Raw genomic sequence first — 53,969 nt, 5'->3', positions numbered from 1 at the left:
CACCTATCGCACCGGGGACGGCCGCGGCGGCGCCGGTGGTGGCGAGCAGCGTTTCGAGCCGCTGAATAGCTGGCCCGACAATGTGAGCCTCGACAAGGCGCGCCGGCTAATCTGGCCGATCAAGCAGAAATATGGCCGCAAGCTCTCCTGGGGCGACCTGATGGTTCTGACCGGCAACGTCGCCCTAGAGGATATGGGCTTCAAGACCATCGGCTTCGCGGGCGGCCGCGTCGATGCCTGGCAGCCGGACCTCGTCTTCTGGGGACCGGAAACCAAGATGATGATGGACGAACGGCGGGACGAGAAGGGTAATCTTCGCGGACCGCTGGCAGCGACACAGATGGGTCTTATCTACGTCAATCCCGAAGGTCCGAGCGGTAATCCCGATCCGTTGGCGGCGGCGGCTGATATTCGCCGTGCCTTCGGAGCCATGGCAATGAGCGACGAGGAAACCGCCGCGCTGATCGCTGGTGGCCATACCTTCGGCAAAGCGCATGGCGCGCATAAACCCGATGATTGCGTCGGCGGCGATCCCGGCGTCGCGCCGATCGAACAGCAGGGCCTCGGCTGGGCCAACAAATGCGGTAAGGGCAATGCGGAAGATACGGTCTCCAGCGGCCTGGAAGGCGCATGGTCGGCCAATCCGATCACCTTCACCACGCAGTATCTCGACAACCTCTACGGCTTCACCTGGGTGAAGACCAAGAGCCCCGCCGGCGCGGTGCAGTGGGTGCCCAGCGACCCGGCAGCGACGGCCCTGGTGCCCGACGCCCATGTCGCGGGCAAAACGCACGCGCCGATCATGTTCACCACCGACATCGCGATGCGGGAAGATCCGGGCTTCCGGAAGATCACCTCGCGCTGGCGCGAGCATCCGGAAGAATTCGCCGTCGCCTTCGCTCGCGCCTGGTTCAAGCTGACCCACCGCGACGTCGGGCCGCAGACCCGCTATCTCGGAAAGGACGTCCCGAACCAGACCTTCGTCTGGCAAGACCCGCTGCCCAAGGCTGACTATGCGATGATCGACAACAACGACGTCGCGCAGCTCAAGGCCAAGATCGTCGCTTCCGGCCTCTCCACCGGCGAACTGGTGCGTGCGGCTTGGGCCTCGGCCTCGACCTACCGGGACACAGATGGCCGCGGTGGCGCCAATGGCGCTCGCGTCGGCCTCGACCCGCAACGCAATTGGGTGGTCAACGATCCGGCAGAGCTGAAGAAGGTGCTGGCGGCTTACACGCGCATCCAGGCGGACTTCATCAAGGGCCGCAAGGACGGTAAGCAAGTGTCGCTGGCTGATCTCATCGTGCTGGGCGGGAACACCGCTGTCGAGCAGGCGGCGGATCGGGCAGGACAGCGGGTTTCGGTCCCCTTCACGCCGGGCCGGGTCGATGCATTGCAGACACAGACCGACGTTGCCTCCTTCGCCTTCCTCGAACCGAAGGCCGATGGATTCCGCAACTACTATTCGGCTAGGGCCGATCTCGGCCCGGCTGAATCGCTGGTCGACAAGGCCGATAGCCTTGGCCTGACGGTCGCCGAAATGACGGTGCTCGTCGGTGGTATGCGCTCGCTCGGCGCCAATGCCGGAAACACTCGACATGGTGTCTTCACCGCTCGCCCCGGCAACCTGTCCAACGACTTCTTTGTCAACCTGCTGTCGATGAACACGGTCTGGGTGAAGTCGGTCGGCTCGCCGGGGCTCTACGAAGGCAAGGACCGCGCGTCCGGCGCCGCGAAGTGGACGGCCACCCCGGTCGATCTCGTGTTCGGCTCCAATTCAGAGCTGCGCGCGGTGTCCGAAGTCTATGCCTCGGACGATGCGAAGCAGAAGTTTGTGGACGACTTCGTGCGGGCCTGGACCAAGGTCATGAACGCCGACCGTAGTTAGGCGACCTTCTAGCTATTGGTTGGACGTGGAGCGGCGGCGTTGCCCCCTGGCGCCGCCGCTCCCGATCCTCCCGTGGCCAGCCGCCACCGAGTGGTCCGAGTTGATTGTCAGTGCATCGTGGCGAGGGGTTTTGAAGTGCTTGCCTCTAGCTCGGCGCGTAGGAGCACAGAACCCTGTCCATGGACGACGTCGGCCTCATTCACCACCTCCCGGTTGCGCTGGGCATCGGCCTGTTGATCGGAGCGGAGCGCGAGCGGCGCAAGGTCCACCGTCCGGCCGCAGCGGGGCTGCGCACCTTCACGATCGCTGCCTTACTGGGCTGTGGTGCAGCTCTGATGCCGCAGCAGTGGATGATCGCGATCGTGATGCTGTGCATGACCGCGCTGGCCCTGCTGAGCAGTTGGCGCAGGCGCAATACAACCGACCCCGGCATCACCACGGAAGTTAGCCTCGTCGCCACTACGCTGCTTGGGGCGCTTGCCGTAACTGCGCCGTTGCTGGCGGGGGCTCTTGCGGTGCTGATCGCGATCGTGCTGGCAGCCCGCGATCCGCTCCATCGCTTCGTCGGACAGACGATCAGCGCGGACGAGATTGCGGATATCCTGCTGATCGCCGGCGCCACCCTGATCGTGCTGCCGATGTTGCCGGACCGGCAGATGGGGCCATTCGACGCGCTCAATCCGCATTCGATCTGGATGGTCGTTGTCATGATCCTCGGGATCAACGCGCTGGGCCAGGTGGCGACGCGGCTATTGGGTGCGCGCCTGGGGGTGCCCGCACTAGGCCTCATCTCGGGGCTCGTTTCCAGCTCGGCAACTATCGGGGCCATGGGTGCCTGGGTTCGCGCCAATCCCGCCTCCGCCGCGGCGGGTGCGGCAGCGGCGGTTCTATCGACCGTCGCCAATTATGCGCAGATGGCCGTGGTGATCGAGGCAACGGACCATCGTACCTTTCTTGCTACCATCCTGCCGGTGGGCGCAGCCGGACTGGCCGCACTTTTGTCGGGCGGATGGTTGACCCTCGCGGCCTGGCGCGAGGTTACGGCTGAACCGCCGAGAATGAGCAGGTCCTTCAATCTGCTGATGGCACTGACCTTTGCCGCCACGGTGGCGATCATGCTGATGTCCGCAGCGGCCCTCAGAGCCTGGTTCGGGGATGCTGGGCTTATCGCCGTAGCCGCGATCGGCGGGGTGCTGGACGTTCATGCCGCGGTGATTTCATTAGCGGCACAGGTCGCCGACGGCACGATGGCCGCGCCGCAAGCCATCCTTCCTATCCTGACCGCCTGCACCACCAGTACCCTCGCCAAGATTTTCTTTTCCGCAACGGTGGGAACGCGCGCCTTTGCCGCCCGTGTCATTCCAGCCCAGTTACTGATCATCGGCGCGGCATGGCTGACGGTCTTTGTTGGCTGACACAATGCACCACGTCGGAGGGGTTGGTCCATGCGCGCGCACTTCCCAGCGCCAGTCAAACGAGAGCCGCGGCCCCGGTGAGATGGCGGCCAGGGCTGCCGCGCCGGCGGTCTATATCATCCATGCCAGTGCGCGATGCCGGCCGTCAGGGTTTCGTCAGAAAAGGCTGACAACCACCCTATGCTTTGCGAGGACATTATGAGCAGATTGCGAACCCATCCTGAGCGTCATGCGGTGTCACGCATCGGTTGGTTGCGTGCCGCTGTACTCGGCGCCAACGACGGGATCGTGTCGACGGCCAGCCTGATCGTCGGCGTTGCCGCTTCAGGCGCCGAAAAGTCGGGGATATTGGTGGCTGGCGCAGCAGCGCTGGTCGCAGGCGCGATGTCCATGGCCGCCGGGGAATATGTGTCGGTGAGTTCGCAGGCCGATACGGAGAAAGCCGATCTCGCCCGAGAAGGCGGCGAGTTGGCCGGTCAACCAGACCTTGAGCGCAATGAACTGGCCGAGATTTACGTGGCGCGCGGGCTCGACAAGGACTTGGCGCTTCGCGTCGCTGATCAGCTTATGGCCAGCGACGCGCTGGGCGCCCATGCGCGCGATGAACTTGGCATTTCCGAAGTCGTGACCGCCCGTCCACTCCAGGCGGCGCTCACCTCCGCGGCGACCTTCAGTACAGGCGCGCTCATGCCGCTGGCACTGGTCGCTGTCGCGCCGCGCGCCAGTCTCGTGCCGATCGAGATCGCCGCGACATTGCTGTTCCTCATACTGCTCGGTACGCTCGGCGCATGGGCCGGTGGCGCGCAGCCGGTGCGCTCGGTCTTGCGGGTGACATTCTGGGGGGCGCTCGCCATGGCGGCAACAGCAGGGATCGGGCGGCTGTTCGGGACGGTCGTATAGCCCCTCGTTCTCGTCAGGATTCGGTCAGACAATCTGCCTAGCCCTTCCTTCGGGAAGGAAGAATTGTATGACAAATCTCGCTCAGGCGGACACGTTGAAGGTCTGGGACGCGCCGCTGCGATTGTTCCATTGGCTGCTCGTTCTGGCCATTCTGGTGGCTTTTCTATCGTCCGAAGACGACAGCCCGATCGCCAGTTGGCATATGGTGGCAGGATGGTGCGCCGCTGTGCTGCTGGCGTTTCGCTTGGTCTGGGGCCTGGTCGGCGGCGAACATGCCCGCTTTGCGCGTTTCATCAAACCGACGGCGATCGGCTCGCATGTGCGCGAGCTGTTCGCCGGCCGTCCGGAACGCTCCGTCGGACACAATCCGCTCGGAGCGATCGCCGTCCTCGCCCTGCTTGGCCTGACCGGAATCGTCCTTTGGAGCGGTGTTAGCGTCGCGGCGCACAAGCTCGACAAGGATTTCCACGAAACGCTTGCCTATGGCTTGCTGGCGCTCGTCGCCCTCCATGTCGGCGCCGTTGTCCTGATGTCGTTTCTCACTCGTGAAAATCTGGTTCGCGCGATGGTCACCGGCCGCAAGAGAGCCGGTCTTCATCCTGATACTCGTGACGCGCGGGCGCCCGGAGCACTTGCGCTGCTGGTCGGCAGCGCCACCATCATCCTGGCGGTGATCCTGATCCTTCGGAGCGAGCCGACCGCGTTCACACCGCATATGCGCGATGGCGCCCATGAACATCACGAGGACAAGGATTGAAGACTTCTGACGGCCCCCTGCTAGAACGGATCATGGCCAGCGATCATCATCTCCCTCGAAGGTTCCAGTGATTCATGCGTCTTCTCGTCATCGAAGATAATGCGCGAATGGCAGCGCTGGTCGCAGACGGCCTCCAGCGCCGGAACTTCGTGTGTGATGTCGCCCATAGCCTTGCAGCGGCCGAGGATGCGATGGGCGGCGCAACCTATGACGCGATCGTGCTCGACCTTGGGCTACCCGATGGCGACGGAACCGACTGGCTTACGAGCCGCCGAAAATATCACGAGATGCCGCCCGCGATCATGCTGACCGCGCGCGGGGCATTGGAGGATCGCATCACGGGCCTCGATGCCGGAGCGGATGACTATCTCGTGAAGCCGGTCGAGATCGATGAACTTGCAGCGCGCATCCGCGCGCTGCTACGTCGCCCCGGCGTGCGGATACAGCCGGTGATCGAGGTAGGACGACTATATTTCGACGTCGCCAACCGCACCGCCCGCGCTGGCGATCAGGAGATCGATCTGTCGCGCCGCGAAGCCGATCTGCTGGAATTGTTGATGCGGCACGCGGGAACGGTCGTGCATCGCGCCGTGATTGAGAATGCCCTTTATAGTTTCAGCGATCCTGTGACGCCCAATGCTATCGAGGCCACGATCTCGCGGGTGCGGCGCAAGCTGGAGGATGCTCACGTCACCGGCGCGCTCCATACCGTTCGAGGCGTTGGCTATATGCTGAAGGACAATGGCGCGTGACCGATCGCCGATCCGTATCGCGACGCCTCAAACGCGGCCTGGGCCTGATCGGTCTGGTCGGCACCTTCCTGCTGCTGGCTGCTGTCGTCTTCTTCTACAGTTTCACCTTCGCCCATCTCGATGCGCAAGCGGCGATGGCGCGCGCCAGCCGCGAAATGCTTGAGCATGTTGCGCTGCCGGTGGCGATTCTGATGATCCCCGTTACCGTGCTTGTGCTTCGCGTGATCCGCCAGGCATTCCGACCGCTCGAAGAGGTAGCGGCGGAGATCGAGGCGGTGCAAGGCCATGAGCGCGGCTTCCGTATCGACAATTCGCAGATGCCTACCGAAGCGCTGCCTTTCACTAGCGCCGTCAACGACCTGCTCGCGCGCCTCGACGAAGCGGCGAAGCGCCAGGAAGCCTTCGCCGCCGATGTCGCGCACGAACTGCGCACACCGCTCGCCTTGCTGTCCCTCGAACTCGATCGGTTGGAGCATGACGATGCGGAGCGGCTCAAAAAGGATGTCGCGGCAATGCGTCGGCTGATCGATCAGCTCATGCTGCTGGCGCAGATCGATGCCGATGCAGTCGCCCAGATCCCGCTGGCGCAGATATCGCTGAGCGATGTGGCAAGCGATGTCGTCGGGGCGGCCGCGCCGGCCATCATTGCCGGAGGCAAGACCATTGAACTCGTGACTGGCATTCACGCGCCCGTCACGCGGGGTCGGCGCGAGGCGATTTCGGCGGCGCTGCGCAACCTCATCGAGAACGCCGTGCGGGTGACTCCGGCCGGCGGCGCCATCCAGGTGCTTGTTGGTCCGGGTGCAAGCATCAGCGTGCGTGACGAAGGGCCTGGCCTGCCGCCAGACCGGCTACGCAATCTCGTGCAACGCCATCGCCGCGCCGATCATGCCAGCAAGGACGGCGCTGGGCTTGGCCTCGCCATCGTCGAGCGGATCATGGCCGCGCACGAAGGCACGCTCGAGACCGATCCCGATCGCCATGATTTGATACTGCGCTTCCCCGAACCCTGACTGCCGATTGACCTGTCGCCTGTCTCGTCAGGGTTCCGTCAGACTCGCCGCCTAGCCGGATGGCATGTCCAGACGATATTATCCGATTGCAGGCGTGGCCGTTCCGCTCGCTTTGGCGGCCTTTTGGTGGCTTGCGCCGCATTCCGAACCCACCGCCGCGAAAGCGCCTGCCGATAAAGCGCAGACTGCCGCGGGGGTGTTGGTCGTTGATGCAAAGCGCGCGGCGCAAATGGGCATTCGTCTAACCGCCGCGACCGTTGCCGAGGAAGCCCCGCTCGTCACTATTCCAGCGGTGATCCAGCCTCCAGCCAACGCCCGCGTGGCGGTGGCCGCGACCTTCCCCGGTGTCGTCACCCGGACGTATGTGGTGGAAGGCGACAGCGTGCGGCAGGGACAGGCGCTTGCAACCGTCGCCAGTCGCGAAGTGCTGACGCTCGGCTCGGACCTCACCCGCGCCCATGCGCGTGCGGGCGTTGCGCAGTCCAATGCGGCGCGCCTGTCGCAGCTCAGCCGGGAGGGCATCATCGCTCCAGCCCGCGCGGACGAGGCGCGCGCCATCGCCGCCGAGAGCAATGCGGACGTATCGGAAAAGGCGCGTATCCTGCGCATGGTGGGCGGCCATGGCGGCAGCGGCTCCTATACGCTGACCGCGCCGATCGCGGGCCGCGTGACCAGCGCGGCCATCCAGACAGGCAATCCGGTCGACGGCACCACCGCGCCTTATGTGATCGATGCCGCAAACCGCTATGAAGTCATCGGGCAACTGCCCGAACGGCTGGTCGGTCAGGTGCGGCTTGGTATGACCGTGCATCTGCCACCTGACATTTCCGGCCGGATTATCGCCGTCGGTTCGACGATCGATCCCGCAACGCGCTCGGCCAGCCTCAAGGCGGAAATCCCGGCAGGGCCAGGCGTCGTCGCGGGCCGGGCGACCAGCATCGTGATTTCCGGTCCCGCACCGGCGGGCGCGGTCAGCGTGCCGGAGACCGCCGTCACAATGATCGACGGCAGGTCGGCCGTGTTCGTGGCAGCGCAGGGCGGTTACGCGGTTCGCCCCGTGACGAGCGGAACGGCCAGCAACGGCCGGATCGTTCTGCTCTCAGGCGTAAAGCCCGGTGAACAGGTGGTGACCTCCGGCACGAGCGCGCTCAAGGCGCTCGCCGCGGCGCGCTAGGCCCGGCCGATGCTGCGTTCGCTCGTCGCCACAGCGCTCTCCTATCGCCTGCTCGTCCTGCTGCTCGCCGCTGTGACGGCAGGGCTAGGGATATGGGCCTTCGTCAACTTGCCGGTCGACGCCTATCCAAACATCGCCCAGACACAGGTGAAGCTAATCCTGAAAGCCCCCGGCATGACGCCGGAGGAGGTAGAAAGCCGCGTTATCACGCCGATCGAACAGGAGATGCTGGGCATCCCCAATCAGGCGATCCTGCGCTCAGCGGCCAAATACGCCATCGCCGACATCACCATCGATTTCACCGATGGCACCGACATCTATTGGGCGCGCCAACAGGTCGCCGAGCGGTTGTCGGGCGTAATGGGCGATCTACCCGCATCGGTGACGGGCGGTCTGGCGCCGATCTCCACGCCGCTTTCCGACGTTTACATGTTTACGATCGAAGGGCCGCTATCGCTCCAGCAGAAGCGTGAGCTACTCGACTGGACGATCCGCCCGGCGCTGCGCACCGTGCCCGGCGTCGCGGACGTCAACGCGCTCGGCGGCTATGTCCGCACCTTCGAAGTGAGGCCCGATCCGGTGGCGTTGGCCTCCGCGAAGCTTTCGATTGCCGATCTGCGTGCGGCAATCGAAAGCGGCAATCGCAACGATGGCGCGGGACGCCTCGCCAATGGCGAGGAAGCGCTGATCGTCCGCGCGGTTGGCGCGATCCGCAATGCCGAAGACCTGCAATCGCTCGTCATCGCCAGCCGTGATGGGCGCATCGTACGGCTGGGCGATGTCGCCTCGGTCGGCAGCGGCAGCCTCACTCGCTATGGCGCGGTGACGAAGAACGGCAACGCCGAAGCGGTCGAAGGGCTGGTGATCGCGCTGCGCGGGGCGGACGCCCGGCAGGTGGTGGACGGCGTTCGCACGCGCCTCGCCGAGGTCGAGCGCGGCTTGCCCGCTGGCACGCGTATCAATGTGTTCTACGATCGCTCCGACCTGATCGAACGGGCGGTGGGCACGGTCGAAGAAGCGCTGATCGAGGCGACCGTCCTCGTCGTCGTGCTGCTGATCCTGTTCCTGGGCGACTGGCGCGCTGCTGCGATCGTCGCCGCGACCTTGCCGATGGCGGCGCTCATCACCTTCCTCTTCATGCGCGGCATGGGCCTCTCCGCCAATCTGATGAGCCTTGGCGGGCTTGCGATCGCGATCGGGATGCTGGTCGATGGCGCGGTGGTGGTGGTCGAGAATGTGGTCGAACGGCTCGGCCGCGATCACGATGGAGATACGCCCCGGCTCAACCATGTGTTTCGTGCGACCAGCGAAGTGATCGTCCCGGTCTCGGCCGGCATCCTCATCATCGCGCTGGTGTTCCTGCCGTTGCTCTCATTGCAAGGGTTGGAGGGCAAATTGTTCGCCCCTGTCGCGCTCACCATCGTCTTCGCGCTCGCAGGCTCTCTCCTGCTGGCGCTGACGCTGGTGCCGGTACTGTCCTCCTTCGGCCTCAAAAGCGGCCACCATGGCGAGCCGTGGATCATGCGCCAGCTTGGCCCGCGCTACCGCGTGCTGCTGGACGGCGCGTTCGCGCGCAAAAGGCTGGTCTATGGCCTCTCTGCTCTGGGACTGGTGCTGGCTGGCATAGCCTATGGCGCGGTTGGCAAGACCTTCATGCCGACGATGGACGAGGGCTCGGTCATCGTCCAACTCACCAAGCTGCCTTCGATCAACCTCGACCAGTCGGTTGCCGGTGATCTGGCCGTGCAACGCGCGCTCCGGGCCGTGCCCGAGGTCGAGGACGTGATCGCCCGCGTCGGTTCGGACGAAATCGGCCTCGATCCGATGGGCCTCAACGAGACCGACAGCTTCGTCCGATTGAAGCCACGCTCCGAATGGCGCGGCAACAAGGATTTTGTGATCGAGGAAATCCGCAAGGCGCTGGAGGGGCTTCCCGGCATCACTCCCAGCTACACCCAGCCGATCGAGATGCGCGTCTCAGAGATGCTGACCGGTGCGCGCGGCGATCTCGCGGTCAAGATCTTCGGCCCCGACCTCAATACGCTTGCCGATCTCGCCGGCCAGATCCAGCACACGCTGTCGGGCGTTCGCGGTGCCTCGGAAGTGCTGACGGTCGCCAACGACAGCGTGGACTATCTTCAACTCGACATCGACCGCGCAGCGGCCGGGCGGTTCGGAATGCCGGTCGACCAAATGCAGGATGCCTTGCGCGCTCAGGTCGAGGGGATGCGCGCGGGTGTCGTGGCGGAAGGGCAGAAGCGGACGCCGATCGTCATCCGAGGCGATGAGAGCCTTCGGAAAGACGCCGCGCGCTTCGCCGATCTGCAATTGCGCACGCCTGATGGCACGCTCGCGCGCGTCAGCGACATGGCGCGGGTCGCGCGCACGCAGGGGCCGGTCAAGCTCGACCATGAGAATGGTTCACGCTTCGCCTTGGTGCAGGCATTCGTCTCCGGGCGCGATCTGGTCGGCTATGTCGATGAGGCGAAGGCTGCGGTGGCGACGAAGGTACGGCTTCCGGCAGGGTACAGCATCGTCTGGGGCGGCCAGTTCGAAAATCAGCAGCGCGCCTCGGCACGGCTGATGACGGTGATCCCGATCGCGCTGGGACTGATCTTCCTCGTGCTGTTGGCGACACTGCGCTCGCTCCGCGCGTCGCTGCTGATCCTCGCCAATATCCCCTTCGCCATGGTCGGTGGTCTGGTCTCGCTCTGGGTGTCGGGCGAATATCTCTCCGTGCCTGCTTCGGTCGGATTCATCGCCCTACTCGGCATCGCGGTGCTCAACGGGCTGGTGCTCGTCGCCTATTTCCGGCAGCTCCGCACGGAAGGGCTAGGCATGGCCGAGGCGGTACGGCTCGGCGCGCAGCGGCGACTGCGGCCCGTGCTGATGACCGCCAGCATCACCGCCTTCGGCCTGGTGCCGCTCTTGTTCGCCAGCGGGCCTGGATCGGAGATCCAGCGTCCGCTCGCCATCGTCGTCATCGGCGGCCTCATCACTTCCACCCTGCTGACGCTGATCCTGCTGCCGATCCTGTTCGAGCGCTTCGGCGAAAGCGCGGGAGAACCCGAAAATGCCTGATCTCCTGTTCACCCTGCATTGCGCTGTCCCGGACGCCGAAGGGCTAATCGACTCCATCCGCGCGATCTCCCGGGCGCCGATTCATATCCGGGCGGAGAATGTGCGTGGTCGTGACTTCGACGATGCCGGGACAGCAGAGCGGGTCTCCGGCGAACTCAAGCGCACGACTATCGAACTGATCGTCGGTGAGGACATGGTGCCGGATTTGCTTCGCGCAGTGAAAGAAGCACGGCACGATCTGCCAGTGCGTTGGCGAACCGTTCCGCTCGTCGATCAGGGAAGGATCGCCTGATGCGGGTCGTCGCCTTTGCCTGTTGCCTTGCATTTGGCGCAACGCCTGCGCTCGCCCAGCGCGCCGACCTGCCGCCGGCAGAGAAGGTCAACGAGGCGCTGGACAGTCATCCCAGCGTTGCCGCCGCGCTTGCCCGTATCGAGGCTGCGCGAGCGCGCGGCGACATGCTTCGCAAAGGCCCGCATGAAGTGACGGTGAGCGGTAGCTACATCCGCCGCACGGTGGATCGCGAGGGCGGTTTCGACGAGTTCGACACGACGATCAGCCGCCCTTTCCGCCTGCCGGGCAAGGCCGCGCTGGACCGCAAGGCTGGCGCCCTGGGGATCGAGGTGGCCGAGAACCAGATGGAGGATGTCCGTCACCAGACGGCGCTGATCCTGTCGAGCCTCTGGCACGACTGGCTGACTGCCGGGACTCATTATCGAAACGATATGGACACGGTCAGGGGGCTGGAAGAATCGATCGCGGCGGTGAAACGGCGAGTCGCGCTGCGTGACGCCGCCCAGCTCGATCTTGACCAGGCGCAAGCAGCGCTCGCTCAGGCCCGCGCACAGGCGGCATCGTCCCTCTCTATCCGCGAGCAGGCGCGTGTCACCCTCGCCGCGGCCTTCCCCGACATTCCCTTGCCATCCGAGCCCCCGGAACTTGCGTCCCCGACGCTTCCCGATGTGGGGCTGGAGACGATGCGCGATCTCGTGATCGAGCGCAGCCACGAGATTCGTGCAGCGGACAAGGAAGCGCAGCGCCTCGGCGTCACGGCTCAGCGGGTTCGGGCGGATCGTATCGCTGATCCATCGTTCGGAGTCCGTTTGTTCAGCGAGCGCGGCGGAATGGAAAAGGGCGCGGGTATCGTCGCCTCGATCCCCCTCGGCGGTGGCTATCGCCGGGCGGCGGCCGATCAAGCCTCAGCCGAGGCCAACGCCGCGCGCATGGAATTGGCGGCGATACAACGCAATATCCAGGCCATCGCCAATGCGGACCTTTCCAACGCCCGCACCCGCTACGATGCCTGGCGCAACGCCGATCTATCGATGCACAGCGCCGCCGACGCGGCCGCCAAGATGGCGCGAGGATATCAACTCGGCCAGATCGATCTGACCGATCTTCTTTATGTCCGGCGGCAGGCGCAGGAGGCGCACCGCCTGGAAATTGATGCCCGGTCGGAAGCCGACCGGGCGCTCCTGAAGCTTCAGATCGATTCACACAGCATCTGGGCGCCGGACGAGGAGAAAAGATAAGATGCTGTGCTTGCTCCTTGCCTCGGTCGCGAGCGAAGTTTCTTCACCGCCGCCATTTCTCGGACCAGATCAAGTCGCGTCGGTGCCGGCGCAGCCAAATTCGGCCGTAGCGCGCCCCGCATCAGACGCGACACGGCCCGCCATCACGCCACCGGCGTTCGAACTGGCGCCATCGGCCCCACAGTCTCCCGTTGAGCAAGAAGGCCCAGCAAGCCAGGACGCATCAAGCCAGAATGGTACAGCGGACGCAAAAGACACAATTGTCGTCACAGCCTCGTCGCGCTCAGCCCACGTCGACCCGCTGGAACCAGCCAACCTCAAGTCGTTTGAAATCACGCAGTCTGTCGATCATGCCGTGGTGGCGCCAGTGGCCATGGGCTATCGGCATATCGTCCCTGGACCAATACGTGATGGCCTGCACAACGCGTTCGCCAATCTCGACGAACCTGTCGTTTTTTTGAATTTCCTGATCCAGCACAAGGTCGGCAAGGCCGCCGAGACCGTCGGCCGCTTCGCGGTCAACACGACGCTTGGCGCGGCGGGCCTATTCGATATTGCCAAGCGAAAACCGTTCCGCCTCCCGCATCGTCCCAATGGGTTCGCCGATAGCTTCGGATTCTATGGCGTGAAGCCCGGAGCATTTCTGTTTTTGCCAGTGGTTGGGCCGACGACAGTCCGGGACCTGATTGGCGGCCTGATGGATCGCATGGTGCTGCCCACCGCCATCGGCGTTCCGTTTAACCGATTGGCCTACAGCGCAGGGACCGGTGTGCCGCGGGCGCTCGACCGGCGCATCCGGTTTGACGCAGATCTTCGCGAGCAACGAGCACAGGCACAACCCTATGTCACAGCGCGCGAATATTATCTGCGACGCCGGCAGGATGAAATCGATGTGCTGCGCGGGAAACGCAAAATGGCTGCCCCCACGCCGGACACTCATAAAAGCATTGATGAGCTACGAAAGCACTGAAATGCGCGCTGATCGTCTAAACCACATCGAAACATTGACCGACCGCCTATTGCCATCTCCTCGCCCCCAGAGGAAAGCTGGACGGTCAGGGCTCGCTAGCAATAAGAACAAACCGCTGGCGAGCGGGGCGGGGAGATATCTGGAGATATGTCCTCGCCCCAATATTATCGAATCTGGCAGCAAATGAATGCCCTTCGATATCCGCCTGCTCCGCCATGCCATCGCCGCCGCCGATCATGGTAGCTTCTACAAAGCAGCGCGGGCATTGGGCGTGGAACAATCCACGCTGAGTCGAAACGTCGCCAGGTTAGAGCGAGTAATCGGAGTCCAGATTTTTGAGCGGTCTCGCTCGGGAGTTAGCGCAACCATCGCAGGAAAAGACTTTATTCGGGGCGCCAGGCCGATGGTCGCTGGTGCAGATAAACTGATCGCCGTGACGCGCGCCGCTGGTCAGGGTCGCGCTGGCGGGTTGATGATCGGACATTATTGTTCATTGTCGGCCGGTAATCTGCGGGCCACTGTGATTGGCTGGCGCGGTGCTCATCCAGACGTCGACTTGGATGGAGTAGAAGCAGAACGAGCCGTCCTGCTTGCTGGCCTTGATATTGGGGAGATAGATATCGCCATTCTGGCGGGGGAAGCGGACCACGACGGCTATCGACGTGAGCCGTTCTGGAGCGAGCGCGTACTGGTCGCATTACCTGCCAGCCATCCCTTGGCCGAACGCGAGACAGTGCATTGGACCGATCTGCGCGGTGAGCGTTTTCTTCTCCCCGCAACGGACCCCGGCCCGGAAATCCGCCACATGCTACTCGGCCGCTTGTCCGTCTTAGGAATGCAAGCAAACGTCAGAATGCACCAATGCAGCCGCGAGACAATCTTGAACCTGCTAGGCGATGGACTTGGCCTCACCATTGTCTGCGAAGGTAGCACCGGGGCGCGCTATCCCGACGTGGTTTATCGGCCCGTTCATGCCGAGCAAGGGCCGATGCTGATCGGATATTCGGGATACTGGCACGACGACAATAGTAATCCCGCACTTCGGCGCTTCCTCCATTTCATAAAGACCCGCTACGCGCTATCCTTCAACATCTCGGAGAATCCGGCGGAATAATATTCGCTTGGGAGCTAAACATCATGATGCAAGGAAAGATATTCATCGTCGCTCTCGCCATGCTCGCCATCGGATTTGGCGCGGGATTCGTGCTGCGTCCGATCATCATGCCGCCTGCCACGTCGGCGATGGCCGTCAGTCCTGCCCCCGTGATCGCCGAACCAGGGGCGGCGCGTGGGATGCAGTATTTCACCGCCAACCTCGATGAAGCGCGGCGCGTGGTCGCCGGATGCCGAGACGGCTCGGTGCGCGGCGACGAATGCGCCAACGCCCAGCAGGCGGTGACGGAAGCCGAGGGTCGGGATCGCTTCAAGAAATTCATGGGCCACTGAGGCCCGCAAGCTTCAATCGCTTTTTGCGCGCCGCCGCCGAAAACCGCGATCTGTGTCCATGAACCGCGTGACCATCGGCCCGATCAGCTTTTCGGGTGCGGCAGGCGAGCCGCCTGTCTCGGCCGCCAGCGCCGCGGCATAGGCTTGCAAGTCACGATGCACGGCAGCCGGCAACTCTATCGTGAGCTTGATCGGCCTGTCGTCGGCCAGCGGCCCCAGCTTCAACTTGGTCATCGCGTTCCTCCGATGGGTTCGAGGACAAGATCGCGGGTGATGACAATGCGAAGGGGATAGCCCGGCCGGATGGTGAGCGTCGGCGGCACGCCGAGTTGGCGGCGCACGATCTGCTGCCCTGTCTGATTGACGGTATCCTGCGTCCCGTAGCGAAGCGCCTGCACCAGCGAGTTGTTGTTGTTCGTCGTCATCTCGGCCCCGATGCCGAGCAGGGTGGAGATCGCGGCGGCCTTGAGCATGTTGCCCCAATGCTGGTCGACGCGATCCTGCAAGCCTGCATATCCGGCGGCATCAGCGCTTGGCTGGCGTTCGAGAACGATCGAGCGGCCATCCGGCAGGATCAGCCGATCCCAGGCGAGCAGCACGCGGGTCTGCCCGGCGGTGATCTGACTATCATATTCGCCGATCAGCCGTGCGCCTTGCGGGATGAGCAGGATTCGGCCGGTGATGCTGTCATAGACGTTCTGCGTCACCTGAGCGGTGATCTGGCCGGGAAGGTCCGACCGGATGCCGGTGATGAGCGCGGCCGGGATGATACTGCCAGCCTGGACGATGTTGGGTGATGCCGGAGCGGTCAGCCGCTCGACGCTGACCGTGCGCTGGTTGGACGCCTGCGCCATGAAGGCCCGCTTTGCGGCCTGGTCGCCCTGGCTGGCGGCCTGCTGTGCGGGGGCCGGCGCGTCCGATGGCACGGCGGCGATGGGCTGCGCTGCCGCTCCGGCTACGGTGGCCGTGCGGCCGCCCAGGAAGACCGAACTGGTCCGCGCTGCGTCACGCTCTTGGCTGATGCGCTGGCGCGCTGCTTCCTCGGCTCGGGCGGCGGCATCGGGCTGACCGGCTTGCGCGCCGATCGGCGGCACGGGAACAGCCTCCCCGCGCTGCTGCGCGGACACAATCGGACGACCGAGATCACCCGGGAGCGGCGGCCCGAGCTTTGGAGCCTGGCCGTAATCCTTGGGACCGGATGTGATCGCCTCGCCCGCGCGACTGTCGGTGTTGTAGAGTTCCTTCGCTTCGTGCGGACCGACTGACCGCAAGGCATAGATCAGCGAGCCGCCGATGCCGAGACCGGCGGCGATGCCCACCATAGCCAGCGCCTTTCGCGAAAGCCGCATGACGCGCGGCGGATCGCCCCGGAGCTGGAAGGCCTGGCGGTCGGCCGGAGCCGCGACCGCTTCGGCGGCGGGAATGTCGGAAGGATCGCTCATCAGCGCCGCTCCCGGCCATCGTCGCGCACGATCCGCACGCGCTGCTCGCTGCGCTTGTCGCCCAGGCGCAGCTCGGCGGCGGCGAACAGGCGATCGACAACCATGTAACGGCCCTGCACGCGGTAATTGACCAGTTCGGCGTCGCCGGCCGCACCGGTCACGAACAGCGGCGGCATCTCGCCCTGCGAGATCCCCGCCGGAAATTCGATAAACACCTGCCGACCATCATCGAACGCACGGGCCGGCCGCCACGGCGCACGATCGCCATCGATCCGATAGTGGAAATTGAGCGCTGTCAGGTCCACGCCAGCCGCGACCGGCACGGTGGCTGCGGCAGCAGCGTTGCGGCCCTGCAAGGCGATCAGCGCATCTCGCGGATAGGTCCAGCTCACCGACGCCATGTAGGTTGCTGCACCCGCGCGCAGTTCCAAATGATAGGTGCGCCGGTCGGTGTTGATGACGAGGTTGGTCGAAAGGTCGGGCCGGGTTGGTTTAACGAGGATATGCACCCGAGCTGTCGCGCCCGCGCCGCTGGTCGTATCGCCGATGATCCAGCGCACGGTATCGCCCGCCGCAACCGGCCCGGCCCCGACGAGCTGCTCGCCTTCCTGAAGCGCGATGTCCGTCACCTGGCCGGGCGCGGCATAGACCTGATAGAGCGCACCGTCCGTCCACGGATATTGCTGGATCGCATTGAGGAAGCCGTCGCGCACCGGCTGCATGCGGGCAGCCGCGTTAGCCGCGCCGACACGGTTGCGCGGATCGGCGGATTCCGGCGGACGCGGGCTTTCGCCGACTGGCTTCAACTGGCCGGGAAGCGGCAGCGGCTCGGGGATCGCCACCACCTCGACCGGCTTGGGCGGCTCGGGCGCCGGAGTGGCCGCGATCTCGGCCGGCGGCGGATTGTCATAGGCTATGGCCGGCGGCTTGGCTGACGTGGTGGCGCAAGCGGCGAGCACGGAGGTTGTGGCGAGCAGGACCGCCGAGGCGGCGCGACGAAGCATTGGGCGTCTCATTGCGACAGCTCCTTTGACCAGTTGAGGGCGTTGACGAAGACCCCGAGCGGGTTCTTGCGCAGGGCGTCGGGCGTGCGCGGGGCCACGAAAACAACGGTGAGGATGGCCGACCAGCGCTCGGTGGCGGCAAGGCTGCCGTCCTGATAGCGCCGTTCGGTCCAGGCCACCCGGAAGCTGTCGGGCGAAGCACGGATCACGCTCGACACGTCCACCGCGACCTGGACCTTGCCGATCTGAGCGAAGGGGTCGTTCGCCCGTGCATAGTCGTTGAGGAACAGCGCGCCTTTGTCGGTGGTGAAGTCGTAGGCGCGAAGCCAATTCTGGCGGACGATGATCGGATCGGCAGGGATGCTGCGCACCTGCTCGATGAAGCGCGCGAGATGAAACGCGATCTGCGGATCGGTCGGACGATAGTCGGCCTCTGCAGGCGCGACGGCTTGTGCCTCGCCGAGCTTGTCGACCTGCACGACCCACGGCACGATATGGCCTCGCGCGGATTGCCAGACGAGGCCCCCTGCAAGTCCGCCCGAGAGCGCCAACGCGCCGAAGAAGGCGAGCCGCCAGTTCTTCGCCTGCACGCGGGCCGAGCCGATCCTGTCGTCCCAGGCTTGGGCGGCGCGCTGATAGGGTGTGATCGGCTCGGGGGTCTGGCCGTAGCGGATGGTTGGGCGTCGGAACATGGGCGGTTAGTCCTTCTGGCTGAGGTCGACGGACGCACCGCTGCCGCCACCGTCGCCGGAGCGCAGCGTGTGGGCGGCGACGGTGGCGCCGTGGGTCATGGTCTGGCGGCGTTTCATGTTCGCTGCCCAGGTGGGCGGCCCATCAGCCGACGGCGCGGGCGACGACGTGCCCCCCGAGATCGTGCCGCCCGTTGCGGTCACGGCCGCGCGGCCGCCCGAGCGATAGCTATCTTTTAGGGATGCTGCGGCCTTGCGAAGCGGCGACATGGCCGCGCCTGCGGTCGCTCGGCCAACGCCCGCCGCACCGCCCGCAACCGCCGCTCCGCCGGTCTTGCCAGCTGAGCCGAGCGCATAGGCGCTGCTCGCCGCACCCGATGCGAACGCACCACCTCTGGCAGCGCCGCCGATCACGCCGGCAGCCGCCCCGACCCCAAGACGGGCGGCGGCTGCGCCACCGACGAGCGCCCCGCCGGCGGCAAGCGCGGTTCCGGCCGCGGCGCCCGCGCCAAGTGCGGGACCACCCGAGACGATGCCGTTGGCGATACCGGGGCCGAAGATGGCGAGGCCGAACAGCGACAGGGCAGCGAGCGCGATCGCCATGACCTGATTGATGTCGGGCGCCGTGCCGAGGTTTGCGCTAGTGAACTGGCTGAACAGCGTCGTGCCGATGCCGGTGATGACCGCGAGCACCAGCACCTTGATGCCCGTGGAGACGATATGGCCGAGCACACGTTCGGCCATGAAGGCGGTCTTGTTGAAGAAGGCGAAGGGCAGCAGCACGAAGCCGGCCAGCGTCACCAGCTTGAACTCGATCAGCGTGATGAAGACCTGCACCGCGATGATGAAGAAGGCGAGCACCACAATGACCCAGGCGAGCAACAGCACGAGGATCAAAGCGAGGTTCGAGAACACCGCCCACAGGTTCGAGAATTGCCCTGCCGCATCCATCAGCGGCTTGGCGGCTTGCAACCCTGTCGCCGCGATCGTGCCGGGTTTCATGAAATCGCCCAGCGACATCGCCCCGCCGCTCGCCTTGAGGCCGAGGCCGGCGAAGGACTGGAACACGATGTTGGCGAGGTTGGAGAAATTGCCGATGATGAACGCGAAGACGCCGATGTAGAGCGTCTTCTTGACGAGGCGCTGAAGCACGTCCTCGTCGGCGCCCCAGGCCCAGAACAGCCCGGCGAGCGTCACGTCGATGGCGATCAATGTGGTCGAGAGGAAGCTGACCTCGCCGCCGAGCAGGCCGAACCCGCTGTCGATGTAGCGGGTGAAGACATTGAGGAACGTGTCGATGACGCTGGTGTCGTTCATGGCGCGGGGGTCTCGGTTGCGGGAGCTGCGGGTTTGCTGGCATCCACCGCGGGCGTGGGAGCATCTTGACGGAAGAAGCGGCGGCGGTTCTCGGCCCAGGCCGCTTCGCAGCCCGAGTCTGGCATGGTGAGCGTCGCGCAGCGTTCGAGTTCGCGGGCGAGCCGGTCCTGGCGCGCCTCCCCGCGCACGGCGACGGGCGGGGCTTGTGCGGGTTCAGGCTTGTGGACGGCGGCGACGATCGCCACCGCCATCATCAAGCCCGCCAGCGCGGCGACGCCCGCGATCTTGGCCGTGCGCGAGGATGCGTGCAGCATCGGACGCGATCCTCAGTTGCCCATGAAGCGGCGGAACCGTTCGCGGCCCTCCGCCTCCTCGGCCGTATGCCGCGCGGATTCGAGCGCTTGCGCGCGGCCCTGCGCCGCGACGGCGGCGGTCAGGTCGGCGAGCTGCTGCGATTGCAGCGCGAGAAGCTGATTGCCAGCCTGCGCGGCCTGAAGCGCGCCGGTCGCCGACTGACTGGCCGAGACCAGGCCGGTCATCGTCGTGCGCGCGCCGTCGATGTTGCCGACGACACCCGCCTGTACCTTCAGCGAGTCCTCGAACGCGCCGACACTATCCTGCCAACGCGCATTCGCGTTGGCGACCATCTGCGCCTGCGTGCCGGTCAGCGCCGAGCCGGTGTAGCGGCTGGTGAACGCCTGCTGGATGTTCTGCACATCATAGGCGATGCGCTGCGCCTGGCCGAGAAACTGCTGGGTACGCTGAACCTGCTGCTGCAACTGCTGGAGCTGGCTGAACGGCAGCGAGGCAAGGTTCTTCGCCTCGTTGATGAGGCTCGTCGCCTGCTGCTGGATTTGCTGGATCTGGTTGTTGATCTGTTGGAGCGAGCGAGCCGCCGTCAGCACGTTCTGCGCATAATTGGTCGGGTCATAGACGATCCCACCAAAACCGAACTGCGCGTAAGCCGGCATCGGAGCGGCCACCGGCGCGATGGCCGTGGCAGCGAGCACGCCGGCCAGGACGGCGGGGCGAAGATTCATTCTGGTCATAGCGGTAACTCCTGCTGAGGTTGATGCCGAGGATCGGGGGGAAGAAGCTCGACGGCCCAGGCAGAGCCGCGATGGCGCAGCCATTCGGCCGCGAAAGCGGATTGCCCGTGGGTTTCGATCAATTCGGCGATGCGGAGCTGGTCGGTTTTCGAGGACGCGGCGGCGAAGGCCAGCGCGACCTCGCCCAAGCCCAGCTCGAACAGGCGATTTCCCCGCCGTGACTGGCAGTAATAGTCGCGCTTCGGCGTCGCCCGACTGAGGATTTCGATCTGGCGGACATTGAGGCCGAAGCGCTCATAGATGGCCGCGATCTGCGGCTCGGCCGCGCGTTCGTTGGGCAGGAAGATACGCGTCGGGCAGCTTTCGATGATGGCCGGGGCGATGCTCGACGTTTCGATGTCAGCGAGGCTCTGGGTGGCGAAGATGACGCTGGCGTTCTTCTTCCTGAGCGTCTTCAGCCATTCGCGGAGCTGGGCGGCGAAGTCCGGGCTGTCGAGTACCAGCCAGCCTTCGTCGATGATGATGAGCGTTGGCGAGCCGTCGAGCCGGCCTTCGATCCGGTGGAACAGGTAGGACAGGACGGCTGCGGCCGAGCCGGCGCCGACCAGGCCCTCGGTCTCGAACGCCTGCACCGAGGCTTCGCCGAGCCGTTCAGCTTCGGCGTCGAGCAGCCGGCCCCACGGCCCGCCGATGCAGTAGGAGGCGAGCGCTTGCTTGAGCTGCTGCGATTGTAGCAGGACAGCAAGACCCGTGAGCGTGCGTTCGCCGATCGGCGCCGACGCCAGCGAACCAAGCGCCGACCAGATATGCTCCTTGGCCTGCGGATCGACCGCGACGCCCTCGGACGCGAAGATCGCCGCCAGCCATTCGGCCGCCCATGCCCGCTCGGCAGGCGCGTCGATATGGGCGAGCGGCTGGAGCTGCACGCCGTCGCCGGCCTCGTCGGCGAGCGTCCCGCCCAAATCCTGCCAGTCGCCGCCCATGCCGAGCGCGGCGGCGCGGATCGAACCGCCGAAGTCGAAGGCGAAGACCTGCGCACGCCCATAGCGGCGGAACTGCATCGCCATCAGCGCAAGCAGCACGGATTTGCCCGCGCCGGTCGGACCGACGATCAGCATGTGGCCGACGTCGCCGACGTGAAGGGAAAACCGGAACGGGGTCGAGCCTTCGGTCTTGCCATAGAGCAAGGGGGGAGCACCAAAATGCTCGTCCCGTTCCGGCCCCGCCCATACTGCTGACAGGGGGATCAGGTGGGCGAGATTGATAGTGGAGATCGGGGGCTGGCGGACGTTGGCGTAAGTGTGACCGGGGAGGCTTCCCAGCCACGCCTCGATCGCGTTCATGCCCTCGGGGATGACCGTGAAGTCGCGGCCCTGGATGACCTTCTCGGCGAGCCGCAGCTTTTCGGCGGCAATGGCGGGATCGCGGTCCCACACCGTCACCGTCGCGGTGACATAAGCCATGCCGGCATAGTCGGCGCCCAGCTCCTGCAGAGCGATGTCGGCATCGGCCGCCTTGTTAGAGGCGTCGCTGTCGAGCAGCGTCGATGCCTCGTTGGTCATCACCTCTTTCAATATGGCGGCGACCGACTTGCGCTTGGCGAACCATTGCCGCCGGATCTTGGTCAGCAGCCTGGTCGCATCGGTCTTGTCGAGCATGACCGCGCGGGTGGACCAGCGATACTCGAAGGCGAGCCGGTTCAGTTCGTCGAGCAGACCGGGGAATGTGACGCTCGGGAATCCGACGATGGTGAGTGTGCGGAGGTGATGGTCGCCCAGGCGCGGCTCCAGCCCGCCCGTCAGCGGCTCGTCGGCGAGCAGCGCGTCGAGGTGCATGGGCGTTTCGGGAACACGCACACGCTGGCGTCGGGTAGAAATGGTGCTGTGCAGGTAGGTCAGCGTCTCGGCGTCATCGAGCCAGCGGACTTCGGGCACGAAGCCCTCGACCAGATTCAGCACACGGTCGCTGCGATCGGTGAAGCCCTTGAGCAGCTCCCACGGATCGACGCCGTTGGTGGACTTCCCTTCATAGAGCCAGCCTTCGGCGCGTGCCCTTTCCTCGGCCGGCGGCATCCACAGCAACGTCAGGAAATAGAGGCTCTCGAAGTGTGCGCCCTCCTCGCTGAACTGTTCGCGCCGCTCCAGATCGACCAGCGCTGAGACGGGATCGGGAAATTCCGACTCCGGGTAGTCGAGCGCGGGTGTGCGCTGGGCTTCGACGAAGATCGCCCAGCCTGATCCGAGCCGGCGCAGCGCGCTGTTCAGTCGTGCGGTCGTGGCGACCAGCTCGGCCGGCGTGGCGCTGTCGAGATCGGGGCCGCGGAAACGGGCTGTGCGCTGAAAGCTGCCGTCCTTGTTCAGAACAACGCCCGCGCCGACCAGTGCGGCCCAAGGCAGGAAGTCGGCGAGATGGGCCGCATGCCCACGGTATTCGCGAAGGCTCATCATGGCTGCATCCATGTCGGGTAACGGAGGTGGCGGCGGGCGACGTCCACGAACTGCGGGTCGCGGCGCGCAGCCCAGACCGAGAGCGCATGGCCGATCGCCCAGATGACGAGGCCCGCGATCCAGAGACGCAGGCCGAGACCGATCGCGCCCGCCAGCGTCCCGTTGACGATGGCGAGCGCCCGCGGTGCGCCGCCGAGCAATATCGGCTCGGTCAGCGCCCGGTGGACGGGAGCGGAGAAGCCCGCGATCGGCTCGCTCGCTTCCATCAGACGAGCGCCCCGCCGCCGAAGCTGAAGAACGACAGGAAGAAGCTCGACGCGGCGAAGGCGATCGACAGGCCGAACACGATCTGGATCAGCCGCCGGAAGCCGCCCGATGTGTCGCCGAACGCGAGGGTCAGGCCGGTCACGATGATGATGATGACCGCGATAATCTTTGCGACCGGCCCCTCGATCGATTGGAGGATGGATTGAAGGGGCGCTTCCCACGGCATCGATGATCCCGACGCATAAGCGGGAACAGCAGCAGTCAGCGCGATCACGCTGGCGGTGGCGGCGAGCATGGCGCGGTGTGCGCCATGCCGAAGGGCATGGATCATTTGACGTCTCCTGGCTGGGGTTGGGAAAGCGAAGCGATGCGGTAGTCGCCGGTGATGGGGTCCAGCCCCTCGACACGCGCCAGCTCGGCGAGACGGCGGCCATGCCCATCGCGGACCAGGACGGCGATCAGGTCGATGGTCTCGGCGAGCAGCGCGCGGGGGACCGTGACGACGGCTTCCTGAATGAGCTGTTCCATACGGCGCAGCGCGCCGAGCGCGGTTCCAGCGTGGATGGTGCCAATGCCGCCGGGGTGCCCGGTCCCCCAGGCTTTAAGCAGGTCGAGCGCTTCAGCGCCGCGCACCTCGCCGATCGGGATGCGATCGGGCCGCAGGCGGAGCGAGGACCGGACGAGATCGGAAAGCGAAACGACGCCATCCTTGGTCCGCATGGCGACGAGGTTGGGCGCGGCGCATTGCAGCTCGCGCGTATCTTCGATCAAGACGATACGGTCGGCGGTCTTGGCGACCTCGGCCAAGAGCGCGTTGACCAGGGTGGTCTTGCCGCTGCCGGTGCCGCCCGCGACCAGGATGTTGGCGCGGGCCGCAACACCATCGCGCAGCGCCGCCGCCTCGGCCGCCGACATGATCCCGGCCGCCCCATAATCGTCGAGCGTGAACACCGCGACGGCGGGCTTACGGATCGCGAAAGCCGGGGCTGCGACGACAGGCGGAAGCAGTCCCTCGAACCGTTCACCACCTTCGGGCAATTCGGCCGAAACGCGCGGGGACTTGGCGTGAACTTCGACGCCGACATGATGCGCAACTAGGCGGACGATGCGTTCGCCATCGGCGGCGCACAGCAGCTCGCCGGTGTCGCTGATCCCGTCGCCGAGGCGATCGACCCACAGCCGCCCGTCTGGGTTCAACATGACCTCGATCACAGCCGGATCGTCGAGCCAGGCTGCAATCGACGATCCGAGAGCCGTCCGCAGCATTCTCGCGCCGCGTGACTTCGCCTCGGATCGGATCGGGTGAACGGTCAAGGAACTGGCCCCTCATAAGGGCCGGGCGAACCGCCGCCCGGCTGTCGGGGCACATCAAGAGAGGCAGAAACGGGGCCTAAGCAACAGATAGCTGAAGGCGTAGTAGAGGCGGCGGCAGAAACTTACCGATGGCGGATCGGCCCGCTGGCCGTTCCTGCAATCGGCCCGCGTTTACTCCGAATCGGTCGCGGATTTGGGCCGCACATCTTCGGGGATCTCGTCGAGCAGGCTCTTGCCGCTCGCATAGCGCCGGCCGAGCGTTTCGACGAAGCCCTCATAGCGCTTGCGACCCTTCACTTGGGCGGCGGCTTGATCCTCGTCCGGCAGCGGCGGCGTCACCGACAGCCAGAAGCGAACAAACAGTGCCAACGCCTCTGTCGAAAGGCCCGTATTGCGTTCAAGCCGCTGGACCTGGCGCGATAGGCGGTCGAGCCGCCGGGCAAATGCCGCCTCCATCCGATCTGCGCCGTCCGGCGACAGATAGGACGTGACCGCCGCCTCCACGATCGCCGATCGCGAGATGCGTCGCCGGATCGCCAACTCGTCGATCTGCTTGGCGAGCATGGGCGGAAAATAGACGTTGAGCCGAACGCGCATGACCGCTGCCTACAACTCGATGCCGTCGCCGGGGGCGAGCGACGCTTGACGTGCGAGCCCCTGCATCCGGCGACGGACGGCCGCCTGCCGCGCCACATCGTCCTGCTCGTCATCGACGATTGCAAACTCCTGCGCGGGCGGTGGTGATGCCTCCGGCGCGATGGCGACATGCTCGGGCAGCTCGGGTTCACGGCGGAGCCCGCCATTGGCGGCGTCCTCCTGCGCCCGCACGATCCGCGCCACGTCGGCCGGATCGGCGGCGGCGGCACGGCCGGTCCAGTCGTCGGCCCGCGCCGCGCCCGCACTCGGTTTGGGCGCGTCCATGATCCGCTCGGACAGGCGGCGATCCTGAAAGTAGCGCGCCTTCTTCGCGCGGATCGGATGGACACCCGCTACCATCACGATCTCGTCGCCGGGCGGAAGTTGCATCACCTCGCCGGGCGTGAGGAGCTGGCGAGCGGTCTCGGAGCGCGACACCATCAAATGCCCCAGCCACGGCGACAGGCGATGCCCGGCGTAGTTCTTCATCGCCCGCATCTCGGTCGCGGTGCCGAGCGCGTCCGACACGCGCTTGGCGGTGCGCTCGTCGTTGGTGGCGAAGCTCACCCGGACATGACAGTTGTCGAGGATCGCGTTGTTCGGCCCGTATGCCTTCTCGATCTGGTTGAGCGACTGTGCGATCAGGAACGCTTTCAAGCCATAGCCCGCCATGAACGCCAGCGCGGACTCGAAGAAGTCGAGCCGGCCGAGAGCCGGGAACTCGTCAAGCATCAGGAGCACGCGCTGGCGGTTGCCCTTTGGTGTCAGCTCCTCGGTCAGCCGGCGTCCGATCTGGTTGAGGATCAGGCGGATTAGCGGCTTGGTCCGCGAGATGTCGCTGGGCGGCACGACCAGATAGAGCGTCGCCGGCGTCTCGCCTTCGACCAGATCCGATATGCGCCAATGGCACGCCCGCGTGACCTGCGCCACGACAGGATCGCGATAGAGCCCGAGGAACGACATGGCGGTCGAGAGCACGCCTGACCGCTCGTTGTCGGATTTGTTCAGCAGTTCGCGCGCGGCCGAGGCGACGACAGGATGCACGCCCGCTTCACCCAGGTGCGGCGTCGCCATCATCGCGGCTAGCGTCTGCTCGATTGTGCGTGACGGATCGGAGAGAATCGACGCCACGCCGGCCAGCGTCTTGTCGGCTTCGGCATAGAGGACGTGGAGGATCGCGCCGACTAGCAGCGAGTGCGAAGTTTTTTCCCAGTGGTTTCGACGCTCGAGACTGCCTTCTGGATCGACCAGCACGTCGGCGACATTCTGCACGTCGCGCACCTCCCACTGGCCGCGCCGCACTTCGAGCAACGGATTGTAGGCGGCTGATGCAGCGTTGGTCGGATCGAACAGCAGCACGCGCCCATGCCGCGACCGGAAGCCGGCGGTGAGCTGCCAGTTCTCACCCTTGATGTCATGGACGATCGCAGATCCCGGCCAGGTCAGCAGCGACGGCACGACCAGACCGACGCCTTTGCCGCTCCGCGTCGGCGCGAAGCACAGCACATGCTCGGGGCCATCGTGACGCAGATAATCGCGCGCGAGCTTGCCGAGCACGACGCCGTTCGGCCCCAGCAACCCTGCGCCGCGAATTTCCTTCTCGCTGGCCCAGCGCGCCGAGCCGTATGTCTCCGCGTTCTTCAGCTCGCGCGCGCGCCACACGGACATGCCGATTGCGACAGCGATCGACACGAACCCGCCCGACGCGGCGATGAATGCCCCGGTCTGGAATATGGCTGGCGCATAGGCATCGAACGAGAACCACCACCAGAAGAAGGCCGGCGGCGGATAGACCCGCCAGCCGAAAGCCATGAACCAGGGCGGCCCAAGCTCGGGCTGATAGGCGAGCGCGGCCGCAGTCCACTGCGTCGCGCCCCACACACCGGCGAGCACGATCAGGAACACGGTGATGACCTGGCCCCACAATATCTTGGTCGCGGACATGCTTGTCTCCTTGCGCTGGCTAGAGGCCGAGGCCGCGCTTGCGGCCCATCATCAGGTCGAGCCCGCCGCCGTCGCGGATCACGCCGGACACCTGACGGCCGAGCTGCTGTTCGAGGGCGCTTGCCCAGGGTACGAGGCGGAAGCCGAGGCCATCGTCGATCAGGGCGAAGCGGCCGGACGCGAGCGCGAGCCGCTGGCGAACGACGCCGGCGATCTTCTCGCCCGCTTGCGTCGGCCGATAGGCAAGGCCCGTCTCGCCCGCGATCTTCGCGCCAACCGAGTCCAGCTCGTGCCGCCGCAGCGTGTCGATCAGACCGCGCTCGAACACCGTTCGCTCGCCGAACCGGCGCGCCAGCCCTTCCTTGACCAGATGGTCGGTGCGCGCGTCCATCGCGCGGCGCACCTCGGCGCCGAACCCGCCGTCCGCGACGCCCACGCCGCGCTCGATCAGGCGATGGTCCAGCCAGGTCGCACCGGGCGCCTTGACCTGCGCCGACAGGTCGAGGTCCGATCGCGTTGCGAGGATCAGGCTCGGCTTCGGCTCGCCGGGCTTGCCGACCGCGCGCAGCTCGACGATGCCGCCGAGCTTGGGGCTGTGCTCCAGCCCCTCGATGCCGGGCAAGCGGACATGATGCGCGCGGCCGTCCGTGCCGTCGATCACGGCATAGGCGGCGCCGGTCAGTTCATCGTGCAGCCCCTTGCCGATCAACCGACCCACGATCGGCTTCTCGGGCGTGTCGCTCAGAACCGCATAGCTGTCGAGCGATCGGTCTTGTCCGTGATCCTTGAGCGCGTGGCCGATGGTGCGGATGATGTCGCCGCGCGCGGCTAGCTCGCGCAACTTCGCCTGCGCGCCTTCGGCGACCGCCCATTGGCCCGGCTCGCCCTCGGCGGCGAGCCCCATCGTCTCAAGGTGCTGCAAGCGCCCGACCATCAGGCGGCGGAGCCACGGATCGTCCGGGCCTGGTCGCTCCGGGCGCAGGTCGATGACGCCCAGCTCGTCGGCAACGCGGCCGATCTCGGTGTCGAGCCGGGTCCAGCGCTCCGCCGTTACCTCGCGGTCGAGCGCTTGGCTGATTTCATGCTCGGGCTTCGGCCCCAACTCGGCGAAGGCCAGCTCCTCGGCGCGCGAGCGCAGGCCGTGGCTGATATAGTCGCGGGCCATGACGAGATCGGCACCCTGGTCGGTCTGCCCGCGCACCAGCAGATGGACGTGCGGGTTGTCGGTGTTCCAGTGATCGACCGCGACCCAATCGAGCCGCGTTCCCAGGTCCGCCTCCATCTGGCGCACAAGGTCGCGGGTGTATTCGCGAAGGTCGGTCAGCTCGCTCGCATCTTCGGGCGATACGATGATGCGGAAATGATGTCGGTCGTCCCTGCACCGATCCGCAAACGCGCGATCATCGGCGCGGTCGGACTCGGCGTCGAACATGCGCGTCGGCGAGCCATCGCGGGTCACGCCTTCGCGCTTGAGATAGGCGATGTGCGCGGACAGCGGCGCCATGCGCCGGCCGCCGATGCGGTGGCGCACCGGCAGCGCCTTCACCAGCACGCGGCGGCCGGAGCCGAACAGGCGACTGCGCGCAAACGCCGTGCGTCCCTTCCCGAAGCTCGATTGGCCGCGCCGGCTGGGTCCGCCCCAGCCCCCGCGCTGGCTGCCGCCGCTCGTTGCCGCGACGCGCAGCACCTCGGCGACCAGCCCGCGGGCATTGCGGCCCTGCGCCTTGCTGCGCTTGGCCTTGCCCGGCCGAACGCGAAACTCGCGCTCGTCGCTCATGGTCGGGCCGCTTTCCGCCGAAAACCGGCCGTGGTGCCGTTCGGCGCGTTGAAATGCCTAGCTTTTTCCTTCCGAGCGGCACGCTCGCCGACCGACGCCCCCACGTTAGCCACATGAAAAGCCTCGGCTTTTCGGCGAAACGGGGTGCGGCTTGTATCTTGCCCTCTTAGATTTCGGCACTTTTCTGCCTTCCGAACCCCTTTCACCTTCGGACCGGACACTATGAAAAGGCGGGCGGTCATGGTGTGTCGGCCTCCCTCCGGTCGGGGGTCCGCGTGCGATCCGGCTGCGGCGACGCAACACCGAACCGGACGGCAAAGAGCGTGTCAGGTCGCGCATCTTCTGCGGCGGCGATGCGCAGCGGCAGCGTTCCCGATGTGTCGTCGGCGCGCGCTGGAGCAGCCGCCGGACCATCCGCGCCAACACGGATGAACAGCGGCGCGTGCGTCCATGCGAGCGGATCGGGCGCGGCACCGGCAACTCCCGATCCGCCAGTCACGTCGCCGAGCTGCGCCACATACGCCACGGTCTCGGCCGGCAACGGACGACGCCGCGCAACCCAGTCGTCATAGCGCCCCGGTCCTGCATTATAGGCCGCCAGCATCGCCGCTGGATTGCCGTAGCGGTCGAGCATCAGGCGCAGAAAGGCCGCGCCCGCGACGATGTTGTCATGCGCGTCGAACGGATCGGCTCCCAGGCCATAGCGCGTCCGCATCGCCGCCCATGTCGCGGGCATGACCTGCATCAGCCCCATCGCACCGGCCGGCGAGACCGCCGCGGCGTTGCCCCGGCTCTCGACGCGGATCACCGCCCATATCCACGCTTCGGGGAGCCCGAACCGCCGCGCCGCCTCGACAATGGACGACGCGACGGGTGCGACGGCCGTGCGCGCTGGCGGCACCTCCTGCGCGGCCGCCATGCCGGGCGGCGACGTGATGGCGAACGCCGCGGCGGTCAGATGGCAGGCGAGCCGGCGCATCGCCTCAGCCTTCCTTGCCGGGCTCGGTCGGCCGGCTCCAGACCAGATGGTGAACGTCGCCACGTCCGGCGGTGAGCAGCATCGCGTCGATCGGCCGGGGGCAAAGCGGGCCGTCGATCGACACCGCGACGTGGAACCCGCCCGGTCCCCCGAGCCGGTTCCATGCTTCGCCAACTGGTGCGCCTTCCGCGCTGTCGCCGAGATGGGCGCGCCAGTGGGGTGCGTCCTCGCCTTCGCGCGGATCGACGGACAACAGGCATAGCGGCGTGTCGATGCCAAGCGTCTGGAGACGCCCCTGATAGGCACCTCGAATGTGGCGGAAAATTCCAATGGTGATTGTCTTCATGGGTCTGCCTCGTGTTTGCGGTCGGGTGTGTGGAAGGCTTGGGCCGCTCGTCGCTCAGGCCCGGTCGTCGCGCGGACGCGGACGCTTCCACGACAGCCGTAGCGCGCGCCCGTTGTCGTCGGCGCGGAACAGCACAGGCCGGAACGGCGCGCCGAACAGCGGGCTGTCGATCTCCAGCGCGATGTAGTCGCCGGCCCGCTCACCGACCCGTTTCCAGCCGCCGCCGATGTCGGGGCCGTCTTCGTCGTCGAGGTGGACCCGGTAATCCGGCGCGCCCTCAGCGTCGCTCGGATCGGCGGCGACCAGCACGATCGCTTCGTCGATGCCGAACAGCCGGACGCGGCCGGCATAGCCATCGACGGTGGATTCAAAGATCATGGGCGACATCGCCAGACTCCTTTGCGTTGGCAGGGTGGAAAGCGGGGCGAGCGCGAAAGCCGCGCCAGCGCAGCGACGCACCGGGCGCATCGCGGGTGAGCAGCGGGATCGCGCGGCCAAGCAGCCCGGCTGCGGGCAGCGCGCCGAGATAGCGGCCGTCCATGCTGTCGCGGACGGATGCGTTGAGCAGCAGCAGCTCGCCGGTCCTGACCGTCCGGCATCCCCGCCAGACCGGCAGCGGCCGGCCCCGGCTGTCGCGGGAGAGCGCGACGGCGACGGGTCGCGCATCAACGCTGACCACGGCGCCGGTGCGGCAAATCCGCTGCCCCGGCCGTGCCGCGACATGCTTGAGCAGCGGCACGCCCTCGGCGAGATAGCGGCGCGTTGCGAGCCAGCGGGCGATCGGCGCGGGCGGCAGGACGGCGACCAGCGTATCGACGGACGGATGGGCGTCCCGTTCGAGACGGTAGAGGCCGATCGGCGCGCTCGCGCTGGCGTTCCAGATCAGGCGCGGGCGCGGCTGGACGATCGCGACCGTGACGAATAGCGCTGCGAACAATTCCGCCGTGGTGACGGTCGCGAGGACATAGCCGAAACGTGTCATCCCTCGATCTCCCGGCGCTTGAGCCAGGCGCGATGACGTTCCAGCGTGTAGGGGCGCGGCTGATGGCCGGCGGCGATGCGGTTATGGACGTGGCGCCAATGATCGGGCGCGGCGTCGCAGGGATCGACGCCCTCCGCCTCCACCGCGTCGATCGCGGCGAGCACCTGGGCGACCTTCGGCCAACCCTCGATCTTGAGCAGGATGTCGCCGCCCGGCCGCACGAAGGGCAGAGTCGTGTAGGGCTCGCGCGGCGCGACGGCCCGCACCACGTCGATGCGCGAGACGATCGTGCCGAAGTCGTTGGACGCCCAGCGCACGAACGCGAACACCGCGCCGGGCCGGAAGCTGACAACGCGGGTGCGGCGCGTCAGGATGCGGTCCTGGGCGACACGGCCGAAGCGTATCCAATGCTCCAGCTTCTTCTCGATCCATGTCAGCTCGACATGGGTGAGACCGTCGCCGGCAAGCACGCTCAGCGTGCGGCCAGCGCGCGCGCCGGCCGGTCGGTTATCGTTCATCGTTCGTCTCCGGAGACATCGATGGAGGTTTGCCCGACACGGGATCGAGCACGGTGTCGGGGCGCAGGATCGCGTCGCCGATGGCTTTGGGGTTGGCGCAAGGAACGACGTCGCCGAACGCCTCGACGATCAGGCTGGCCGCATACGCCAGCTCGCCATCGCCAGGCATCATACCCGCGCGAACCTGCCGCGATTGCAAGGCCGCCAGCGAAGGCGTAGTAGTATAGCGTAGTAGAAACGGCGAAAGCGGCGCTATCCGCGAGCCGCGTCGCGATGAATTTTCCACAGCGCGCAGCGCCGTTAGCAAGAATACGAAGTATTCTTCTCTATTAGCATAGTTAGAAGAGACGCGATTCCGCGAGCGATTCCACGGGTTTGCGAGGGAATGAAATTCCCGATAGTCCGACTCCGGCATTACCGATAGTCCGAGCCTCGCCATTACCGATAGTCCGAGTCCGGTCATGACTTATCCACAGGCTGGAGGCGCAGGCGGCGCATGGCGCGATCGAGCGGGTCTTCGGGAATGGCGACGAAGGTTAGGCGCGCGCGTCCGAAGGTGCGCTCCAGGCCGAGCCGGTAGCCGGGCAAAGGCTGGCGACCGACGATTGCGCGCAGGTCGAACGCGAATTTGGGTAGCGGGGATAGAACCCCCGATTTGAGGTGGAGGTGGGCGACATCGAACGACCAGCCATTCGCCTGCCGCCCGCCATGCTTGCGCACGATGCGGTAAAGCCACCGCTCAAGACCGCCCGTGAGATCGAAATAGGCGCGGTCGATGGTGAGCACGAGGCTCTGATCGAGAACACCCGCATAGAACCAGTCGGGCAGGATCAGTTCGAGGCCGAGCGGGCGACCATTGCCGTCGAGCCGCTCCTGCCACTCGTTGATCCACGAGAAGCGGTGACGACGGCGCTGATGCTGCTGGCGGATCGAGGTGGCGATGGTGGTCGATTGCAAACGATCGAGCGCGGCCTTGAGCCGCTCGTAGCTCGCCTTGCCGGTGCCGCGTCGGGTGAAGGTCAGTATTTCATGGGGCGTCGCCGCCATCAGCCGCGACGTGGGCTTGCCGGCGTCACGCGCGGCGACGATCTGGCTCGCCGCCCATATCAGCACGTCGGCGTCCCAGATCGTCGCCATGCCATGATCCAGCACCGCCTCGACCGAGATCCATGTGGTGCCCATGCGGAAGTCGATCGGCTCGACCCGTTTCGACTTGGCGAGGCTGAAGAAGGGCCACGCCATCAGATCCTGTGCGTCGCGTGGCGCGATACCATTACCCATCGACGGGAACAGCGTGAGCTGGGCGCGTTCGCCGTCATCGGCTCCGGCCTTGGGGGAAGCTGACCTGCTCATGACCGGGCCGGCGACTGTTCGGGATGCGGCCGGGGCATGAGGTCGTCCTGCCCCGGATCGGAGGTCGAATATTTGGTGCCGCGATCGGCCCATGACTGGAGATCGTCGACGGTATAGACGACGCGGCCGCCGAGCCGGCGATAAGCCGGCCCGGTGCCGAAATAGCGATGTTTCTCCAGCGTCCGGCCGGACAGGCCGAGGAAGCGCGCGGCCTCCGGCGTGCGCAGCAGGCGCGGCGGCAAATTTTGGGGATTTCCGTTCGGCTTCGGCATCCGGCGGCTCCTGCGGGTGTCACGGCGGCAGGAGGCGAAAATGGCGAAGGAACGACGGCGGGGTGGAGTTCGAAGATATGCGGGGCACGGATGTGACCACCCCCGCGGATCGGATGGGCGGCCGCCGGCCTGCCTTGTCTTGCGGCCGGGAACGCCGGATAAGCGCGCGATGAGTGCCAGCTACTATTTCGAGAGAGCCGCCGCGATGCGCGCGGAAGCGAGCCGCGAACAGCTTCCCCAGCGCCGCCGCCTGCACGAAGTGTCGGCGGAGCGCTGGGATGAGATGGGCCGTCAGGCGCAGGAGACGGAACGGCAGACCGCCGTCAACGCCGAGGAGCGCCGCCATCGGCCTTATCATCAGACGCTGCGGGAGCGGGTCGCCGCCGGTTGATCCCGTGGCTTGTGGTCAGCGGATGCGCAGCAGCTTGAGGTAATCCCGATTCATCTTGCGCTCGGCATCACGCACGAGTCGCACCACTGCGGATCGCGCGGAGCAGACTTTCCATTGCGTGGCCGGCAACCGCGCAGCCTTGTCATGGCCGAAGGCGGCGGCGATTTCGCGGTGGCTCGCGCCTGCCAGCCGCATGTCGAGGGCGCGCAGCATCCGTTCGAGCCGGTCGCGGCGCTGCGCGGTCAACGGCCAGCCTCGGGGTTGCGCCCCGGATCGCCGGCCTAGCAGCCTCCGGTAGAAGCGCAGCAGGCTGGTGATCCGCGTCTCGAAATCCGGGTCCAGCGGCACGAACGCCCCAAGCGGCTGGCCGGGCGCTGCGTCGCGTATCCAGAGGCGGTGCTCGCCTTCGGCGTCCGCTAGAATGACGTGCCGTCCATTGGGGCCGGAAAGATCGGCCAGCAGCGGACCGAGCGCGGCCGGGTCAACCGGCTTGGCGCGCAGGAATCCGTCTGGCGCGGCGGCGAGGACAATCGTGGTGGCGACAAGCTCGGGCGGCCAGCACAGCGGTCCGGCAAGCTGGGAGGGCGCATAGGCGAAAGGATAACCCCCATCGGCGGGCGAGTGCCGCCAAGCCGGCCTCCTCGCTCACCGTGCCGGATTTGATCCGGCGCATCATGGCATCATGCTCGGTCCGATACCGGCGGTTGCGGCGTAGGAACTCGGCGGCGAACTCCGGGCGTCCGGGGGCGTCCGGCTCATCGCCGGCCGCGCGCGAACGCCACCCAGGACGTGGTGGCATCGGCATCCTCCCTTCCGGCCTGCGGTCAGGCTCGGGCCGGGCAGGATTCAGGAAAGACCGGCTTGTCGGATAGTGCGAAGGAAGCACCACCGTAGAGACAGAGATATGGTTTAGAATGATCCAAGAATTACTTGGCGAACGACTGCACATCTATTTATGGTTCATTTTGGACCATTTAATGGAGGCGCGGTCCCAGTAACCAAGCGTAGCCGACTTCGGTCATCCAGCGGGCGCGGGCCAGATGGGTGTCATGCACGACCTGCGCCCGCTCCGGCTCGCAAGTGGGATCGATTCCGAAGATGACCGCGACCGCTTCTCGCCAGTCCGCACCTTCGGCATCGGCGTCGAGCAGACGGAGATAATCGGACAAATGCGCCTCGTCATAGCCGGTGAGATGCGGCTTGTCGGGAGGGCGATCCTCGAATTTCCTGCCGGCCGTCACGGATGATCTCCGATAGTTGCCTTTCAAACCGCGTCACCCAGGGCCTCTGTCCGTGCCCGCAAATCCGCCTCACTGGACGCGGATTCGGCATCACGGTGCAGCCCGAAGGCTGCGTCTGCGGTGCGCCCCCGCAAACATCGCTCCTGACCCTGATCGGGGAGTGGTAAACCGCGTTTAGTCGGTTCCTATGACCTTTAGTTCGGAGAACCTGTTGTATACGTCACAGGCTCCCCGACCATGTGGTCAAGGATGGCGGCGCCGTCACGGCCGGCGCTCAAACCGCTAAACGTGGGGCTACCAACCCCAGGCCGCCGCGTAGCGGCCCGGCCCCTTCATAGGACAGTGTGAAGATTTTGACCACTCCCTACCGCGAGCCGGGCATAGCCCGGCGAGCCCGCCCATCGCGGTCGCGCGGACCTTTGGGACGCGCGACCGCCACCGATCCGGGGAAGCCGGATCGGCGGCGGCAATCTTGCAAAAAGGGGGAAGCCGTAGAGCCGGACGGCCCGGCCCTACGGCAAAGCGATCAGCCTGCCTTGAGGCGCTGCATCCCCTCGGCCAGCGTCCAGAGCGCGCGGTTGAGAGTGACATTCTGGTCGATGCCGTTGATCGGGCGGGACCGGCTGCGGCGGATACGGCCTTCGGCGTTCTGCTTGCGGCCATGCAGTCCGCCGCGAATGACATTCTCCTGAATGACGTTGAACGTCGTCCACAAGCTGCGGTCCATGTCCTCGCGGCGGCGTGGCTCGATGATCTGGTCGGGGCGCAGCGGACTTTCGTCCTCGCCATAGCGGGCGACAAGGCTGACCTCGCCAAGCAAGCGCTGCTCGTCATCGGAAAGCCGAACCGCCTTCATGCTCTCGCTGGCGTCGATCAGCCGGGGGAAGTCCTCCGCCACGGTGTAAACGCCCTCGATGATATCGTCTTGAATATTGCCCTTATGCGGCACGCGGACTTCCTCGAACCGCTCGCCCGCAATCATGGAATTGGTGCAAACGAAGCGCAGCATCCCGGCGAACATCTGATAGGCGCTCGTTCCGTCGTGACTATTCACGATGATGACTTCGGCTGCTTCCGGCTTGCCGATACCGTCATCCCGGCGCAGGCGCAGCATGTGCTTGGCGTGGCCGTGGCGGCTTCCGTCGCGCGGGACCGACTGGACGGCGAAGAACGGGAACCATCCTTCCCGGCGCAGCCCCTCCACGATGTCGATGGTGGGGACATAGACATAGCGCTGCGAACGGCTGTCGTGCGCCTCGCGAGCGAAAATGGAGGGGACGTGGCGATAGAGCGCCTCGTTGTCGAGCGCCTCGCGCCCGCTGATCTGGTGGGCGTTGCGACCGAACCGGGTGGCGAGATGATGGATGCTCATGGTCTTGTCCTTCCGTGGGCTTGGGTTTCCGCGCAGCGGAAGCGCCGCGCTGAAACCCTGCCCGTCGGCGAGACCGGGGTAGCAACGGACAAGGGCGGCCGGGCCGGAGGGGAATCACCCGGCCTGCACAAGCCGAAGGCGCGGAAGGCTGGGGATACCGGCCCGGACGGCGACAGCTTCCCTTGTCCGGCGCGAGGGCTGGCCCTTAGCGCCCCGCGCCGGCCTGCCGGCGCGCACGAACAAAGCAATTCCAGGATGCGGCCAGGATGGCCGCTTCTCTTCGTGAGACGCGCGAGCCTCTATAGTATGGATATATTTGGTGAACTGGCGGGCGACTCGGCAGGATGAAGCTCACACAGAGGCAAATCGAGGAAGGACTGGACCACGCCCGGCAGACACTTGCCGGCATGGAAGAAGTCGATTTTGACGATCTGGCCGATGATGCGGGATTCCGCGAGCAATATGCCAAAGCCGCGCTCGTCTTCATCAAGATGATGGCCGTGCTGGACAAGGCGAAGCTGACGGGGGATCAGCGAGCAGCTCTGGATGCGCTCATCGCCCGGCATAATAGATGTACCAGCGCGCTTACGCAGGATGTTCTCGCCCATTGGTCCGAACAGGCCAGCGAACGCGGCGCGCTGAATTGATCGGGCGACGTCGAGCGCCGATCAATAGAGATTGTCGCGGTAGTCCTTATCCAAGCCTTTCTTGAGCAAGCCCTGCATCCCCGGCACCGCCAGCGCGGCGCTGGCGAGCTTCCCGGCCAGGCCGGCGTTGCGGTTGAGCTTGATATGCTCGACGAACAGCTTGGCGGGCTCGATGCCGTGCGCGTCCGGCTTGACCGGCCACAGCGCGGCCCGCTCCAGCGCTGGGCTGGCGCGCAGGTCGATCGCCTCTACCTTGATCCCGATCGCCAGCAGCGGGGTCTTGCCCTGCACCTCGAACCGGGCGCGGGCATCCTCGTCGGTGGAGAGCTGCGCGGTCCCGCGCACGATCGCCACGCGGTTCGCGCCGGGGATCAGCAGCGCCAGCGCGACGCGCGGCTGGGTGAGGATGTTGCGGAAGCTGTCCACGTGCCTGTTGCCGGGCCGGTCGGCGAACCACAGCGTATCGCCGTCGAGCCGCGCCATGCAGCCGGCCGGATCGCCCTTGGGGCTGAGGTCAGCGCGCCCTTCCTCGCCAAACGTCGCCAGTGCGAGGAAGCGGCTCGCGGCGACGAAGGCGGCCGGATCGTCGGGCGCGTCCGCGACCGGCACCGCCGCCCATAGGTCGGAGCGGATCAGCGCCTTGGCGCAATGGCCGTAACATTCCTCGACGGCGATGCGGATGCCGTCCGGGCCGGCCTCAGTCACGCGGCCGTTGACGCGCAGCGTCTCGCCGATACCGGGGACTAGGAACAGCGAACCGAACGCCTCACCGGGCCGCGCAAGCGCGGGATCGTCGAGCGCGGCGGGCGGCAAGCGCAGCTCGCGCGTCCCGGCTTCCGCGAAGCCGGGGCCGCCGCCGCCGAGCGTCACGCTCATGCCCGCGTTGTCGCCGAAGCCGGCGAACAGCAGCGGCGCGGCCCCGATCCAGCGCAGCGCGCCCGCGTCGAGATGGTCGATGACCTTGAGGTGCATCGCACCCGGCGTCTTGCCGATCACGCCTTCCAGCGCGTCGATGCTGGCGATCGGCCCGCTCATTGCAATGTCGGCGCAGGGCCGCCGAGCGTCAGCGCCAGCATGATGCGCGTCGAGCAGAGAGCGCAGTCGAGGGCGCTCGCCGCGCTCTCCTTGCAGCCAAGGCAGGCGCGCGGGCGAGAGCCGTCGAGCAGGCCGAGCAGCAGATGCTCGTCTTCGGAGAGCGTCAGCGCCTCGCCGACGGCGAGTGGTCGGCCGAGCGCCGTTTCGTAGAACAGGCAGAGGCTGTCGAGAACCGGCGCGAGCATCGTGCAATCATGCGCGGCGAGCGCGAGGGTGAGACAGGGCTGGATCGGATGGCCGGCATCGCGCGCCTGCCGCCAGCAGCGGGCCGCGTCGATCATAATCGCGGCGGGCGCGGTCTCTTGCCGGGTCGGCGGCGTGAAATGGCGGGTCATCGTCGATCCTCTCTGCGCTATCCCCCTTTTCGCTTATTGCGAGTCGTTCTCAAGTTAGCCGCACTAGATGACGGCGGCAAGACAGCACGACACGTTTCATCCGACGATCAGCACCGCCGGATGGAACGGTCAGAACAGCTCGCCTTGCCGGTATTCGGCAGGTTCCTCGCCCTCGCGGCCCTGCCAGACGACGCGGTCGTTCTCGTAGATCGTGACGAACGCCTGACCGTAGCGGGACTCGTAGGCCGGTTCCGGCTTCGCCTCGAAATTGTAGCAGCGGCTCCGGCCCTTCGTGCCAGCGAACGCGATCGGGCCGCCGGGCCGGAGAATCACCCGGTCGCAGGCGCCGGACGGCTCAGCGACACGACGACGGATGAGACCCATTTGGTAGGCGCGATAATCGCTTTCCTCGCGCTCGCTCGGCGCCCGCCAGTGGCGGCATCGTGCGCAGCAAGCGCCGTCGGGAAGGCGCGGCGGATCGGTGTCGAGCGGCGGCCCGCCATTGTGGCCGAGCGGCTTGCGCATGGCGTCGGTCCCTTCTGCGGAAGGTTGGAGAGGGAGCGCCCCGCCGAACGGCGGGGCGCGGCAAGGTCAGTCGGAGACTAACTCGTAGGTGCCGGGGGTCTTCTCGGACTCGAACATCCGAAGATAGACGGGCGTGCCGCCGAGGACGGTCAGCTTGAACGAGACGTAAGGACGCTTCTCCTTGCTGGTCTTCGCCCAAGCGGCGCCGTAGTCGATCCGGTCGTCGTCGGCCGGATGGATGCGGAAGTCGGGGGCCTTGTCGTTGTCCTTGCCCTCGACCTGGCGAAGCTCGACCTGCTCGCGCGTGCCGAAGGCACGGATTTCGCCGGTGTAGCCGCGATCGGTGGTGGTGAAGATGCCGCGGATCATGTCGTCAGTCCTTTCTTGCCTCGGACCGCGCCCATCGCGGCCTCGATGGCTGTCGACCGGCCGGGGGACGACTGACCTGCACCCGAAGGGCGAAACGAAGTGGCAGGCGGCGGCGGACGGCTTTTTTGCTTCGCGCTGCAAAGCCGGCATCGCCGGCGGCGGAAAAAAGCCGTTCGACGCCGTTGCGGGAAGGCAGGCGGCCCTCGGCCAGACAAGCCTTTCGAGAGGCCGTGTGGCAGCGCCGCCCGGCAAGATCTCGGGACTGGCAGAAGGTCGATGGTAATCGCGCGCCGCTACCGATCGCTATGGTCCCGGTGATCGTGCCTTGCCGGGTGAACGTGGGGAGCGAAGCGGGGTGCAGGGGACGACATGAAGCTCGGCCCTGCGCTTGCCTCTGCCTGACGGCGACGGGCGGCGGCGGCGCCGAGAAAGACCAAAGGATGTGTCTGGAGTCTCGCTCGGGGTTCCCGGCTATTCGCCCGCCGATCTCAATCCGCCTCGATCGGGCGGACACCGGCTTACCGTGTCCGGTTCTTCCCCCGCCATGCCCTGCGGAAGCCAGCGGGTGCGCCCGTTCCTCCCAACGGCCGGACGCAATGCCCTTGCTTCATGTTCGCATTATGTTCCAGATTATCGCTTTCCGATTCGACAGCGCGAAGGACGGCGTATGAGCGTGATGATCCGCGGCGAGGACCGCGCGAGACTGAAGGTGACGGGCGACATCGAAGCGGAGCTGGCGGTGCCGACAGGCGGCACCGGCCGATGCTGGCTCAGCTTCTCCGATGGCACGCTGGTCGAGGCGGCCTATGGCAAGGATGACGATTGCCGCTTCGCGGTGAGTGAGGAAGGCGCCGGGATCGCACGGATTCAGCGCGACGGCGCAGCCGATGTTCTGCGCCTCGACTGGCGGGTGGAATGGGTGACGGTCGCGGCGGCCGGCAATGCCGTGCGCGCCGGGCGTGGTGAACCCATGCCGGTGCTGCCCGGTCTGTTCGGCTGAGGCTATTCGATGAAGGCCGCGAGATTGCGCAACGTGGACGCCATCCCGGCCTGATGATCCTCGGCGCCGATGCCCGGCGGCACATTCTCGCAGGCGATGGTGACGCGGGTGCCGTCGGCAACGGGCGTCAGCGTCGTCGTCACGCGCATCGTCCCTGCGAACGCCGGATCGTCCGAAACGAACACGACATCCTCCATGATCCGATCATAGGGGAGCAGCTCGACGAAACGGCCGGTGAACCGATCCTCGCGCACCGAGGACTTGCCGACCACATCCGGCGCGGGATCGTCGTAGATGAATGCCATGCGATAGCCGCCGCCGGTGCGCGGGTCGAACGACTCGATGCGCGCGTGCATCCCCTTGGGGGGCCGCCAGGACGCCACCGATTCGGCGTCGGTCATGGCCCGGAAGATGGCGCGTGGCGCGGCCAGGATGGTGCGGGAAGCCGTGTCGATTCGTAGGTTATCCGGTGCTGTCGCCATGTGCGGGCAATACTGTTGGCACGATCGCACGCCAACAAGGACGGCGAGCCGGGCCGTGGCCCGGCGAGCGCGATTTTTCCCCCACGACAAATCGGCCGCGCCCTGCAGGGCGCGGCCGCGACCGATACGGTGCGCAAAACGAAAGGCCGGGACCGCTTACGCGGCCCCGGCCCGCCCCCTATTCGGCGGCGACCGCATAATGCGACTGATCCTCGTCCTCCGGTTCCGGTTCGCTCGGGTCCGCCTCGGCCTCGGTCGGCTGCGCCATCGCGTCCTCGACGTCCTGCGCTTCGGTATCGGGGGCCTCCGCTTCGGTATCGGGGGCCTCCGCTTCGGACGGCTGCTCGTCCGCTGCGACGTTCTCCGTCTCCACCGCCTCGGGTTCGGCCTCGGTGGTGCGCAACAGGGCCGGAAGCCAGCCGGTCCCGGCGACAAGCTGCTCCGCCGCGTCGGCCATGTCCGCCTTCTTCATCGGAACGATGCGCTCGGCGGCTTCGGAAGAGACGGCCTCACTCACGGCCTGCGCGATGTGCGCCTTAGTGACACGCCCGAAATAGCTGCGGGCGGTCGCGGTCCACGTCGCCGTCATGTCGAGGTCCACCGCCTCGGCCAGTCCTTCCGCCGCCTCGATGCGGCTGGCGGAACGCTCCCACGGCACCTTCACCGCATTGACGGTGAGCGACACGCAATGCGCCAGCAACGCGGTCCGGCTGTCGCCGTCCAGCGCGACGAGGAACGGCCACAGGTCCGCCGTCTCGTCGGGAAGCTGCGCGCCCCACTGGTTATGCCGCGCCGCCAGCGCCTCGCCCGCCTTGGTGTCACCGATGCCCTCGGCGTGGGTGGTGAGGTCTTCGCTCTTGGCGGTGATCGTGAGGCAGGACTTGCCGAACCCATGATAGAACAGGTCCAGCACCAGCGCATGGGTCAGAGCGACCATCGCCATGTCGTGCTGCTCGCCCAAGGCCAGCCGAAGCCCAAGCGTCCGGTGGGCCGTGAGGTCACGAATGAGGCTGTCGGAAATGGGCTTGCCCGGATCGGCCTCGTCCACCTCTTCTTCCTCGTCCGCGTCCTCGTCGTCCTCCACGGCTTCGCCGTCCTCCGCGCTGGCGCGTTCGCCCTCGTCCTCCGGCTCCGCTTCGGGCTGCGGCTCGTCCTCGGCCCGGACATGGCCGCGCTCGATCTTCACCTCGCCATTGGAGCCGAGCGAGACGAACACGCCGCCACGCTCGATCACGGCGGGATCGTAGGCCGAACGCTTGGCGCTGATCGCGTCGATCTCGTCGCTCAACGCCTCCGCCTTCGCCGCCACGTCCTCCGGCATGTCCTCATAGGAGTCATAGCCTTCGATCAGGGCGTCATGCGCTTCCGCCGCTTCGGATAGCCGGGCCTCGTCCTCGTCGGACAGGGCGACATGCTGCGGGTAGTAGCGCCGCATCCCATGACCGTGCGGATAGTCGATGCTCGCCTCGGCCCACTTCCAGCCCTCGGCCAGAACCTCGCCTGCGATCTCGCGCAACCGCTCCACGACAAGGGTATCGAGCAAGCCCGCATCCTCGAAGAAACCGCCGTCGTCCTCGGTGAACAGGTCGCGGATGACGTTGCCGCCCGCCTCGACATAGGCATCCGCGCCGATGAACACGGCACGCCGATCACTCGCGGGCACGTTGCTCGCCGTGAGGTCGCGCCGGATGATCCACGGCTCCTTGTTCCACGACAGGTTCTCGAAAACCTGCTCCTGCCGGGCATGGTCGTCGGTGATGGCGAACGCCGCCAACTGGTCGAGCGTCAATCCATCCTGCCGATAGACGTCCATCAGCTTCGGGCTCACCGCGCCCAGCCGGAGCCGCCGCTTGACGATCTCAGGCGACACTCCGAACCGCGCGCCGATTTCCTCCGCGCCCCATCCCTTGTCGCGGGAAAGCTCCGCGAACCGCTCGAACTGGTCGGCGGGGTGCATCGCCGTGCGCGTAACATTTTCGTCCAGCGACACCTCGGCCGGATCGTTCGCCGTATCGAGCCAGCAGCGCACAGGCTCGGACTTCCTGATCTGCTTGCGCTTGGCGCGCAGCAGCATCGCCAGCCTGCGGCCTTCGCCAGCGGTCACGAAATAGCAGCCGGTGGGCGTCCCGTCCGCCTTCACCTCGGGTTCCACGACAAGGTTCTGGATCATCCCCTTGTGTTGGATCGACGCGGCCAGCGCCTCGATGGCGGCTTCCCCATGCGGCACCTTGCGGGCGTTGCGCGGGGACTTCTTCAGCTTGTTCAGCGGCACGAAGATTTCGACGCCGGACACAGGCTCGGCGGCAACGGTTTCGGTTACAGCGTTCATTGTCCTTACTCCTTCAAAGCACACGCACCCCGGAGCGGGGTGGGCGGCGAAAGAGCGACCGGCAGGCCCGCCGACGGAGCCGGGCAGCACCCGCAGGGCCGGAACGAAGAGGAGGTAAGCGCGGCACGCGCGTTGCGGCCCGGCGCGGCGGGCCTAGAGGGAAGCGACGCCCACACCGCGGGAGGGGAGCGTAGCGACCAGCCAGCCAAAGCGATCGGGCCGGCGCACGCCCTGGCCCGATCTCCGCAGATACGAAGAAGCGCAAATCCGCATCGGCGGATTTACGGATTGGCGTGGAACGCCGCCCCGCCATGCTGATCGTGACCCGCATGGGACGAAACCCGTCAGGGGTTCGGTCGGAGCGGAGCGGAGATAGAGCGGCGGTCCCGAAGGGAGGCGCCAACCTACCTGCTCGATCTGTTCCCCCACGGTGCTTTTCGACCGATTCTGCGGAAGCCTATCCCGCCCCGGTCAGCGGATCAGCACAGGATCACAGCGTTCCTTGCATCAGAATCGTCGAGCGCATCCCGCCGTCTGCACTTATCTGCCGCCGCCTCTACTACGCCCCGCTACGCCAATTCCGCCGCGTGCCGCCATGCGCCGAATCGCACCGCCGGGACCACGCTGGCGGGTGCGACATTCCAAGGGCGATTTCTCTGGATTCCATCAGTGCGCGCGGCAGCTTGAGCGCATGGCCCTATCCCGCAAACGTCGCCTCCGTGCGCCCCGCCGCTGGTCGGAAGGTCTCGATGACCTGCACGACTATTATCAACCCACGCCCGACCGCCGATCGGCTTCCCGGCCGCCGGAGAAGGATGGCCCGATCGTCGTCACCGACGACTGGCCGGAGCGTGTCCCGATCGGCGATATGGAGTTGCGTGTCCTCGAAGGCCATCTCCGCAAGGAACTGGACGCGCTGTTCGGGCCGCTCCCCTGATCCGATCGCCATTTGCGGAAGGGTTGATTTGTTAGTCTGAATGACGCACATTGAAGCGGTGATGGATCGATCAGGAGTGACACCCATGCCGCGCAAACTTCCTGTAGCGGAATCCCCCCGAGGCAACCGGGTCGAGCGCCTCGGCTTCCGCATTGACGAGGAAACCAAGGATTTGATCGAACGGGCCGCTCATCTCAGCCGTCGCAAGGTCAGCGATTTCTGCGTGACCGCGCTGGCGGATACGGCCCGGCGGATGATCGCCGACCATGAAACGCTGGTGCTGTCGGACCGCGATCGGACGGCGTTCTTCGATGCGCTCGTCAATCCGCCCGAACCGAGCGAGCGCCTGATCCGTGCGCTGGACGAGCACAAACGCCGGGTCGCGTCATAATCATGGCGCAGCCGCAGGGAGACTTGCTGATCGAGCCGTTGGGGTCGCACCACGACCGGAAAGGGTTTTCGTGCGGCGTCGACAGTCTCGATCGCTATCTCCGAACGCAGGCCGGACAGGATATTCGTCGCAAGGCGGCAGGGGTTTTCGTTCTCGCCGAACGAACAGAGCCCGGCGTGGTCCTCGGCTATTACACGCTGAGTTCGACCGGGATCGCGCAGGGCGACGTGCCGGCGGCGGCGCGGCGGCATGTTCCGCGTTACCCGCTCGTCGCCGCGACGCTGATCGGCCAGCTTGCGGTTTCCCAAGCGCGGCAGGGTGAGCGGCTCGGCGCGGTGCTGATCGCCGATGCCGTTCGCCGTGCGTGGTTCACCGCATCCTCCGTCGGCTCGTCGATGCTTGTCGTGGACGCGATCAACGAGCGCGCAGCCGCCTTCTACGAAGGCAACGGCTTCGTGCGCCTGCCCGATTCCCAACGCCTCGTGCTGCCGATGCACGTCATCCAACGATTGGTCGAACCATGATGAACGCCACCGCCGCATTCTCCGACGCCGCCGCCATCCAGCCGGCGCAGCGCGCCGCGCTCTATCTGCGCGTCTCGACTGGCCGGCAGGCCGAGAGCGACCTGTCGATTCCCGACCAACGCCGCCAGATCGAGAGCTATTGCCTCTCGCGCGGCTGGGACGTTGCGGAAGTGTTCGTCGAGCCGGGCAACACCGCGACCGACGATCGCCGCCCCGCCTTTCAGGCGATGATAGATGCAGCGATGGAAAAGCCGCCGGCGTTCAGCGTGATCGTCGTGCACAGCTTCTCCCGCTTCTTCCGCGACCAGTTCCAGTTCGAGTTCTACATTCGCAAGCTCTCGAAGAACGGCGTGCGGCTGATTTCGATCACGCAGGATTTGGGCGACGATCCCATGAGCGTGATGATGCGCCAGATCATGACGCTGTTCGACGAGTATCAGTCGAAGGAAAACGGCAAGCATACGCTGCGCGCCATGAACGAGAATGCGCGGCAGGGCTTCTGGAACGGCGCCCGCGCTCCGATCGGCTACCGGGTGGTCGAAGCGGAGCGCCGGGGGGCGAAGATCAAGAAGAAGCTGGAGATCGACCCGATCCATGCCGAAACGGTGCGGCGCATCTACCGCATGGCGCTCAACGGCATCGACAACAACGGGCCTATGGGACTCAAGTCGATCGCCACCTGGCTGAACGAGAACGGCGTCCGCACTCGCGACGGCGGTCGATGGGGCATTGCCTCGGTGCATCTGCTGCTGACCCGCACCACCTATATCGGTGAGCATCGCTTCAACACGCGCGACCACAAGACGCGCAGCCCCAAGCCGGAGGCCGAGCATTCGGTGATGGAGGTGCCACCGATCATCACCAGGGCGGAATGGGAGGCGGTCCAACGCTCGTTGAAGGCGCGCAGCCCAAAGATAATGCCGCCGCGCGCGGTGGGCGGTTCGATCCTCCTCACCGGCATCTGCTTCTGCGCCTGCTGCGGCGGGGCGATGACGCTGCGCTCGGGCACGAGCAGCATGGGGCGCGAGTATCGCTACTACACCTGCTCGACCAAAGCGCGGCAGGGCAAGACCGGCTGCCCCGGCATCACCGTCCCGATGGACAAGCTCGACACCGCCGTCGCCGAGCATCTCGAATCGCGCCTGCTCGATGCGACGCGGCTGGAGGAGATGATGGATGCGCTGCTGGAGCGGCGCGACGAGTGGGTCGGTCAGCGCCGGCAGCATGTCGCCGATCTGGAGCGACGGGCGACCGAAGCCGAAGCCAAGCTCAAGCGGCTCTACGAGGCAATCGAGAACGGCGTGGTCGATATGGGCGATTCGTCGCTCAAGGGCCGTATCGCCGAGCTGACCGCGATCCGCGATCAGGCCAGGGGCGACGCCGAGCGCGCCGTCTCCCATATCGAGAAGATCGGCCCGGCCATCACCGTCGAAAGCCTGCGCGCGTTCGCGATGGCCGCCCGTCGCAAGCTGCGCCGGGACGATGGTTCTTTCGCTCGGGACTATCTGAGAGCCATCGCGCAGCGGGTCGAGGTCGTGAGCAAGTCCGAGGTTCGCATCCTCGGCAAGCGCAGCGAGTTGCTGCGGACCCTCACCGCCGCCTCTGGCGTAGAGGCGGCGGTGCTAGGCGTTCGTGGTTTTGAACCGAAATGGCGCGCCCGGAACGATTCGAACGTCCGACCCTCAGATTCGTAGTCTGATGCTCTATCCAGCTGAGCTACGGGCGCGCGGTGAGGTGCGGCGCCTAAACGAGGATCGGGGGTAGCGCAACCCCTTTTTGCATCCGCCCGTCAATTATCGCGATAGGGCAGCATGTCCTCGTCGAACGAGCGCGGCTCGCTGCAGTGCCAGGTCGCGCCGTCCCAGCGGTCCTCGCGGTCGTCATACTGGATCAGCGTACCCTCGGGGCAGCCGAGCGCGACCAGCTCGTCGCGGCAGAAGGCGCGGCCGCGGTCGAGATCGGTGAGGTCGACGTCGAGGATCGCGCACGCCGGACGCCACTGGCCGGCATCGTCGAGCGTCTCGATCAGCGTACCGCCGCCGCAGGTGCCGAGCCCGGCGATGCGCAGCTCGGCATCGAGGAACACGCCATAGCGGCCCTCGCGCTCATGCGGGTCCATGTCGCCGGGGAAGGCGACCGACACCGAATGCGTGTCGAGCGGCTCTGCCAGAAGGGCGTCGAGCCCGGGTAGGAACCGCTCGATCATCGCATCATCCTCGCAGGGTTGCGCCAAGCTTTGCGGCCGCCGCGACGACCTTGTCGGCCACCGCCTTCAGATCCGCGTCGGTGAAGCTCTTTTCGCCCGGTTGCAGCGTGACTTCAATGGCCAACGACTTCTGTCCCTCCGGCACGCCCTGGCCGGTGAACAGGTCGAACAGCCGCGCGTCGACGATCGTGCCCTTGTCGGCACCCTTCACGGCGCGGACGAGATCGCCCGCCGCCAGCGCGGTCGGCACCAGGAAGGCGAAGTCGCGGGTCACCGCCTGGAGCGCCGGGGGCGTGAAGGCCGGGCGGGTGAAGCCGGTCGACTTCTTCGCGGGCAGCGCGTCGAGATGGATCTCCACCGCTGCCACCGCGCCGTCCAGGTCGAACGCCTTGAGCACGCTCGGGTGGACCATGCCGAAGCCGGCGAGCACGGTCTTGGGGCCCAGCCGCAGCGTCGCCGACTGGCCGGGATGGTAGGCAGCACCCGCCTCACCCATCACCTGCAGGTTGGCGACCGGCGCACCGGCGGCCTCGAGCAGCGCCAGCGCCTCGGCCTTGGCGTCGAACGCGGTGAAGGGCTGGGCCTTGCCCGTCTGCCAGCCGCGCGCAGCCTTGGACCCGGCCAGCACGACACCGAGCGTCAGGCGCTCCTTGTCCGCCAGATAGCGGCGGCCGACCTCGAACAGGCGCACGCTGGTGGCGCCGCGCTTGAGGTTGCGCTCCGCCGCCGCCAGCAGGCCGGGCAGCAGCGAGGGACGCATGGCCTTCATGTCCTCGCTGATCGGGTTGGCCAGCGTCCAGGCGCCGCCGCCGAAGACGTCGGCCTGCGCTTCTGGGAGGAAGCTCCAGGTAATCGCTTCGTTCAGCCCGCGCGCGGCGGCGGTGCGGCGCATCCGGCGCTCGAGCTTCTGCTCGGGCGTCGCGGTGGGCGTCGCGACACCAGGGGTGCGCGGCAGCGGGGTCGAGGGCACGTTGTCGATGCCGGCGATGCGGATCACTTCCTCGACGATGTCGGCCGGGCCGTCGATGTCGCGACGCCAGCTCGGCGCGGTGACGCGAAAGGCTTCGAAGCCCTCGCCCAGCTCCACCGGATCGCCATTGCCGTCGAGCGGCTGGACGACAAAGCCGAGGCTTTCGAGGATCTCGACTTGGCTAGCGGCCGGCACGGCGAGGCCGCCCAGCGTTTCCGCCAGCATGGGATCATAGCCGACGACCGCGCCCACCTTGGGCGGCATGCCGCTGCGAGTGACGTCGCTCGGCGTACCGCCGCAAAGCGCCAGCACCAGCCGGGTGGCGATCGCCAGCCCTTCGTCGAGAAATTCGGGATCGACGCCGCGCTCGAAGCGGGTGCGCGCGTCGCTGGTCAGCAGCAGCTTCTGGCCGGTGCGGGCGATATGCTCGGGATCGAAATAGGCGCATTCGATCAGCACGTCGGTGGTGTCGTCCGAACAGCCCGAATGCTCGCCGCCCATGATGCCGCCGATGTCGTGGACGGCCGCATCGTCGGCGATCACGGTCATCGATTCGGTGAGCGTGTAGGTCTTGCCGTTCAGCGCCAGCACGGTCTCGCCGTCCTTCGCCCTGCGCGCGACCAGCCCGCCGGAGAGCTTCGCCATGTCATAGACGTGGAGCGGCCGGCCGAGCCCGAACATCACGAAGTTGGTGATGTCGACCAGCGCGGAAATCGGCTTCTGCCCCACCGCCTTGAGCCGCTGCTGCAGCCAGCCCGGCGACGGCCGGTTCTGCACGCCGCGCACGACCTGGCCGTAGAAAGCCGGGCAGCCTGCCGCATCGTCGGTGCGCACATCCGGCCCCGCGCCCTGCGGGTTGATGGCAGGGAGGCCCGCCACCACCGCGTCGAGCGGCTTGAGCGTGCCGAGGCCCGCTGCGGCGAGATCGCGGGCGATGCCGCGCACGCCCATGCAATCCTGGCGGTTCGGCGTGATCGACACGTCGATCACCGGATCGTCGAGGCCGGCATAGTCCGCATAGGCGGTGCCGACCGGCGCATCCGCCGGCAGCTCGATGATGCCGTCATGATCCTCGCCGAGCTCCAGCTCCATGGTCGAGCACATCATGCCGTTCGATTCGACGCCGCGGATCGCCGAGACCTTGAGCTGCATGCCGTTGGCCGGCACCACCGCGCCGGGCAGGCCGAGCACGCCGACTAGCCCCGCGCGGGCATTGGGCGCACCGCAGACGACCTGCAGCACGCCGTCGCCGGTCTCGACGCTGAGGACCTGCAGCTTGTCGGCCTGAGGGTGGCGGTCGGCCGTCAGCACGCGGGCAACGCGGAAGCCGTTCAGCCGCTCGGCGGGATTCTCGACGCCCTCGACTTCGAGGCCGACACGGGTCAGCGCCTCGAGGATCTCGGTCAGCGAGGCCTCGGTCTCCAGATGCTCCTTGAGCCACGAGAGGGTGAACTTCATGCGCCCACTCCCCCGCTCAGCGTGGGCACGTCGAGCGCCGAGAAGCCGTAATGCTTGAGCCAGCGCAGATCGCCGTCGAAGAAGGGGCGCAAGTCGTCCATCCCATATTTGAGCATCGCCAGCCGGTCGACGCCGGTGCCGAAGGCGAAGCCCTGCCATTCGTCCGGATCGAGCCCGCAGGCCTCGATCACCCGCCGGTGCACCATGCCGCTGCCCAGCACTTCCATCCAGCCGCCGCCGGGCGCGTCGCCGCTGCCGCCGATCACGCGCTTGCCGTCCTTCCAGGTGAAGCCGACATCGACTTCGGCCGAAGGCTCGGTGAAGGGGAAATAGCTGGGGCGCAGGCGCAGCACGATGTCGTCGCGCTCGAAGAACGCCTTGAGGAAGGTCTCCAGCGTCCACTTGAGGTGGCCGAGCGTGATGCCCTTGTCGATCACCAGGCCTTCAATCTGGTGGAACATCGGCGTGTGCGTCGCGTCCGAATCCGAGCGATAGACGCGGCCCGGCGCGATGATGCGGATCGGGGGCTTGCTGCTCGTCATCGTGCGGATCTGCACCGGCGAGGTGTGCGTGCGCAGCACCATCGGCCGTTCATGCGCGCCGGCGAGGTAGAAGGTATCGTGCATCGCGCGCGCCGGATGCGTCTCCGGAATGTTGAGCGCGGTGAAATTGTGCCAGTCGTCCTCGACCTCGGGGCCGGTGGCGACCGCGAAGCCCAGATCGGCGAAGATCTCGGCCAGCTCGTCCATCACCTGGCTGACCGGGTGGACCGAGCCGGGGGCCACGCCGTCGACCGGCAGCGTCATGTCCACCGTCTCGCTGGCGAGGCGCGCGTCGAGCGCGGCCTGCTCCATCGCGGCCTTGGCGGTCGCGAGCGCCTCGGTGACGGCTTCGCGCAGGCCATGGATGCGCGGGCCCTGTTCCTGGCGCTCTTCGGGGGTAAGCTTGCCGAGCGTCTTGAGCAGGCCGGTGATCGCGCCCTGCTTGCCGAGCGCCTGGACGCGCACCGCCTCCAGCGCATCGAGCGCGGTGGCAGCATCGATCGCGGCAAGCAGCTCGCCGCGCAGGGTATCGAGATCGGTGGTCATCGTTTTCCGTTCACTGTGCGAGATGGCTGGAACCCCAGACGGGCCCCTAGGTCAAGGCGTTTGAGGGAACGCTACACCCGGCTGCCGAGCAGCGCCGCGCCAAAGGCGACGAATACGCCGCCCGTCACCCGGTTGAACATCCGCTGCCGCGCCGCCGGTGCCAGCCATGCCGCGAGCGAGCGGCCGCCAAGCGCATAGACCGAGAACCAGAAGGCCTCGATCACCGCGAAGGTCGCGATCAGGATCGCCAGCTGCGGCAGGAAGGGTCGGCCCACGTCGAGAAACTGCGGGAACAGCGCGGCGGCGAAGACGATCAGCTTGGGGTTGGACAGCCCGGTGCCGAGCCCGGTCAGATAGCGCGCCCGCACCGACTGGCGCACCGGCACCGGCGCATCTTCATGGGCTTCCTCCACCGGCGCGCGCCAAGCCTTGATGCCAAGCCACAGCAGATAGGCGACCCCCGCATAGCGCAGCGCGTCGTACAGCCCCGGGGATGCCTTGAGCAACGCCCCCAGCCCCGCCGCCGAGGCGACCAGGCAAAACAGGTTTGCGCTCATCAGCCCGGCGGTGGTCGGCAGCACGCTGCGCGCGCCCTCGCGAATGCTCTGCACCATCACGTGGAGCATGTTCGGCCCCGGCGTCATCGACACGAAAAACACGGCGGTGACGTAGAGCCACCAAGTCTTCATCGCCACGGGATCGTCTCCCCCGGTTGGAATGAAAAAGGGCGCCGAAGCCGCAGCCTCGACGCCCCTTGTTCAGCTTGCGCGCAGGTCCGCTCAGGCGGCCTGGGGCAGTGCCGCCTTCGCCTGCGCGATGATGGCGGTAAACGCCTCACCTTCGTGCATCGCGATGTCGGCCAGGACCTTCCGGTCGAGTTCGATACCGGCCAGCTTGAGGCCGTGCATGAACTGCGAATAGGTCAGGCCTTCGGCGCGGACGCCGGCGTTGATGCGCTGGATCCACAGGGCGCGGAAGCTGCGCTTCTTTACCTTGCGGTCGCGATAGGCGTACTGGCCGGCCTTCTCGACGGCCTGGCGCGCGATGCGGATGGTGTTCTTGCGACGGCCATAATAGCCCTTCGCCTGATCCAAAATCCGCTTATGCTTCGCCTTGGTGGTCGTACCACGCTTCACTCGTGCCATTTTTCAGGACTCCCTTACTTCAGGCCGTACGGCGCCCACGCCTTGACGTGTGCCACGTCGGCGTCGGCCAGCACGCTGGTGCCGCGGTTGGTACGGATATACTTCGAATTGTGCGAAATCAGGCGGTGGCGCTTGCCGGCGACGCCGTGCTTCACCTTGCCCGTGGCGGTGAACTTGAAGCGCTTCTTCACACCGCTCTTGGTCTTGAGCTTGGGCATTTTCGTCTCCTTATGGTTCGACGATTGCGGACAGCCGCGGCAGCCCTATTAGCCGGACGGTCCCTCGATCGCGGAAAGGCGGCCCCTTAGCCGATGGTTGGGCGTTATGCAACCACCGGGGAACCGCGCGGGCAGCAAGGATTTTGAGGTTCATGGCCGATCTGGACAGCCCCGTTCTCACCGCCGAGCAGGACCCCCCGCAGCCCCGGCCGGCGCGCGCGATGGGCGCGCCGCTCGCCGCGACGATCGCGGTCGTCACCAGCCTGGTGGGGCTGGCGGTGCTCGCCTGGGCGGTGCTGTTCGTCACCAAGGGCCGGTTCCTCAAGGGCACGTTCGAATTGATCGCGAGCAGCAGCGCAGACCGCAAGGTGCGCGTGGCGGGCGACTTCCAGCTCTATTTCGCGCCGTTCAACCTGAAGTTCGTGGCCGAAGGGCTGAGCGTCGAGAACCCGGACTGGGCGGGCACCAGCCCGTTCTTCACCGCCACCCGGATCGATGCGCGAATCGCCACCTTCTCGCTGCTCGCGGACCAGAAGCGCTTCCAGTGGCTCGGCCTCACCGACGGGCGAATCGACCTGCAATGGGATCGCGACGGGAAGCAGAATACGTGGACCTTCGGCGGCGGCGGCGGCGAGCCGCTGACCATGCCGCTGATCCAGCGCGCGCGAATCGCCGGCACGCAGATCCGCTACCTCGATCCCCGCCACCAGCTTGATGCGGCGGTTCGCGTCGACACGGTGGCGGCCGAGGACAATCGCTTCGCCGACACCATCCGCTTCGACGGCAACGGTATCGCGCGCGGCGCCCGCTTCACGCTGGCGGGCGCGCTGCTCTCCTCCAACAAGACGCTGGCGGGCGGCGAGAACCGGTTGCGGCTGCATGCCGAGGGCGTGCGCAGCCAGGTCGACATCGCGGGCACCCTGCCCGGCGCAACGGTGCTGGAAGGCGCCAAGCTCCACATGGACCTGCGCGGGCAGAACCTCGCCGACATATTCCTGCTCGCCGGCATCGCGGTGCCCGACACGCGCAGCTACCGGCTGACCTCGGTCGTCACCAAGGCAGGCGACGCATGGCGGTTCACCGGCATGAAGGGCCGGTTCGGCGACAGCGATCTCGCCGGCAAGTTCACGGTGAAGCTGGGCGAGCCGCGCATGCTGGTGACCGCCGACCTGTTCACCCATGTGCTCGACATCGTCGATGCCGGGCCGTTCATCGGCTACAATCCCGATGCGCTCGCCGCCCAGGGTGCGCAGGCGGCGGTGACGCAGGTCTCCGGCACGCCGCGGCTGCTGCCGGACGCGCCGCTGCGGATCGAAGCGCTGAAGAATTTCGATGCGAAGGTGCAGTGGCAGGTGCGCACCGTCCGCGCGCCCAACCTGCCGGTGTCGAACATCGAGCTGGGCCTTGATCTCAACGACCGGCTGCTCAAGCTGAGCCCGCTCAACTTCAGCCTCGCGCGCGGCACGGTCACGTCCGACATCAGCATCGACGCGCGCAAGACGCCGGTGTTCACCACCTACGACATTCGCCTGTCGCCCACCCCAATGGGGGTGCTGCTCGCGGGCTTCGGCGCCGAGCAGTCGGGCACCACCGGCATGCTCAAGGCGCGTATCCAGATGAGCGGCAACGGCAACAGCGTGCGCGACTCGCTCAGCAGCGCCAACGGTCGCATCGCGGTGATCCTGCCCAAGGGCAATTTCTGGACGCGCAACACCGAGCTCGCCGAGTTCGACATCGGCACCTTCGTCCAGAAGATGTTCGAGAAGAAACTGAAGGAGCCGGTGCAGATCAATTGCGGGCTGATCGGCTTTACCGTGCGCGACGGCATTGCCGCCGCCGACCCGATCCTGATCGACACGCAGAAGAACGTGATGGTCGGCCGCGGCGGGTTCAGCTTCAAGAACGAGACGATCGATCTCGCCTTTCGTGCCGATTCGAAGCGGTTCAGCCTGTTCTCGGGCCAGTCGCCGGTGGGGATCGGGGG

59 protein-coding genes and 1 tRNA gene (2 of these 60 only partly in view) are annotated in these 53,969 nt (G+C 66.5%); 21 read left to right on the top strand and 39 right to left on the bottom strand.

Annotated features, from left to right (window positions below; all coding sequences use genetic code 11):
• The 13 genes from katG to GGR89_RS11960 form a co-directional block, all read left to right on the top strand.
• Window positions 1-1,888 carry the 3' portion of a catalase/peroxidase HPI gene (gene katG / locus GGR89_RS12020; protein ID WP_241213352.1) on the top strand. The gene continues 275 nt to the left of window position 1, outside the view, so only the last 1,888 of its 2,163 coding nucleotides appear in the window; the start codon falls outside the window, past its left edge; its stop codon occupies window positions 1,886-1,888.
• Window positions 1,889-2,067: 179 nt separating this feature from the next.
• Window positions 2,068-3,303 carry an MgtC/SapB family protein gene (locus tag GGR89_RS12015; protein WP_086129762.1) on the top strand — a complete coding sequence of 412 codons (1,236 nt, stop codon included), beginning with the start codon at window positions 2,068-2,070 and terminating at the stop codon, window positions 3,301-3,303.
• 198 nt (window positions 3,304-3,501) lie between these two features.
• Window positions 3,502-4,203 (top strand): VIT1/CCC1 transporter family protein, encoded by a 702-nt coding sequence (locus tag GGR89_RS12010; protein WP_086130084.1) that lies wholly within the window; start codon window positions 3,502-3,504, stop codon window positions 4,201-4,203.
• Window positions 4,204-4,270: 67 nt separating this feature from the next.
• Complete coding sequence (locus GGR89_RS12005) at window positions 4,271-4,960, top strand: cytochrome b/b6 domain-containing protein (protein ID WP_086129761.1); 690 nt, start codon at window positions 4,271-4,273, stop codon at window positions 4,958-4,960.
• Window positions 4,961-5,034: 74 nt separating this feature from the next.
• Entirely contained in the window at window positions 5,035-5,712 is a 678-nt protein-coding gene (locus GGR89_RS12000) for a response regulator (RefSeq protein ID WP_086129760.1), read from the top strand.
• A complete protein-coding gene (locus GGR89_RS11995) occupies window positions 5,709-6,725 on the top strand; it encodes a sensor histidine kinase (RefSeq protein WP_086129759.1) in 1,017 nt (338 codons plus the stop codon). Before GGR89_RS12000 ends, GGR89_RS11995 begins: the two co-directional genes overlap by 4 nt.
• A gap of 64 nt (window positions 6,726-6,789) precedes the next feature.
• Window positions 6,790-7,899 carry an efflux RND transporter periplasmic adaptor subunit gene (locus tag GGR89_RS11990; protein WP_086129758.1) on the top strand — a complete coding sequence of 370 codons (1,110 nt, stop codon included), beginning with the start codon at window positions 6,790-6,792 and terminating at the stop codon, window positions 7,897-7,899.
• Window positions 7,900-7,908: 9 nt separating this feature from the next.
• A complete protein-coding gene (locus GGR89_RS11985; protein WP_086129757.1) occupies window positions 7,909-10,980 on the top strand; it encodes an efflux RND transporter permease subunit in 3,072 nt (1,023 codons plus the stop codon).
• Window positions 10,973-11,272: a DUF3240 family protein gene (locus GGR89_RS11980; RefSeq protein WP_086129756.1), complete on the top strand. Its 300-nt coding sequence runs from the start codon at window positions 10,973-10,975 to the stop codon at window positions 11,270-11,272. Before GGR89_RS11985 ends, GGR89_RS11980 begins: the two co-directional genes overlap by 8 nt.
• Window positions 11,272-12,510: a TolC family protein gene (locus GGR89_RS11975; RefSeq protein ID WP_126001287.1), complete on the top strand. Its 1,239-nt coding sequence runs from the start codon at window positions 11,272-11,274 to the stop codon at window positions 12,508-12,510. The genes GGR89_RS11980 and GGR89_RS11975 overlap by 1 nt, the downstream gene beginning before the upstream one ends.
• A gap of 1 nt (window position 12,511) precedes the next feature.
• A complete protein-coding gene (locus GGR89_RS11970; RefSeq protein WP_086129754.1) occupies window positions 12,512-13,480 on the top strand; it encodes an MlaA family lipoprotein in 969 nt (322 codons plus the stop codon).
• A gap of 187 nt (window positions 13,481-13,667) precedes the next feature.
• The gene (locus GGR89_RS11965; RefSeq protein ID WP_086129753.1) at window positions 13,668-14,594 is read left to right on the top strand and encodes a LysR family transcriptional regulator; all 927 of its coding nucleotides are present in this window, start codon (window positions 13,668-13,670) and stop codon (window positions 14,592-14,594) included.
• Between the two features lie 23 nt (window positions 14,595-14,617).
• A complete protein-coding gene (locus GGR89_RS11960; RefSeq protein ID WP_086129752.1) occupies window positions 14,618-14,926 on the top strand; it encodes a hypothetical protein in 309 nt (102 codons plus the stop codon).
• A 12-nt stretch (window positions 14,927-14,938) separates the two neighbouring features.
• Here the strand turns inward: GGR89_RS11960 and GGR89_RS11955 are convergent, their stop codons facing one another.
• The 22 genes from GGR89_RS11955 to GGR89_RS11850 all read right to left on the bottom strand — a co-directional run bounded on the left by GGR89_RS11955 (window position 14,939) and on the right by GGR89_RS11850 (window position 33,262).
• On the bottom strand, window positions 14,939-15,160 hold the full coding sequence (locus GGR89_RS11955; protein ID WP_086129751.1) for a DUF2274 domain-containing protein: 222 nt from the start codon (window positions 15,158-15,160) through the stop codon (window positions 14,939-14,941).
• Window positions 15,157-16,368: a TraB/TrbI/VirB10 family type IV secretion system protein gene (locus GGR89_RS11950; RefSeq protein WP_086129750.1), complete on the bottom strand. Its 1,212-nt coding sequence runs from the start codon at window positions 16,366-16,368 to the stop codon at window positions 15,157-15,159. Before GGR89_RS11950 ends, GGR89_RS11955 begins: the two co-directional genes overlap by 4 nt.
• Window positions 16,368-17,384, bottom strand: coding sequence for a P-type conjugative transfer protein TrbG (gene trbG / locus GGR89_RS11945; protein ID WP_086129749.1), 1,017 nt, complete (start codon window positions 17,382-17,384; stop codon window positions 16,368-16,370). Before trbG ends, GGR89_RS11950 begins: the two co-directional genes overlap by 1 nt.
• Window positions 17,381-18,064, bottom strand: a complete 684-nt coding sequence (gene trbF, locus GGR89_RS11940) for a conjugal transfer protein TrbF (protein ID WP_086129748.1) — start codon at window positions 18,062-18,064, stop codon at window positions 17,381-17,383. Before trbF ends, trbG begins: the two co-directional genes overlap by 4 nt.
• Window positions 18,065-18,070: 6 nt before the next feature.
• Window positions 18,071-19,378: a P-type conjugative transfer protein TrbL gene (gene trbL, locus GGR89_RS11935; RefSeq protein ID WP_086129747.1), complete on the bottom strand. Its 1,308-nt coding sequence runs from the start codon at window positions 19,376-19,378 to the stop codon at window positions 18,071-18,073.
• On the bottom strand, window positions 19,375-19,692 hold the full coding sequence (gene trbK-alt / locus GGR89_RS11930) for a putative entry exclusion protein TrbK-alt (protein WP_086129746.1): 318 nt from the start codon (window positions 19,690-19,692) through the stop codon (window positions 19,375-19,377). The genes trbL and trbK-alt overlap by 4 nt, the downstream gene beginning before the upstream one ends.
• Window positions 19,693-19,704: 12 nt before the next feature.
• On the bottom strand, window positions 19,705-20,427 hold the full coding sequence (gene trbJ, locus GGR89_RS11925) for a P-type conjugative transfer protein TrbJ (protein WP_086129745.1): 723 nt from the start codon (window positions 20,425-20,427) through the stop codon (window positions 19,705-19,707).
• Window positions 20,424-22,874, bottom strand: a complete 2,451-nt coding sequence (gene trbE, locus GGR89_RS11920) for a conjugal transfer protein TrbE (RefSeq protein ID WP_086130083.1) — start codon at window positions 22,872-22,874, stop codon at window positions 20,424-20,426. The genes trbJ and trbE overlap by 4 nt, the downstream gene beginning before the upstream one ends.
• A complete protein-coding gene (locus GGR89_RS11915) occupies window positions 22,871-23,140 on the bottom strand; it encodes a VirB3 family type IV secretion system protein (protein WP_086129744.1) in 270 nt (89 codons plus the stop codon). Before GGR89_RS11915 ends, trbE begins: the two co-directional genes overlap by 4 nt.
• A complete protein-coding gene (locus GGR89_RS11910; protein ID WP_086129743.1) occupies window positions 23,140-23,472 on the bottom strand; it encodes a TrbC/VirB2 family type IV secretion system protein in 333 nt (110 codons plus the stop codon). The genes GGR89_RS11915 and GGR89_RS11910 overlap by 1 nt, the downstream gene beginning before the upstream one ends.
• Window positions 23,469-24,455 carry a P-type conjugative transfer ATPase TrbB gene (gene trbB, locus GGR89_RS11905; protein WP_086129742.1) on the bottom strand — a complete coding sequence of 329 codons (987 nt, stop codon included), beginning with the start codon at window positions 24,453-24,455 and terminating at the stop codon, window positions 23,469-23,471. The genes GGR89_RS11910 and trbB overlap by 4 nt, the downstream gene beginning before the upstream one ends.
• A 171-nt stretch (window positions 24,456-24,626) precedes the next feature.
• Window positions 24,627-25,052 carry a ribbon-helix-helix domain-containing protein gene (locus tag GGR89_RS11900; protein ID WP_086129741.1) on the bottom strand — a complete coding sequence of 142 codons (426 nt, stop codon included), beginning with the start codon at window positions 25,050-25,052 and terminating at the stop codon, window positions 24,627-24,629.
• A 9-nt stretch (window positions 25,053-25,061) separates the two neighbouring features.
• Window positions 25,062-27,035, bottom strand: a complete 1,974-nt coding sequence (locus GGR89_RS11895; protein ID WP_086129740.1) for a conjugal transfer protein TraG — start codon at window positions 27,033-27,035, stop codon at window positions 25,062-25,064.
• Window positions 27,036-27,054: 19 nt separating this feature from the next.
• Window positions 27,055-28,812: a relaxase/mobilization nuclease domain-containing protein gene (locus GGR89_RS11890; RefSeq protein ID WP_086129739.1), complete on the bottom strand. Its 1,758-nt coding sequence runs from the start codon at window positions 28,810-28,812 to the stop codon at window positions 27,055-27,057.
• A 238-nt stretch (window positions 28,813-29,050) separates the two neighbouring features.
• Window positions 29,051-29,791 (bottom strand): lytic transglycosylase domain-containing protein, encoded by a 741-nt coding sequence (locus GGR89_RS11885; protein ID WP_167712947.1) that lies wholly within the window; start codon window positions 29,789-29,791, stop codon window positions 29,051-29,053.
• A 4-nt stretch (window positions 29,792-29,795) separates the two neighbouring features.
• The gene (locus tag GGR89_RS11880; RefSeq protein ID WP_167712945.1) at window positions 29,796-30,137 is read right to left on the bottom strand and encodes a DUF736 domain-containing protein; all 342 of its coding nucleotides are present in this window, start codon (window positions 30,135-30,137) and stop codon (window positions 29,796-29,798) included.
• Between the two features lie 54 nt (window positions 30,138-30,191).
• A complete protein-coding gene (locus GGR89_RS11875) occupies window positions 30,192-30,524 on the bottom strand; it encodes a DUF736 domain-containing protein (protein ID WP_167712943.1) in 333 nt (110 codons plus the stop codon).
• Window positions 30,505-31,119 (bottom strand): S26 family signal peptidase, encoded by a 615-nt coding sequence (locus GGR89_RS11870; RefSeq protein ID WP_167712941.1) that lies wholly within the window; start codon window positions 31,117-31,119, stop codon window positions 30,505-30,507. The genes GGR89_RS11875 and GGR89_RS11870 overlap by 20 nt, the downstream gene beginning before the upstream one ends.
• The gene (locus tag GGR89_RS11865; RefSeq protein WP_167712939.1) at window positions 31,116-31,637 is read right to left on the bottom strand and encodes a DUF2840 domain-containing protein; all 522 of its coding nucleotides are present in this window, start codon (window positions 31,635-31,637) and stop codon (window positions 31,116-31,118) included. Before GGR89_RS11865 ends, GGR89_RS11870 begins: the two co-directional genes overlap by 4 nt.
• On the bottom strand, window positions 31,627-31,809 hold the full coding sequence (locus GGR89_RS11860) for a hypothetical protein (RefSeq protein ID WP_167712938.1): 183 nt from the start codon (window positions 31,807-31,809) through the stop codon (window positions 31,627-31,629). The genes GGR89_RS11865 and GGR89_RS11860 overlap by 11 nt, the downstream gene beginning before the upstream one ends.
• A 287-nt stretch (window positions 31,810-32,096) precedes the next feature.
• Window positions 32,097-32,990 carry a replication initiator protein A gene (locus GGR89_RS11855; protein WP_167712936.1) on the bottom strand — a complete coding sequence of 298 codons (894 nt, stop codon included), beginning with the start codon at window positions 32,988-32,990 and terminating at the stop codon, window positions 32,097-32,099.
• Entirely contained in the window at window positions 32,987-33,262 is a 276-nt protein-coding gene (locus GGR89_RS11850; RefSeq protein WP_167712934.1) for a helix-turn-helix transcriptional regulator, read from the bottom strand. Before GGR89_RS11850 ends, GGR89_RS11855 begins: the two co-directional genes overlap by 4 nt.
• A gap of 169 nt (window positions 33,263-33,431) precedes the next feature.
• Here GGR89_RS11850 and GGR89_RS11845 point away from each other — a divergent pair, with 169 nt between their 5' ends.
• Window positions 33,432-33,653 (top strand): hypothetical protein, encoded by a 222-nt coding sequence (locus tag GGR89_RS11845; protein WP_167712894.1) that lies wholly within the window; start codon window positions 33,432-33,434, stop codon window positions 33,651-33,653.
• 15 nt (window positions 33,654-33,668) lie between these two features.
• Here the strand turns inward: GGR89_RS11845 and GGR89_RS22895 are convergent, their stop codons facing one another.
• The 4 genes from GGR89_RS22895 to GGR89_RS11825 form a co-directional block, all read right to left on the bottom strand.
• The gene (locus GGR89_RS22895) at window positions 33,669-34,184 is read right to left on the bottom strand and encodes a DUF2285 domain-containing protein (protein WP_425338756.1); all 516 of its coding nucleotides are present in this window, start codon (window positions 34,182-34,184) and stop codon (window positions 33,669-33,671) included.
• Window positions 34,135-34,452, bottom strand: coding sequence for a transcriptional regulator domain-containing protein (locus tag GGR89_RS22310; RefSeq protein WP_245201644.1), 318 nt, complete (start codon window positions 34,450-34,452; stop codon window positions 34,135-34,137). The genes GGR89_RS22895 and GGR89_RS22310 overlap by 50 nt, the downstream gene beginning before the upstream one ends.
• Before the next feature lie 175 nt (window positions 34,453-34,627).
• On the bottom strand, window positions 34,628-34,894 hold the full coding sequence (locus GGR89_RS11835; protein WP_167712932.1) for a DNA -binding domain-containing protein: 267 nt from the start codon (window positions 34,892-34,894) through the stop codon (window positions 34,628-34,630).
• Between the two features lie 526 nt (window positions 34,895-35,420).
• Window positions 35,421-36,266: a DUF932 domain-containing protein gene (locus tag GGR89_RS11825; protein ID WP_167712930.1), complete on the bottom strand. Its 846-nt coding sequence runs from the start codon at window positions 36,264-36,266 to the stop codon at window positions 35,421-35,423.
• A 344-nt stretch (window positions 36,267-36,610) separates the two neighbouring features.
• Here GGR89_RS11825 and GGR89_RS11820 point away from each other — a divergent pair, with 344 nt between their 5' ends.
• Window positions 36,611-36,913, top strand: a complete 303-nt coding sequence (locus tag GGR89_RS11820) for a hypothetical protein (RefSeq protein ID WP_167712928.1) — start codon at window positions 36,611-36,613, stop codon at window positions 36,911-36,913.
• A 21-nt stretch (window positions 36,914-36,934) separates the two neighbouring features.
• On the opposite strand, the gene GGR89_RS11815 is transcribed toward GGR89_RS11820, so the two are convergent.
• The 4 genes from GGR89_RS11815 to GGR89_RS11800 form a co-directional block, all read right to left on the bottom strand.
• Window positions 36,935-37,948, bottom strand: coding sequence for a pyridoxamine 5'-phosphate oxidase family protein (locus GGR89_RS11815; RefSeq protein ID WP_167712926.1), 1,014 nt, complete (start codon window positions 37,946-37,948; stop codon window positions 36,935-36,937).
• Window positions 37,945-38,343, bottom strand: coding sequence for a hypothetical protein (locus GGR89_RS11810; RefSeq protein ID WP_167712924.1), 399 nt, complete (start codon window positions 38,341-38,343; stop codon window positions 37,945-37,947). The genes GGR89_RS11815 and GGR89_RS11810 overlap by 4 nt, the downstream gene beginning before the upstream one ends.
• Before the next feature lie 129 nt (window positions 38,344-38,472).
• Window positions 38,473-38,868: a hypothetical protein gene (locus tag GGR89_RS11805; protein WP_167712922.1), complete on the bottom strand. Its 396-nt coding sequence runs from the start codon at window positions 38,866-38,868 to the stop codon at window positions 38,473-38,475.
• Between the two features lie 66 nt (window positions 38,869-38,934).
• Window positions 38,935-39,237 (bottom strand): DUF736 domain-containing protein, encoded by a 303-nt coding sequence (locus tag GGR89_RS11800; protein WP_167712920.1) that lies wholly within the window; start codon window positions 39,235-39,237, stop codon window positions 38,935-38,937.
• Between the two features lie 667 nt (window positions 39,238-39,904).
• On the opposite strand from GGR89_RS11800, the gene GGR89_RS11795 reads away from it, so the two are divergent.
• Window positions 39,905-40,237 carry a hypothetical protein gene (locus GGR89_RS11795; RefSeq protein ID WP_167712918.1) on the top strand — a complete coding sequence of 111 codons (333 nt, stop codon included), beginning with the start codon at window positions 39,905-39,907 and terminating at the stop codon, window positions 40,235-40,237.
• Window positions 40,238-40,239: 2 nt separating this feature from the next.
• Here GGR89_RS11795 and GGR89_RS11790 read toward each other — a convergent pair whose 3' ends face one another.
• Window positions 40,240-40,719, bottom strand: coding sequence for an SRPBCC domain-containing protein (locus tag GGR89_RS11790; RefSeq protein ID WP_167712916.1), 480 nt, complete (start codon window positions 40,717-40,719; stop codon window positions 40,240-40,242).
• Between the two features lie 178 nt (window positions 40,720-40,897).
• Complete coding sequence (locus GGR89_RS11785; protein WP_167712914.1) at window positions 40,898-43,048, bottom strand: ParB/RepB/Spo0J family partition protein; 2,151 nt, start codon at window positions 43,046-43,048, stop codon at window positions 40,898-40,900.
• A 691-nt stretch (window positions 43,049-43,739) separates the two neighbouring features.
• On the opposite strand from GGR89_RS11785, the gene GGR89_RS11780 reads away from it, so the two are divergent.
• From GGR89_RS11780 to GGR89_RS11765, 4 genes are read left to right on the top strand one after another with little or no spacing between them, the layout of a single operon-like run.
• Entirely contained in the window at window positions 43,740-43,985 is a 246-nt protein-coding gene (locus tag GGR89_RS11780) for a hypothetical protein (protein ID WP_167712912.1), read from the top strand.
• Between the two features lie 40 nt (window positions 43,986-44,025).
• On the top strand, window positions 44,026-44,376 hold the full coding sequence (locus GGR89_RS11775; RefSeq protein ID WP_245201642.1) for a type II toxin-antitoxin system TacA family antitoxin: 351 nt from the start codon (window positions 44,026-44,028) through the stop codon (window positions 44,374-44,376).
• 2 nt (window positions 44,377-44,378) lie between these two features.
• Window positions 44,379-44,900, top strand: coding sequence for a GNAT family N-acetyltransferase (locus GGR89_RS11770; protein WP_167712910.1), 522 nt, complete (start codon window positions 44,379-44,381; stop codon window positions 44,898-44,900).
• The gene (locus GGR89_RS11765) at window positions 44,897-46,594 is read left to right on the top strand and encodes a recombinase family protein (RefSeq protein ID WP_209092249.1); all 1,698 of its coding nucleotides are present in this window, start codon (window positions 44,897-44,899) and stop codon (window positions 46,592-46,594) included. The genes GGR89_RS11770 and GGR89_RS11765 overlap by 4 nt, the downstream gene beginning before the upstream one ends.
• Here GGR89_RS11765 and GGR89_RS11760 read toward each other — a convergent pair.
• The 7 genes from GGR89_RS11760 to rpmI all read right to left on the bottom strand — a co-directional run bounded on the left by GGR89_RS11760 (window position 46,550) and on the right by rpmI (window position 51,985).
• Window positions 46,550-46,626: transfer RNA gene (locus GGR89_RS11760), tRNA-Arg, on the bottom strand. The genes GGR89_RS11765 and GGR89_RS11760 overlap by 45 nt on opposite strands.
• A gap of 63 nt (window positions 46,627-46,689) precedes the next feature.
• Window positions 46,690-47,106 (bottom strand): hypothetical protein, encoded by a 417-nt coding sequence (locus GGR89_RS11755; protein ID WP_125975823.1) that lies wholly within the window; start codon window positions 47,104-47,106, stop codon window positions 46,690-46,692.
• A gap of 4 nt (window positions 47,107-47,110) precedes the next feature.
• On the bottom strand, window positions 47,111-49,534 hold the full coding sequence (gene pheT, locus GGR89_RS11750) for a phenylalanine--tRNA ligase subunit beta (protein ID WP_125975821.1): 2,424 nt from the start codon (window positions 49,532-49,534) through the stop codon (window positions 47,111-47,113).
• Window positions 49,531-50,622, bottom strand: coding sequence for a phenylalanine--tRNA ligase subunit alpha (gene pheS / locus GGR89_RS11745; RefSeq protein WP_125975819.1), 1,092 nt, complete (start codon window positions 50,620-50,622; stop codon window positions 49,531-49,533). Before pheS ends, pheT begins: the two co-directional genes overlap by 4 nt.
• Window positions 50,623-50,693: 71 nt before the next feature.
• On the bottom strand, window positions 50,694-51,311 hold the full coding sequence (locus GGR89_RS11740; RefSeq protein ID WP_125975909.1) for a LysE family translocator: 618 nt from the start codon (window positions 51,309-51,311) through the stop codon (window positions 50,694-50,696).
• A 90-nt stretch (window positions 51,312-51,401) separates the two neighbouring features.
• Window positions 51,402-51,767 (bottom strand): 50S ribosomal protein L20, encoded by a 366-nt coding sequence (rplT, locus tag GGR89_RS11735; protein ID WP_010543146.1) that lies wholly within the window; start codon window positions 51,765-51,767, stop codon window positions 51,402-51,404.
• Window positions 51,768-51,781: 14 nt separating this feature from the next.
• Window positions 51,782-51,985, bottom strand: coding sequence for a 50S ribosomal protein L35 (gene rpmI, locus GGR89_RS11730; protein ID WP_010543145.1), 204 nt, complete (start codon window positions 51,983-51,985; stop codon window positions 51,782-51,784).
• A gap of 152 nt (window positions 51,986-52,137) precedes the next feature.
• Between rpmI and GGR89_RS11725 the strand changes: the two genes are divergently transcribed.
• Window positions 52,138-53,969 carry the 5' portion of an AsmA family protein gene (locus tag GGR89_RS11725; RefSeq protein ID WP_125975817.1) on the top strand. The gene runs 304 nt beyond the window's last position, so only the first 1,832 of its 2,136 coding nucleotides appear in the window; it begins with the start codon at window positions 52,138-52,140; its stop codon lies off the right edge, out of view.

The organism is Sphingomonas trueperi, assembly GCF_011927635.1.
GTDB classification, from domain to species: Bacteria; Pseudomonadota; Alphaproteobacteria; order Sphingomonadales; family Sphingomonadaceae; genus Sphingomonas; species Sphingomonas trueperi.
Note: the sequence above shows the minus strand (reverse complement) of the source record. Positions and strands in the feature narration are given on the sequence as shown.

What these genes read in the sequence shown, in the direction of transcription:
- GGR89_RS12015 (WP_086129762.1), top strand. Translation starts at nt 2,068, where the DNA reads ATGGACGACGTCGGCCTCATTCACCACCTCCCGGTTGCGCTGGGCATC.
- GGR89_RS12010 (WP_086130084.1), top strand. Translation starts at nt 3,502, where the DNA reads ATGAGCAGATTGCGAACCCATCCTGAGCGTCATGCGGTGTCACGCATC.
- GGR89_RS12005 (WP_086129761.1), top strand. Translation starts at nt 4,271, where the DNA reads ATGACAAATCTCGCTCAGGCGGACACGTTGAAGGTCTGGGACGCGCCG.
- GGR89_RS12000 (WP_086129760.1), top strand. Translation starts at nt 5,035, where the DNA reads ATGCGTCTTCTCGTCATCGAAGATAATGCGCGAATGGCAGCGCTGGTC.
- GGR89_RS11990 (WP_086129758.1), top strand. Translation starts at nt 6,790, where the DNA reads ATGTCCAGACGATATTATCCGATTGCAGGCGTGGCCGTTCCGCTCGCT.
- GGR89_RS11985 (WP_086129757.1), top strand. Translation starts at nt 7,909, where the DNA reads ATGCTGCGTTCGCTCGTCGCCACAGCGCTCTCCTATCGCCTGCTCGTC.
- GGR89_RS11980 (WP_086129756.1), top strand. Translation starts at nt 10,973, where the DNA reads ATGCCTGATCTCCTGTTCACCCTGCATTGCGCTGTCCCGGACGCCGAA.
- GGR89_RS11975 (WP_126001287.1), top strand. Translation starts at nt 11,272, where the DNA reads ATGCGGGTCGTCGCCTTTGCCTGTTGCCTTGCATTTGGCGCAACGCCT.
- GGR89_RS11970 (WP_086129754.1), top strand. Translation starts at nt 12,512, where the DNA reads ATGCTGTGCTTGCTCCTTGCCTCGGTCGCGAGCGAAGTTTCTTCACCG.
- GGR89_RS11965 (WP_086129753.1), top strand. Translation starts at nt 13,668, where the DNA reads ATGCCCTTCGATATCCGCCTGCTCCGCCATGCCATCGCCGCCGCCGAT.
- GGR89_RS11960 (WP_086129752.1), top strand. Translation starts at nt 14,618, where the DNA reads ATGATGCAAGGAAAGATATTCATCGTCGCTCTCGCCATGCTCGCCATC.
- GGR89_RS11955 (WP_086129751.1), bottom strand. Translation starts at nt 15,160, where the DNA reads ATGACCAAGTTGAAGCTGGGGCCGCTGGCCGACGACAGGCCGATCAAG.
- GGR89_RS11950 (WP_086129750.1), bottom strand. Translation starts at nt 16,368, where the DNA reads ATGAGCGATCCTTCCGACATTCCCGCCGCCGAAGCGGTCGCGGCTCCG.
- trbG (WP_086129749.1), bottom strand. Translation starts at nt 17,384, where the DNA reads ATGAGACGCCCAATGCTTCGTCGCGCCGCCTCGGCGGTCCTGCTCGCC.
- trbF (WP_086129748.1), bottom strand. Translation starts at nt 18,064, where the DNA reads ATGTTCCGACGCCCAACCATCCGCTACGGCCAGACCCCCGAGCCGATC.
- trbL (WP_086129747.1), bottom strand. Translation starts at nt 19,378, where the DNA reads ATGAACGACACCAGCGTCATCGACACGTTCCTCAATGTCTTCACCCGC.
- trbK-alt (WP_086129746.1), bottom strand. Translation starts at nt 19,692, where the DNA reads ATGCTGCACGCATCCTCGCGCACGGCCAAGATCGCGGGCGTCGCCGCG.
- trbJ (WP_086129745.1), bottom strand. Translation starts at nt 20,427, where the DNA reads ATGACCAGAATGAATCTTCGCCCCGCCGTCCTGGCCGGCGTGCTCGCT.
- trbE (WP_086130083.1), bottom strand. Translation starts at nt 22,874, where the DNA reads ATGATGAGCCTTCGCGAATACCGTGGGCATGCGGCCCATCTCGCCGAC.
- GGR89_RS11915 (WP_086129744.1), bottom strand. Translation starts at nt 23,140, where the DNA reads ATGGAAGCGAGCGAGCCGATCGCGGGCTTCTCCGCTCCCGTCCACCGG.
- GGR89_RS11910 (WP_086129743.1), bottom strand. Translation starts at nt 23,472, where the DNA reads ATGATCCATGCCCTTCGGCATGGCGCACACCGCGCCATGCTCGCCGCC.
- GGR89_RS11900 (WP_086129741.1), bottom strand. Translation starts at nt 25,052, where the DNA reads ATGCGCGTTCGGCTCAACGTCTATTTTCCGCCCATGCTCGCCAAGCAG.
- GGR89_RS11895 (WP_086129740.1), bottom strand. Translation starts at nt 27,035, where the DNA reads ATGTCCGCGACCAAGATATTGTGGGGCCAGGTCATCACCGTGTTCCTG.
- GGR89_RS11890 (WP_086129739.1), bottom strand. Translation starts at nt 28,812, where the DNA reads ATGAGCGACGAGCGCGAGTTTCGCGTTCGGCCGGGCAAGGCCAAGCGC.
- GGR89_RS11885 (WP_167712947.1), bottom strand. Translation starts at nt 29,791, where the DNA reads ATGCGCCGGCTCGCCTGCCATCTGACCGCCGCGGCGTTCGCCATCACG.
- GGR89_RS11880 (WP_167712945.1), bottom strand. Translation starts at nt 30,137, where the DNA reads ATGAAGACAATCACCATTGGAATTTTCCGCCACATTCGAGGTGCCTAT.
- GGR89_RS11875 (WP_167712943.1), bottom strand. Translation starts at nt 30,524, where the DNA reads ATGTCGCCCATGATCTTTGAATCCACCGTCGATGGCTATGCCGGCCGC.
- GGR89_RS11870 (WP_167712941.1), bottom strand. Translation starts at nt 31,119, where the DNA reads ATGACACGTTTCGGCTATGTCCTCGCGACCGTCACCACGGCGGAATTG.
- GGR89_RS11865 (WP_167712939.1), bottom strand. Translation starts at nt 31,637, where the DNA reads ATGAACGATAACCGACCGGCCGGCGCGCGCGCTGGCCGCACGCTGAGC.
- GGR89_RS11860 (WP_167712938.1), bottom strand. Translation starts at nt 31,809, where the DNA reads ATGATGCCTGGCGATGGCGAGCTGGCGTATGCGGCCAGCCTGATCGTC.
- GGR89_RS11855 (WP_167712936.1), bottom strand. Translation starts at nt 32,990, where the DNA reads ATGAGCAGGTCAGCTTCCCCCAAGGCCGGAGCCGATGACGGCGAACGC.
- GGR89_RS11850 (WP_167712934.1), bottom strand. Translation starts at nt 33,262, where the DNA reads ATGCCGAAGCCGAACGGAAATCCCCAAAATTTGCCGCCGCGCCTGCTG.
- GGR89_RS11845 (WP_167712894.1), top strand. Translation starts at nt 33,432, where the DNA reads ATGAGTGCCAGCTACTATTTCGAGAGAGCCGCCGCGATGCGCGCGGAA.
- GGR89_RS22310 (WP_245201644.1), bottom strand. Translation starts at nt 34,452, where the DNA reads ATGCCACCACGTCCTGGGTGGCGTTCGCGCGCGGCCGGCGATGAGCCG.
- GGR89_RS11825 (WP_167712930.1), bottom strand. Translation starts at nt 36,266, where the DNA reads ATGAGCATCCATCATCTCGCCACCCGGTTCGGTCGCAACGCCCACCAG.
- GGR89_RS11820 (WP_167712928.1), top strand. Translation starts at nt 36,611, where the DNA reads ATGAAGCTCACACAGAGGCAAATCGAGGAAGGACTGGACCACGCCCGG.
- GGR89_RS11815 (WP_167712926.1), bottom strand. Translation starts at nt 37,948, where the DNA reads ATGAGCGGGCCGATCGCCAGCATCGACGCGCTGGAAGGCGTGATCGGC.
- GGR89_RS11810 (WP_167712924.1), bottom strand. Translation starts at nt 38,343, where the DNA reads ATGACCCGCCATTTCACGCCGCCGACCCGGCAAGAGACCGCGCCCGCC.
- GGR89_RS11805 (WP_167712922.1), bottom strand. Translation starts at nt 38,868, where the DNA reads ATGCGCAAGCCGCTCGGCCACAATGGCGGGCCGCCGCTCGACACCGAT.
- GGR89_RS11800 (WP_167712920.1), bottom strand. Translation starts at nt 39,237, where the DNA reads ATGATCCGCGGCATCTTCACCACCACCGATCGCGGCTACACCGGCGAA.
- GGR89_RS11795 (WP_167712918.1), top strand. Translation starts at nt 39,905, where the DNA reads ATGAGCGTGATGATCCGCGGCGAGGACCGCGCGAGACTGAAGGTGACG.
- GGR89_RS11790 (WP_167712916.1), bottom strand. Translation starts at nt 40,719, where the DNA reads ATGGCGACAGCACCGGATAACCTACGAATCGACACGGCTTCCCGCACC.
- GGR89_RS11785 (WP_167712914.1), bottom strand. Translation starts at nt 43,048, where the DNA reads ATGAACGCTGTAACCGAAACCGTTGCCGCCGAGCCTGTGTCCGGCGTC.
- GGR89_RS11780 (WP_167712912.1), top strand. Translation starts at nt 43,740, where the DNA reads ATGGCCCTATCCCGCAAACGTCGCCTCCGTGCGCCCCGCCGCTGGTCG.
- GGR89_RS11775 (WP_245201642.1), top strand. Translation starts at nt 44,026, where the DNA reads ATGACGCACATTGAAGCGGTGATGGATCGATCAGGAGTGACACCCATG.
- GGR89_RS11770 (WP_167712910.1), top strand. Translation starts at nt 44,379, where the DNA reads ATGGCGCAGCCGCAGGGAGACTTGCTGATCGAGCCGTTGGGGTCGCAC.
- GGR89_RS11765 (WP_209092249.1), top strand. Translation starts at nt 44,897, where the DNA reads ATGATGAACGCCACCGCCGCATTCTCCGACGCCGCCGCCATCCAGCCG.
- GGR89_RS11755 (WP_125975823.1), bottom strand. Translation starts at nt 47,106, where the DNA reads ATGATCGAGCGGTTCCTACCCGGGCTCGACGCCCTTCTGGCAGAGCCG.
- pheT (WP_125975821.1), bottom strand. Translation starts at nt 49,534, where the DNA reads ATGAAGTTCACCCTCTCGTGGCTCAAGGAGCATCTGGAGACCGAGGCC.
- pheS (WP_125975819.1), bottom strand. Translation starts at nt 50,622, where the DNA reads ATGACCACCGATCTCGATACCCTGCGCGGCGAGCTGCTTGCCGCGATC.
- GGR89_RS11740 (WP_125975909.1), bottom strand. Translation starts at nt 51,311, where the DNA reads ATGAAGACTTGGTGGCTCTACGTCACCGCCGTGTTTTTCGTGTCGATG.
- rplT (WP_010543146.1), bottom strand. Translation starts at nt 51,767, where the DNA reads ATGGCACGAGTGAAGCGTGGTACGACCACCAAGGCGAAGCATAAGCGG.
- rpmI (WP_010543145.1), bottom strand. Translation starts at nt 51,985, where the DNA reads ATGCCCAAGCTCAAGACCAAGAGCGGTGTGAAGAAGCGCTTCAAGTTC.